Below are 57,671 nucleotides of genomic sequence, written 5' to 3' on the forward strand. Positions count from 1 at the left end.
CCGTGGTCACCGATATGAAAGAGGCGGCCAATAGCCTGCGCTGGTGCGTGGCGGAAATGGAGCGTCGTTACAAGCTGATGGCGGCCATGGGCGTGCGCAATATTGCGGGCTTTAATGGACGTTTAGATGAAGCTGAGCGTGCCGGTGCCCAAGTGGCTGACCCACTGTGGGAGCCGCAGCCCTGGGAGATGCACCAAACGCCGCCGATTCTTGAAAAGCTGCCCTATATCGTGGTCGTCATCGACGAATTTGCCGATATGTTTATGATTGTCGGCAAAAAGGTGGAAGAGCTGATTGCACGCTTGGCACAAAAGGCCCGTGCGGCAGGTATTCACTTGATTCTTGCCACTCAGCGCCCATCGGTGGATGTGGTCACTGGCCTGATCAAGGCGAATATTCCTTCAAGGATGGCCTTCCAAGTCTCCTCGCGCATCGACTCGCGTACCATTCTGGATCAGGGGGGCGCAGAGAGCCTGTTAGGCCACGGGGATATGCTCTATCTGCCCGCAGGGTCTGGGCCGCCTAACCGTGTGCACGGAGCCTTTGTGGATGATGATGAAGTTCACCGAGTAGTCGATGATTGGAAGCGCCGTGGCGAGCCGGAGTATATCGAAGAGATCCTCTCGGGCGGCGTTTCTGCCGATGCGTTGACCGGGCTGGAAGCGGAAGGTGTTGATGGCGACGATGCCGAGCAAGATGCGCTTTACGATGAAGCCGTGCAGTTTGTCACCGAGACCCGCAAAGCCTCTATTTCGGCCGTGCAGCGTCGCTTCAAAATTGGCTATAACCGCGCCGCGCGCTTAGTGGACGCCATGGAGAGTGCCGGTGTTGTCTCTTCGATGGGAACCAACGGTGCCCGCGAAGTACTGGCACCGCCACCGGTGGGTCACTAACCGTGCCTTTGGCGGTACCAATCATGCAATAAGCGTGAAAGTCGCGCCGCCGGTGAAACCCTGCGGCGCTTTTCACGTCTGAGAGGCATACGGAACGTCTTATCGCTCCTTGCCTCGTCCGCTATTCGGCAATGAATGCCTAGGGAGAAAGAACATGCGCGAACCCTCTAATCGTCGCTCACCTGCGTTGGCACTCGCCGCCAGTGCGCTCGGCTTAACGTTTGCTGCTCCAATGGCAGCATGGGCCAACGAGGCTGCAGAACGGCTCACAGAGCGCTTAGATCCTCTGGAAAATTATCACGCCACCTTTGAGCAACAGATTTTAGACGGTAGCGGTGAGCGCCTACAGAGCGCCCGTGGAGAAATGTGGCTATCGCGCCCTGGTTTGTTGCGTTGGGAAGTCGAAGCTCCCTATTCACAAACCGTGGTGTCTGACGGCGACGATGTTTACCTCTACGACCCCGATTTAGAGCAGGTCACTGTACAAGCGATGGATGACCGCGTGACGCACACCCCGGCGCTGTTGCTATCAGGTAGTTCTGATGAACTCACGGCCAGCTACGATGTGTTTTACGAGCAGCAGGATGGCGATGATGTGTTTACGCTGATGCCGACGCTGGCAGATACCCTGTTTGAAGAACTCAGTATGGTCTTTGAGGGCGATACACTGACAGAATTATGGATGATGGACAGCACTGGTCAGCGCACAGCCATTACGTTCAGTGATATTACCCGCAACGGTAATATCGACCGTGCTCTGTTTGATTTCCAGATTCCGGAAGGTACCGACGTTATCCGTGAAGAGCTTTAGCCCTAGCGTAACTTGTCGGTAGTGAATAGCGAGTAAGAAGTAGTGGCGGTTTGGAAATGCTGCCCGCTACCTGACAATCAGGCACCTTAGGGTGCCTGATCTGCTTCCTGATCGCGGTTTTCCCGCCACGCCATAATCTCCCCGAACCGTTTCTCCTGGCCAAACGTGCTCGGCTCATAGAAGCGCGTTTTAGGTACGTCTTCTGGCCAGCAGTCGTGGGCGCTACCCGCTGGGTAGCCATCTGCCTCGTTATGGGCATAGCGATAGCCCTCGCCATGGCCTAGCTGCTCCATAAGTTTGGTGGGCGCGTTACGCAGGTAGCTGGGTACGTCCACTTGGGGCTGCTGCTGCACAAACTGCTGGGCACTCTTCCAGGCACGGTCAATACGGTTACTTTTCGGAGCCACCGCTAAATGGATCGCTGCATGAGCAATCGCTCGCTGGCCCTCATAATCACCCAGGCGCAAATAAGCATCCCAGGCGGCAATCACCAGCGGTAGCGCGCGCGGGTCGGCATTGCCCACATCCTCTGACGCAATCGCAGTTAAGCGTCGTACGATATCTAACGGGTCGCCACCGCCTTGGATAAATCGCGCCATGTACAAAAGCGCGGCATCAGGACGCGATGAGCGGATCGATTTATGAATAGCGGATAACAGGTCGTAATACGCATCGCCCTGTTTATCAAATGCACTGGACTGATGCCCCACCACATCCGCCAGAACCGCCTTGCGCAGCACTTCGCGGCCATTCGGCTGCTCGGTAAAGTCGCAGGCGGTTTCCAGCAGTCCCAGGGCGCGTCGGGCGTCTCCTGCGCTAGCGTGTGCTAACGCCTCTAACACTCCGGGCTCTACGTCGATGGCCCGTTTGCCAAGTCCACGCTGGGTGTTTTCCAGCGCTTGTGTCATGACCTCTATCAGCTCTTGTTGAGTAAGTGGTTTCAACACGTAGACCCGTGCGCGGGAGAGTAGCGCCGAATTCACTTCAAAGGAGGGGTTTTCGGTGGTCGCACCAATCAGCGTTAACAGGCCAGACTCCACGTGAGGCAGTAGGGCATCCTGCTGGCTCTTGTTCAAACGGTGAATCTCATCTAAAAAGAGAAGCGTGGGCGAACTGCGCTGTCGAGCGCGTTCCACCACTGCGCGAATTTCTTTTACGCCAGCCATCACGGCACTGAGGTGCTCAAGATGTGCTTCAGACGCGCGTGCTAATAGCTCTGCTAGGGTGGTTTTGCCGACTCCCGGCGGCCCCCATAAAATCATTGAGCGCACCACGCCTGACTCCGCCATGCGGCGCAGCGGCTTATCCGGCCCAACCAGAGCCTGCTGGCCAATGTACTCATCCAGGGTCAATGGGCGCATGCGATAGGCCAGAGGAGCCTCTTCACCTGGGGTCGCGTCAAAAAGATCCATATAAACTTCCATTGTAAATCGAGACGTTGAACAACCAGCACTGAACAAGTGTCTGTGGTAAATAGCGTAACGTCAGGCTACCTTTTGGCATAACCGTGAATAAGCGCCCGCTATGTTTTGATAATCTCAGAGGCGCATGGCAAGGATTAACGCTAGTGTAGTAGAACCCAGCTCATGATCGTGTGCCTAATGCTTACGTAGGGAGAAAGCAGCAGGCATGACACTTACAAAGGAGACGGCACGATGTTAAACCAATTGCGTCTAGATCATGCCAACATGGCGCGAATGCTCCATGTGCTGCAGTTAAAGCATAAAACCTTGGCCAGCGGTGAACGGCCCGACTTCAAACTAATGCGCGAGGTAGTGGACTACATTTTGTCCTACATGGATGGCTTTGCAACGCCCCTAGAGCGTATCTGCGTTGAGCGGTTGCAGGTTCAGGCACCCCAACAGCTTCCACTGATGGAGCAAATGGCCAGCGATTATCGCGAGCTAAAACCTCGTTTAATGCGCCTTTCCCACGATATCGACATGATCCTCATGGATAACATTCTCCCCATGGATCGTTTTGCCGAGGATTTAAAAGCGTATTTGGAAGCCCATCGCGGCTATTTACGCCATGAGCGAGAAGGACTCTTCCCTCTCATTGATCAGCACTTCAGCGCTGAAGACATGGAAGAGCTACGTCAAGCGCTGCCAGATGGAGCTGAAAAAGAGCTAGAGCGCCTACAGCTTGCCTACCCAGAGCTCTATGCCGAGCTATGCGGCGCTGAGGTTCCCGCCCTGTAACAACCCTTTCAAACGCAAAATCTTCAGAGCCTAACGGGGCGTGTTAAACTAGCGCCCCGTTTTTATGGGCAGCTGAACTGTCATGCCACTGCGTGATGGGTGCGGTAAATAGCGCGTTAATCAACGCAGGGTTTCAACAGGGCGGATTGCGTAGGTGAGGGGTAATGTCAGGGCCAATACTGATTTTTGATTCTGGCGTGGGCGGTCTATCCGTGGCACATGCGCTGCGTCAGCACTATCCCTCTGCGGCCCTATGCTACGCCTGCGACAACGCGTGGTTGCCTTATGGCCTGCGTGACGATGTCACGCTCGCACAGCGCATAGTGATGGTTTGCCAAGCCGCGGTGCAAGCCTGTGATGCCAGCGTGCTGGTGGTAGCCTGTAATACGGCGAGCACCCTGGCCCTTGAAGGCCTGCGCCAAGCGCTAACGATTCCGGTGATTGGCACGGTGCCAGCGATTAAACCCGCCGCGCTCATCAGCACCTCGCGTCATATTGGCCTGCTGGCCACCACCGCCACGGTTAACCGGCCCTACACCCAAACACTCATCGACAGTTTTGCCAGTGACTGTGTGGTCACCAAAATAGCCGCTGATGCGCTGGTCACTGAGGCGGAGGCTTGGCTGGCTGGCGTGCCGTTGAACGCACCGCGCATTCAGCAGGCGCTAGCACCGCTGTGGCAGGCAACTGAGCAGCGCCCCGCACTGGATACAGTGGTACTTGGCTGCACCCACTTTCCACTGCTGCAGCCGCTGTTGGCCACGCTTGCCCCAACGCCGCTTGCGTGGGTGGACTCCGGCGACGCTATTGCCCGTAGGGTAGGTCAAGTGGCCGTCAACCTAGTCAGCCGCGCTCAAGATGGACGTTGCTTCACCACAGCCCCTGCCCAAACGCTGACTGACGGGCTTGCCCGCTATGGTTTTAGCGCGCCACGGCCCCTTTTGCTGCCCAGCGTCTGCTAAGCAGTCGTTTTACAGAACATATTTTCCGCAATTCATAGTGAGTAATGAGGAGCCACCTTGGCGATCCCTACAGTAGACCCCGCACGCTACGACGAACAGCTGGCTGAGAAGCAAGCCTACGTAGAGAACACCTTTGCAGCGTTTGATACGCCTGCACTTGAAGTGTACCCCTCGCCCCCCAGTCATTATCGCCAGCGCTGCGAGTTTCGGATTTGGCATGAGGAGGACGACCTCTTTTATGCCATGTTTGAGGTCGACCCGGAAAACTCCAAAAACAAGCGAGTGATTCGCTTAGATCAGTTTCCGGTGGCCAGCGCCCACATCAATGAACTCATGCCCAAACTGCGCGACGCTTTTCTTGCCAGCGACGAGTTGCGCCGCCGCCTGTTCCAGGTGGAGTTTTTAACCACGCTCTCGGGGCAAGCACTGGTTACGCTGATTTATCACCGCCCGCTGGGCGACGCGTGGGAAGCCGAAGCCCGCGCCCTGGAAAAAGCCCTAGATATCATGATCATTGGTCGCTCGCGTAAGCAGCGCCTGGTGTTGACTCAGGATCACGTGTGGGAGCGGCTCACGGTGGATGGACGCACGCTGCACTACCAGCAGGTAGAAAACAGCTTTACCCAGCCCAACGCCCACATTTGCCAAACCATGCTGAGCTGGGCCAAAGAAGCCACGCAAGGCCGCCAAGCAGAAGATCTGGTGGAGCTTTACTGTGGCAACGGCAACTTCACGATTGCCTTGGCTGAGAACTTCCGCCGTGTGCTGGCCACCGAGATTTCACGTACCTCCGTTGCCAGCGCCAACGTTAACCTTGAAGCCAACGGCGTGACCAATGCCCACGTGGCGCGTATGTCGGCGGAAGAGTTTGCACTGGCGCTGAAAGGGGAAAAAGAGGGTCGCCGCGTGGCGGAAATGGCGTTAGACGAGTATGAATTTTCGACGGTGCTAGTCGACCCGCCCAGAGCAGGGCTAGACGAGCAAAGCTGCCATCAAATCAGCGAATACGCTCAAATCGTCTATATTTCATGCAACCCGGCCACGCTTGCCGAGAACCTAACGCTACTGACCAAGACCCACGACATTGAACGTTTTGCGCTATTTGATCAGTTCCCGTTTACTCACCACTGTGAGTGTGGCGTATTGCTGACCCGTCGGTCGCCACAAGTGGCCTCACAAAGCTGATACGCTGAACTTGTCAATAGTGCTTATGATGCACAAGCGGCATACACCATGAATAACCTGTCAGATGGTTAGGGTGGCGGTCCTGGGTAGCGTAAGCTAACAGGTAGAGTGGCCTAAAGGCCTATTGTCCTTCGTTTTTTTGGCCTATGTAGTGGCCCCAGGCAGTCGAGGTGATGGATGCATTACGTTGCGATTGAAGAGAGTCGGCGGGATCTTTTAAAGCAGCTACAAGAGCGATTGGAAGCGCGACTGGAGCCAGCACGGGCAGCCGCCATTGAAGCCTTTGCGCGCCACTTTTACGCCACGGTACCGGTGGAAGACCTGGTAGACCGTCGGTTGGACGACCTTTACGGCGCGACGCTGTCTATCTGGCAGTTTTTACAGCACCATGATGCCCAAAGCCCCAAAGTGCGTATTTTTAACCCGGACTTTGAAGAGCACGGCTGGCAGTCCACCCACACCTTTGTGGCCGTGCTGCACGAAGATATGCCGTTTTTGGTAGATTCCGTACGCATTGAGCTCAACCGTCGCGGTCTCACGGTTCACGCTATTCAAAACGCCGTCTTCGCTGTGGCGCGTGATCAGCAGCATCAGCTCAGCGCGCTGGCGTCCCCCAAAGATGAAAACGCGCCGGACGCCCGTGAATCGCTCATCGTGATTGAGGTAGACCGCCACACTGACGCCGAATCACTGGCGAAAATTGAGCGCAATCTTCACGAAGTGCTGCGTGATGTGCGCACCGCCGTCGGCGATTTTGACGCCATGTGCGGGCAAATTACCTCCGCCATTCAAGAGCTGGAAAAAAACTGCCCGCCGCAAATCGACCCGGATGACCACGAAGAAGCCATCGCGTTTCTGGAGTGGCTGCTGAAGGACAACTTCACCTTCCTAGGCTACGACGAGTACCTGCTGGAAGGTAACGAGCTGCAGCGCGACCCTAACAGCGTGCTGGGCGTGTTCCGGCTGGATCAGCCGCGCTACCGCGAGCGTATCCGCACCGAAGAGGGTATCGACGAGCACGACGACTACGTGCTGGTGCCGCAACTGCTCTCGTTTGCCAAAAGCGCCCACCACTCCCGCGTGCATCGCCCCACCTACCCGGACTACATCACCGTTGATCGCTACGACGATGATGGCAATGTGATCGGCGAGCGTCGCTTCTTTGGCCTGTTTACGGCCACGGTCTACAACGAGTCGCCGCGCAATATTCCGCTGCTGCGCCGCAAGCTCAAAGCCGTGATGGACATCGCTGGCTTTAACCCCCAGGGCCACAACGGCAAGCAGCTGCTGCAGGTGCTGGAAGTGTACCCCCGTGACGATCTGTTCCAGATCAGCACGGAATCCTTGGCCAGCACCTCGCTGGGTATCCTGAATATTCGCGAGCGCCGTCAGGTGCGCCTGTTTATTCGCGCGGATGTCAGCGGTAAGTTCTACTCCTGCTTGGTGTTTGTACCGCGTGATGTGTTCTCTACCGACCTGCGTCAGCGCATTCAGGGCATGCTGTGCGACGAGTTGGACGCCCATTTTGGTGACTTCAACACCTACTTGTCTGAGTCAGTGCTGGCGCGCATTCAGCTAATCCTGCGCTTCAACGGCGACGCCCCCAGCCAGTACGATCTAAAGCGCCTGGAGAGCAAGGTAGCCCGCTTAGCCCGCAGCTGGCGCGACGACCTGCAGGCGGCGATGATCGACGGCTTCGGCGAAGAGCGTGCGAACCACCTGATCGATCAGTTCCACGATGCGTTTTCAGCCAGCTACCGGGAAGATTTCAACGCCCGCACGGCGGTGTTCGATGTCCAGCATCTGCTGAATCTGGATAACGGCGACGATCTGTCGCTGTCGCTCTACCGCCCGCTGGAAGAGCAGGCGGGTGGCATGAACCTGAAGCTGTTCCACCGCGAGTCGCAAATTCCGCTCTCTGATGTGCTGCCGATGATGGAAAATCTCGGCCTGCGCGTGATTGGCGAGCGCCCCTACGATATCAATGCGCCGCAGCAGCGCTACTGGATTCACGACTTTGAGCTGGAACACAGCCGCGAAGGCGTCAACCTGAGCGAAATGCGTGACACCTTCAGCGAAGCGTTCAAGCGCATTTGGGCAGGCGAGGCCGATAACGACGCCTTTAACCGGCTGATTATCGGTGCTGGCCTGGACTGGCGCGAAGTCGCCATGCTGCGCGGCTATGCTCGCTATTTGAAGCAGATTCGCTTCGGCATGTCCCAGGACTATATCGCTGCGACGTTGGCTAACTACCCAGCCATTACTCAAACCCTGGTAGAGCTGTTCCGCTTACGTTTCGACCCGGCCCAGCAGCCCAGCAGCGTCGATGAGTGCCTTGCCAGCCTGAACGAGCATCTGGAAGGCGTTGCCAGTCTGAACGACGACCAGCTGCTGCGTCGCTTTATGGAGCTGATCCAAGCGACCCTGCGCACCAACTACTACCAGAAAACCGACGATGGCCGCTTTAAGGATTACATCTCCTACAAGCTTGAACCGTCGAAAGTAACGGGTATGCCTAAACCGCGCCCGGCGTTTGAGATATTTGTCTGCTCGCCGCGTGTCGAAGGCGTTCACCTGCGCGGTGGTAAAGTGGCGCGTGGTGGCCTGCGCTGGTCGGATCGTCTTGAAGATTTCCGTACCGAAGTGCTGGGCCTCGTCAAAGCGCAGCAGGTGAAAAATGCGGTCATCGTGCCGGTCGGTGCGAAGGGCGGCTTTGTGTGTAAACGCATGCCGGAAAATGCCGACCGCGAAACCCAGCAGAAAGAAGGCATCGCGTGCTACCAAATCTTCATTCGCGCGCTGCTGGATGTCACCGATAACCTCGTGGGTGGCGAGGTAGTACCGCCGCAAAACGTGGTGCGTCACGATGAAGATGACACCTACTTAGTGGTTGCCGCGGATAAAGGCACCGCGACCTTCTCCGATATCGCCAACGCGATTTCCGTAGAGTATGGCCACTGGCTGGGCGACGCCTTTGCCTCAGGCGGCGCAAACGGCTACGACCATAAGAAGATGGCGATTACGGCCCGCGGTGCCTGGGAATCCGTGAAGCGTCACTTCAAAAATCTGGACGTGAATACCCAAGAAGACCTGTTCACCGTAGTGGGTGTGGGTGATATGGCGGGTGACGTGTTCGGTAACGGCATGCTGCTCTCCGACAAGATCCAGCTGGTCGGTGCGTTTAACCACATGCACATCTTTGTCGACCCGAACCCCGATGCGGCTGCGGCCTTTGCCGAGCGTAAGCGCTTGTTTGATCTTCCGCGTTCTAGCTGGGAAGACTACAGCAGCGAGCTGATCTCCCAGGGCGGCGGTGTCTTTAACCGTAGCGCTAAGTCGATCACCATCACGCCAGAAATGCAGCAGGTGTTTGGTATCGAAGAAGCCCGCCTGTCGCCCAACGATCTGATTCGCGCCATGCTCAAGGCGAAGGTAGATCTCATTTGGAACGGCGGTATCGGCACCTACGTGAAAAGCTCTGAAGAGACCGACGCGGACGTGGGCGATAAAGCCAACGACGCGCTGCGCATTAACGGTAAGGAGCTTAACTGCCGCGTGGTCGGCGAGGGCGGCAACCTGGGCCTGACCCAGCGTGGCCGGATGGAGGCCGCTGCCAATGGCGTGCGTGTTTACACCGACTTTATCGATAACGCAGGCGGCGTGAACTGCTCTGACCACGAGGTCAATATCAAGATCTTGATCGATGAAGTGGTCAAGCGTGGCGATATGACCGACAAGCAGCGCAACCAGCTGCTGGCCGACATGACCGAAGAGGTCGCCGACCTGGTCATTCTGGATAACTACCGTCAGACCCAGGCGCTGGATCTATCGGAAATCCTGTCTCACCATGGCATGGGGCCGTTCCGCCGCTTTATCAGCGAGCTGGAGTCTGCCGGTCAAATCGACCGCGAGCTGGAGTTCCTGCCTGCCGATGACGTGCTGAAAGAGCGTGCCAGCAACAACCAGGGCATGCATCTGCCGGAGCTGTCGGTACTGATCTCCTACGCCAAGAGCACCCTGAAGGGCGATCTGATCAACTCCGACGTGCCGGATGATCTCTATATTCACCGTCACCTGGAGCGCCTGTTCCCAGCCGTGCTCACCGAGCGCTATCAGACCGAGATGTACGACCACCGCCTGAAGCGGGAAATTGTGGCAACGCAGGTGGCTAACGACCTCGTTGATCACATGGGGATCGTGTTCGTACGCCGCTTGATGGATTCAACCGGTGCTGGCCGAGCCGACATTGCCCGCGCTTATGTGGTGGCCCGGGATGCCTTCAACCTGACCGATTTGTGGGCGCAGATCGAGGCGCTGGATAACCAAGTGCCCAGTCGCGTGCAGTACTCCATGATGCTGGACCTGATGCGCATGATTCGTCGTGCAACGCGCTGGTTCCTGCGTCAGCATCTGGGATTAACGACCCAAGATACCATCGAGTACTTCGGCCCGCGCTTGGCGCAGCTGCAAGAGAGTATTGGCGAGCTGCTGAGCGGTGAAGAGCAGGCGGCATGGCGCAAGCGCTGCGACGAGCTGCAAGCTGCAGGTGTGCCAGAAGCACTGGCTGCCACCGTGGCTGCGGCACCGAGCCTCTACGCTGGGTTGGGCATTATTCAAGCGGCACGCATCACCAACGAGAAGCCCCAGCGGGTCGCCGAGGTGTTCTACGAAATCGGCAGCCGCCTGGAGCTTCCTTGGATGATCCAGCAGGTCACGCACCTGGAAGTGCGCGACTCCTGGCAGGCCCAGGCACGGGAAACCTTCCGCGATGATATCGACCGCCAGCAGCTGGCGCTGACGACAAGCGTCCTGAAGCTGGAGGCGGGCAGCCGCGACACCCAGGAGCGGGTGGCCCAGTGGTTGGAGCAGCACGCTGAGCTGCACCGCCGCTGGTGCCGCTTGATCGACGAAGTGCGTGGCGGAAGTGAAGGCGGATTCGCACTGTTTGCCGTCGCGGTTCGTGAGCTGGTCGATCTAGCGGAGAGCGATAGCGAAGCATAAGCCCTGACGGGGTCTATGAGAAAAGCAGCGTTCTAGGCGAAAAGCCGCGCCCTGGGAGACCAGGGCGCGGCTTTTTTCATCCTGCGAAGCGGGGGCGATGTGCGCTATACTGCGCCCGCCCCGCACTTTGCCCACCGTTCAGGAGAGTCTCGCTGATGTACCCAATTGCCCGCTCACTGCTGTTTCGCCTAGATCCGGAAACGACCCATGGCATGGCGCTGAACGCGCTGGACGCGCTGCACAAGGTGGGCGGCATTAAGCGCGTGTACGGCGAGCCGGTGAGTGACCCTGTCGAACTCATGGGGCTGCGTTTTCCTAACCGGGTCGGGCTGGCTGCCGGACTGGATAAAAACGCCGACCACCTCGATGCCCTAGGCGAGCTAGGGTTTGGCTTTGTAGAAGTGGGCACTGTGACCCCTAAAGCACAGCCGGGTAATCCTAAGCCTCGCTTATTCCGCCTAGCCGGGCACGAGGCGATCATCAACCGCTTTGGGTTTAACAACAAAGGGGTGGAGCATCTTGTTGCCCAGGTTAAAAAGCGTCACTACAACGGCATTGTGGGCATCAATATCGGCAAAAACTTAACCACCTCGGTTGAGCATGCGCTGGATGATTATCTGGCCTGCCTCAACGCGGTGCACGGCGCGGCGGACTATATTGCGGTGAATATCTCCTCACCCAACACGCCAGGGCTGCGTACGCTGCAGTTTGGCGAACAGTTAGACGCGCTGTTAGGCCCCATTCGTGCTCAAAGCCGCAAGCTGGATGCCCAAGCAGGCCGCAACGTGCCGCTGCTGGTCAAAATTGCGCCGGACATGAGCGAAGAGGAAGTGGCGTTAGTGGCAGGCAGCATTGCCCGTAACGAGCTGGATGGCGTGATTGCCACCAATACCACCGTTTCCCGCGAGGCCGTGAGCGATGACCCCCAGGCTCAAGAAGCGGGCGGGCTTTCCGGCAAGCCGGTGTTTGAAGCATCCAATACGGTGATTCGTCTGCTGCGCTCGCATCTTCCCACGCTGCCGATTATCGGGGTAGGCGGTATTGATAGCGGTGAAGCGGCGAAGACGAAAATAGCTGCCGGGGCTGATCTGGTACAGCTGTATTCAGGCTTGATCTACCAAGGTCCAGCACTGGTGCGGCAGTGTGCCAACGCGCTAAAGCAGGGTAACTGAGCGGCAAGCTGAGACGGTAAGTGGAAACGTTACGTCGAAGCAATAAAAAGCCCGCTTGGCAGCGGGCTCCGTTCTCCAAATGTTTAAGTAAAAGGTAAACTAACTAGGTCATGACCATGGGGTTTTTGTGGATACCGGAAACGCCGGTCATCCCATCCCATTGATCGCCGCGACCTTCACGCCAACCACTCATCCAATATTCGCGTAAATTGACATCTTGACTGGGACAATCATCACGAGAGCGACCCGTAATGCCCGCTTTATAGCCGTGAACATAAGCCCGTTGGAAGCGATCACGTTTTTGTCGTTTCATTGGCTAACCTCTTTGCATGAAAGCCTTTAATAAGAAACAGGGTACAAGGCAACGTGGTATAAGCATGCCCATAAGGCGCGCTTCACCGACAGTGGCCAACTCTGCTTCGAGAGGTGACTTCAAGTTCAAGAGAGAGTTGCTGCCTCAGCGCTAATGCCTAGCACTCACGTGCTGAACGGGCGAAGCGGCAAACTCAAACAAGCCATAGGTCGTTACCGGTGTCGTGTAACATGCACAATAATGACCTAGACAAGCAACGCATGCGTTTTTAGTAGCTACCCTCTTATTGTTAGACCATGATGGGGTCACTTGTCGACCATCAAATTGTCATAAGACGTAAACTCATTTGCCATATATAGGAATAACGCGCGGTTACGCGCGGCGATCACCATGACCGAGCTGAGCCAAACTGCACCGCTAAACCTCCTGGCGACCTGCCCTAAAGGCATAGAAGGCCTGCTGGCGGATGAACTGACAGCCCTGGGTGCCGAACCGGGTAAAACCACTGTGGCGGGGGTCTATTTTTCTGCCGACCAAGCCACTGCCTACCGAGTATGTTTATGGTCCCGCTTAGCAAACCGCGTTATTTTGCTATTGGCGCGTGAAGCGATGATCGAGACCGCAGAGCAGGTGCGCGATGTGGTTGCACGCATCTCCTGGAGCCAGCACCTTGCCCCCGGTAAGACGCTGGCCGTGGATTTTCATGGCCGCAGCGACCACATCCGCCATACGCGGTTTGGCGCGCAGACGGTGAAAGATGGCGTGGTGGATGCGCTTCAGCTGGCTGGTCAAGAACGGCCCAATGTCGATACCAAAACCCCTGACCTGCGTCTGTATGCCCACCTGCACCGGGCTAACCTGAGCCTGGGGATTGATCTCTCCGGTGAGAGCCTGCACCGCCGTGGCTACCGCCGCGATGTGGGCCACGCGCCGCTTAAAGAGAACTTGGCGGCAGCGCTGCTGGTGCGGGCAGGCTGGCCGGAGCGGGCTAAAGCGGGCGAGCCACTAATTGACCCGCTATGCGGTGCGGGTACGCTGTTGATTGAAGCGGCGCTGATGGCCGCCGACCAAGCCCCTAACCTGAACCGCGAGCGGTTTGGCTTCCACGGCTGGGCAGGCCATCAAGACGCCGTGTGGAGTGAATTAAAACGCGAAGCTGAAGCACGCGCCTCGATTGGTCGCAAACGCTGCAAAACGGAACTGCTGGGCTTTGATCAAAGCCCAGCAGCGCTGACTGCCGCGAAATCTAACGCCATGCGGGCGGGCATCCCTGCGCTGATAACGCTTCACGGCCAGAGCCTTGCCCAGCTGACCCGGCCAGAGGCCCTGACCGCCGAGCAGGGGCTATTGATCACCAACCCGCCCTACGGCGAGCGCTTGGGTGAGCTGCCTGAACTGGTGCGGCTTTACGCCCAGCTCGGTGAAAAAGCCAAGGCGCTGTTCCCCGGCTGGACGCTGGCGATGTTTACCGGCAACCCGGATCTTGGCCATCGCCTAGGCCTACGTGCCCACAAGCAGTACGCGCTGAAAAACGGCGCGCTGGATGCCAAACTGCTGCTGATGGAGATTGGCAGTGCCCGCCCTGCGCCCCAGCAGAGCGGTGAGCCGTCAGAAGCGGGCATGGCGCATCAGGAAAACAGTACTGCAAAACCGGCGGTGTCGGAAAATGCGCAGATGTTTGCCAATCGTCTAGCAAAAAACCTGAAACGCCTGAAAAAATGGCTGAAGCAGAGCGGTGAGACCTGCTACCGCATTTACGATGCCGATATGCCGGAATACGCGCTGGCGGTGGATCGTTACGGCGACCGCGTGCATGTTCAGGAGTACGCCGCGCCCAGCTCTATTAATCCGGCGCAGGCGCAAAAACGGCTGTTTGATGCCCTGGAAGTGCTGCCCGAGGCGCTGGGGGTCGACCCCAGCAAGATTTACGTCAAACGCCGTGAGCGCCAAACCGGTACTGCCCAGTACCAAAAGCGCGAAGCCAGCGGCGAGCGTTTTGAAGTGCAGGAGGGCAGTGCACGGCTATGGGTCAACCTGCGCGATTACTTGGATACTGGCCTGTTTCTGGATCACCGTCCGGTACGCCGAATGCTGGGCGAGATGGCCAGCGGCAAACGCTTCCTCAATCTGTTCTGCTACACCGCAACGGCCACCGTGCAAGCCGCCCTAGGCGGGGCCAGCGACAGCGTTAGCGTGGATATGTCCAACACCTACTTAGAGTGGGCGCGGGACAACTTTGCGCTCAACAAGCTCGACCCCAGGCTTCACCGCGTGGTGCGCGATGACTGCTTCCGCTGGCTGGAAACCGCCAACGCGCAGTTTGATTTGATCTTTATGGACCCGCCAACCTTCTCGAACTCGAAGAAGATGCGCGACACGCTGGATGTGCAGCGCGACCACCCGCGCTTAGTGGAACTGGCCATGGCCCGCCTGGCCCCCGGCGGTACGCTGGTGTTCTCCAACAACCAGCGGCGCTTTAAGCTGGATGAAGCGCTGAGCGAGCGCTACGCGGTAGAGGAGATCACCACGCGCACCTTCGACCCGGATTTCCAGCGGCGCACCAATCTGCACCACGTGTTTTTGCTGCGCCACACGTCATGATCTACTCCTCCTGAGCCGATAAAGAGCAAGGGCGATGATTGAACTATCGATTTATACGACGCTAGGGTGCCATCTATGCGCCCAGCTAGAGGTACTGGTGGCTACGCTTGCCAATCAAGAGGTGAAGCTGCACCACATCGAGATCAGCGACGACGATGCGTTGGTGGAGCAATACGGTACGCGGATTCCGGTGCTGGTGGATGCAAGCAACGTTGAGCTGGATCGAGGCTTCGATGTGGCGCGTTTAAGCCACTGGCTGAAGGAACGAGGCTGGTTGGATGAGGCGGCGCTTGCCGCGCTCACCACGCCGCCAGAAAAAACGCCCCCCGTGGGCGCGCATCAACGTAACGGGCGGCGCTTCTTAGGCTAATGAAGCGGGGCGAGTCAGTCTAAAGGGTGAAGCGTCAGAGCGCGTCTAATAGCGACAGCTGGCGCATCGCTTCTTGGCCTTCCGGCGTGTGGTCGGCGGCTTCCAGCACCTTGCGGAACCCGCGGGAGGATTGAATCGTGGTTTCATCCTCCAGCCACATTTGTGCTTGCTCCAGGCTATCCGCCAACTGGTGCTTCAACCCGCCAAACTGGGTGCCGATTTGCCCCCAGGCGCGGCTGAAAATCCAGTCGCCGAACATATCCTGGTGAATATGCACCAACACATAGTCATGGTCGGTTTCCCAGCGTACGATCACACCCATCTCCTTAACGACTTCTTGATCATGCCTGCACAGCAAGCCATTGCGGGCGTATTGTAAAGCCCGGATACCAAAACGCCTATGAAACTTGTTATCGACGCTAATATCCCCGCCGCCGACGCCTGTTTTGGAGGCGTCGGTACGCTACACCGCCTGCCGGGCCGTGAGATTAGCGCTACAGACCTGCAAAACGCCGATGCGCTGATCGTACGCTCCATCACTCAGGTGAATCGCGCGTTACTTACCGATAGCCCAGTGCGTTTTGTGGGCACCTGCACGATTGGTACCGACCACATTGATCTCGATTATCTCAAAGAGCGCGATATAGGCTTTGCTAGCGCGCCAGGGTGCAATGCGGAGGCGGTGGTCGATTATGTGCTCAGCAGCCTGCTGACGGTGAGCGAGCGAGAAGGTTGGCCGCTGCTGGAGCGAACCGTGGGTATCGTTGGGGCAGGCAATGTGGGTAGCCGTTTGCAGCATCGCCTACAGGCGCTTGGGGTGGCAGTACGAGTGTGTGACCCCCCCAGGGCCGAACAAGAGGGCGCAAGCGGTTTCGTATCTCTCGATACGCTGATTGATGAATGCGACGTGATTTGCCTGCACACTCCGCTGGTGAAGGCGGGCCCTCACGCCACCTATCAACTGCTGAATGCTCAGCGTATCAACGAGCTGGCCCCGGGTACGCTGCTGTTAAACGCCGGGCGAGGCGACTGCATTGATGGCCTAGCGCTGCGCAGCCGTTTGGCGGGGAAGGGCGATATCACCGCCGTGCTAGACGTTTGGGAAGACGAGCCGGGCATTGATGCAGGGCTGCGTGATTTGGTTGCGCTGGCAACGCCCCACATTGCCGGGCACAGCCTGGATGGCAAGCTGCGCGGCACCTGGATGATTCAGCAGGCGTTGGCAGCGCAGCTAAATCAGCCCAGCGGTATGCCGTTTAGTGAACTCTGTCCGCCGCCAGCCCTGGCCACGCTAACGTTGCAGAGCGCACTGCCGGTAGAAGAGGCGCTTCGGCTGTGTGTGCGGGCAGTGTATGACGTGCGCCGCGACCACGATGCGCTGCAGCGTCAGGTGATGCATCAGGGGATTGCCAAGGGCTTTGATAGCTGCCGCGCTAACTACCCGCTGCGCCGCGAGTTCGCCACGCTCACCGTCTTTCTGGAGAACGACGCTGTGTCATTGCAGCCGTCGCTTCAGGCGGTAGGCTTTCATGTGCGCTGCGGCTAACACGCATCATTGGTTTACCTAAACGCACAAGGCCCGCATTGGCGGGCCTTGGCGTGTCTTTATCAAGTACTTTATCAAGTGCTTTATCAAGTGCTTTACAGCTTACTGGCGGTAAGCGGCTTCTTTCAGTGCGCGAATACGGTCATCCAGCGGCGGGTGGCTGGCGAACAGCTGCTCGACCAGCGAGCGGGTCTGGCCTTTGGTGATCGCCATCGCGCGCAGGGTGTCCGGCATTTGGTCGGGCATCTCGGTTTCGGCTTTCAGGCGTGCCAGGGCGTTGACCATCGCGCCGGTGCCTGCCAAGCGGGCACCCGCTTCATCAGCACGGTACTCGCGGTAGCGTGAGAACCAGGCCACAATGGCGGAGGCGACGATGCCAAACACAATCTCTGCCACCATCACCACCGCAAAATAGCCTATAAAGCCCAGACCGCCTTCGCCATCGCTGCGGCTTTTCAGGAAGCTATCGACCAGATGGGCGACAATCCGTGCGAAGAACATCACAAAGGTGTTCACCACACCCTGAATCAGCGCCAGGGTCACCATGTCGCCGTTAGCAACGTGGCCAATTTCATGGGCCAGAACCGCGCGAACTTCTTCAGGACGCATGCGGTTGAGCAAGCCTGCCGATACCGCCACCAGGGCATCATTTTTATTCCAGCCGGTGGCAAACGCATTGGACTGCTGGGCGGGGAAGATGCCTACTTCCGGGGTTTTAATACCCGCTTCACGGGACAGCTCGGCCACCGTATCCACCAACCACTGCTCGGTGGCATTCGACGGGTTTTCGATAATCACCGTACCGGTCGAGCGCTTCGCCATCCATTTAGATATAAACAGCGAGACCATCGACCCTGCCATGCCGAACACAAAGCAGAAGATCAGTAGGCTGGTGAAGTTAATGCCCTGGCTGTTGAGATAGCTCTCAACGCCAAATAGCCGCAGCGTAATGCTGGCGACCAGCAACACCGCTAAGTTAGTGGCTAAAAACAGCACGATTCGCATCATGGGTTAAGATCTCCCTCAAGGTCATAACAAGTATTAATGGAATGATGGTTTAGATACGTGCATTTCATGTCAGTTTCAAGTCGCTGGTTGGCTGTCGATAGCTAATGTCGATAGCTAAGTTGATAACTACTGGCGATAGCGAGACAAGAAATTGGCAAAGCGGTCAAGCGCGTCGCCGAGCTGGTCGGCCCAGGGCAGCGTGACAATGCGCACGTGGTCAGGTTCTGGCCAGTTAAAGGCGGTGCCTTGTACCAGTAGAATTTTTTCCTGCAGAAGTAAGTCCAGCACCAACTGCTGGTCATCTTTGATGTTGAATACCTTGGGATCTAAACGCGGAAAGGCGTAGAGCGCGCCTTTGGGCGTTACGCAGGAGACCCCAGGAATCGCGTTGAGCTTCTCAACGGTAATGTCGCGCTGTGCCAACAAGCGCCCGCCCGGCAGAATCAAATCGTTAATCGACTGATAACCGCCTAGCGCCGTTTGAATAGCGTGCTGGGCAGGAACGTTGGCGCATAGCCGCATGGAGGCCAGCATGGTCAGGCCTTGAATAAAGTCCTTTGCCCGTTGCTTGGCCAGGGTGCCGGAAATGGTCATCCAGCCAGAGCGAAAGCCGGCGCAGCGGTAGCTTTTAGACAGCCCGTTCATGGTGATCACGAGCTGGTCATCGTCAGCCAGTGCGCCCGTCGCGGTATGTTCGACGCCGTCATAGAGAATCTTGTCGTAGATCTCATCGGAGAACACCACCAGATTGTGCTCTTGGGCGATATCCAACACTTCCCGCACCACTTCCGGTGGGTAGACCGCCCCGGTGGGGTTGTTGGGGTTGATAATCACAATGGCGCGGGTGCGGCTGGTGACTTTGGCGCGAATATCGGCGATATCCGGTGCCCAGTCGGCCTGCTCATCGCACAGGTAGTGCACGCCGTGGCCGCCGGAAAGGTGAGCGGCTGCGGTCCAGAGCGGGTAGTCCGGCGCGGGGATCAGCACTTCGTCGCCGTCGTTCAACAGCGCCTGCATGGCCATCACAATCAGCTCGGAAACGCCGTTGCCAATGTAGATATCTTCGATACCCACCCCAGGAATCTGCTTGCGCTGGCACTCCTGCATAATCGCTTTACGGGCGGAGTAGAGGCCTTTGGAATCACAGTAGCCCTGGGCAGTGGGCAGGTTGCGCATCACGTCCTGCAAAATCTCTTCCGGCGCTTCAAAGCCAAACGGGGCCGGGTTACCAATGTTGAGCTTTAAAATTCGCTGGCCTTCCTCTTCCAGGCGCTTGGCGTGGTCGAGTACCGGGCCGCGAATGTCGTAGCAAACATTGTGCAGTTTGTGCGATTTTTTAAGCGTGTGTGATTCTCTAGGCTGCGGGGTGTCCATGGGGTGCGTTATCCAAATGTGTCCAGTGCCGTGGAAGTGTCTGACGTGTGGCTCATTATGCGTCGGATGAGGCCGGGCTGTCTTGGTCGTTTTGCGTTGGCGGTGGCGGAATATCTGCCGGGGTTTCCAGCGTGACCCGGCCAAGCTTGCCATCGCGTAACTCATGCAGCAGCACTTCCGCGCCACGGTGAAGATCCACTTCGCCGCCGGGGCGCAGGCCGCCGCGTTTTCCGGCAATCTCTTTCAGAATGGCGTGGCCGTCAAACCCGGCAATAGCAAGAAAATCAGGCTTCTTCGGGCCGTCGGCATCGACTTCCTCCACCACGGGGGCTTCGTAGGTGGGCAGTTCTTTCAGCTTGTAGCGGGCGGTGAGCTCGGCAGGGTAGCGTTTGGCGAGCTCCGCGCTGGCAACGATTGCCACATCGGTATACTCAATGGCGGTATCACGAATCGCGCCGCTGGCCGCCAAGCGGTAGGCGCTGGCCTGGTCTTCGATTTTGGGCCATAGCACCCCTGGAGTGTCGATGAGCGCTACTCGGCCATCAATACGCACTTTTTGCTGGCGCTTGGTCACCGCAGGCTCATTGCCGGTTTTGGCAATTTTGCGCCCGGCCAGGCCGTTAATCAGCGTCGATTTCCCTACGTTGGGAATGCCCATCACCATCACGCGCACGTCGCGGTCGGCGCGCACCGCACCCGCCAGCTCGTGGCAAAGCTTAGGAATCTTCTTAAGCTCGCGGGTATTGGTGGTGGTAATCGCCAGGGCGCGGGTATCTTCCTGGGCGTCAAAAAAGGCTACCCACTCGTCGGTGCGAACGGGGTCTGCCAGGTCGGCGCGGGAAAGAATTTTCAGCACCGGCTTATGGCGGGTCAGCTCGGCCAGCATGGGGTTTGCGCTGGAGTAGGGCAGGCGCGCATCAAGCACCTCAATCACCACATCAATTTCCGGCAACGCGTCCTTGATCTGGCGGCGGGCCTTGTTCATATGTCCGGGGAACCAGCCGAGCATGGGTTTCTCCTACAAGCACAAAAATACAAGCATAAAAAAGCGGGCGACCATTCTAACAGATGGTGCCCGCCTTGCTGTGCTTCCTTTCAGGGGTTACTCGTCGGGGTGAAACTCTAACGAGACCGAGTTGATGCAGTAGCGTAAGCCAGTGGTCTCAGGCGGCCCATCAGGAAAAACATGGCCTAAGTGAGCATCGCAGTGAGAACACACGACTTCGGTGCGAATCATCCCATGGGAGGTGTCGCGATTCTCTTCAACGCAGCGGGTGCCTAACGGCCGATCAAAGCTTGGCCAGCCGCAGCCCGCGTCGAATTTGTGCTCGTTTTCAAATAGCGGCGCATGGCAGCACACGCAGTGGTAAATACCTTGGGCATCGCTCACTTGGTACTCACCGGTAAACGGCCGTTCGGTGCCTTTCTCCCGGGCGACCCGGTACTGCTCTGGGGTGAGCTGTTTGCGCCATTCGTCGGGGGATTTTTCTATTTTCGCCATGGGGGGTCTCCTCTCCCTCTGGTTACCGTTAAACAGAGGCTTACTTGGCAGACTAGCCTATCACCGTTAGGCCGTCGTATGGCTAATGACAATAGGCTGCCTGCCCAAGTTCAGCATGTGCGAAAGTGGCAAAATCCGCCAATAGCTTTACACGCTTGCAGCACCGCCGTTACTGCGCGGGTCGTGAGCGCTCTCAATCAGCCCGTCTGGGTGGTGCACAATGCCGCCTGCGTGGCCCATGGTGTCGCTGAAGGCCTCTGGCAGTACTTCTACGTCGTGGCCTGCGGTGGCAAGTTCGGTCACTAAGCGGTCATCAAAGCGCTCTTCTAATTTCAGGTTGGTGCTGGACTCTCCCCAGGTGCGGCCCAACAGCCAGCGCGGTGCGGTGACTGCCTGCTGCAGCGGCATGCCGTGTAGCGCGTAGCGTGAGAACACCGCTGCCTGGGTTTGTGGCTGGCCTTCGCCGCCCATGGTGCCGTACACCATCGTGCGTCCATCGTTAAACAGCGCCAGCGCCGGGTTAAGCGTATGGAAGGGTTTGCGACCGGGGGCTAAGCCGCGTAAATCGTCTGGGTTGAGAGAAAAGCTAATGCCGCGGTTTTGCCACAGCACGCCGCTTTCAGGCAGCACCACGCCGCTGCCAAACTCCCAGTAGATGCTCTGAATAAAGCTCACCGAGCGGCCTTCGCTGTCGACGGTGCCCATCCAAATAGTATCACCGGGCGCAGGCTCGTGAGGCCAAGGTAGCGCCTGGGTAGGATTAATCTCGGCAGCTTCTGCACCAATGCGCTCTTCGCTGAGCAGCTCCTGTAGCGGCGTGGGCACACGGTGTGGGTCTGTAACGTAGCGGTCGCGCAGCATAAAGGCGCGTTTGGTGGCTTCAATTAACCCGTGCAGGTGGTCAAAGCCATTGGGCTCGGCGGCTTTAATGCGCTCGTAAATGCCCAAAATCATCAGCGATGCCATGCCTTGAGTAGGCGCGGGCAGGTTATACAGCGTGGCATCGTTGAGACGCACGTGCAACGGCGTGACTTGCTGAGCGCGGTAAGCGTGAAAATCAGCTAAGCGTAGTGGGCTGCCGAGTGCCTCCAGATCCTTCGCCATGCTGGCGGCAAGCTCGCCACGGTAGAAATCATCTAGGCCAGCATGGGCCAAGCGCTTTAACGTATTAGCCAAGCGCGGCTGGCGCAGGCGCTCGCCTTCACGAGGAACTTGACCGTTAAGCAGCAGCGCATCGCTAAAGCCAGGGCTTTGACTCAGGCGCTCCAGGTGTTTGGCGGTGAGCGTTTCCTGGCTTTGAGAAACAGCAATGCCCTCATCGGCATGGCGAATGGCGTCTGCCAGCAGCGTGGTCAGCGGCAGCGCGTTACCCCAGCCCGCCGCCACATTGAGTGCTTCCTGCCAGCCGCTAATCGTGCCTGCCATGGTAAGCGCGGCTTTTGGCCCGCGTTCAGGGATCTGCGACTCACCGGCATAAAAATCGCCGTTGGCGAGTTGCGCAGCGGGGCCGCAGGCATCAATGGCCACCGGCGCTTTGCCGGGCTCATGAATCAGCCAAAAGCCGTCGCCCCCCAGTGCGTTCATGTGTGGGTAGACCACCGCGATAGCCGCCGCTGCCGCGACCATCGCTTCGACGGCATTGCCGCCCTGTTTTAGTACATCGCGACCGGCGCTAGCGGCAAGGTGGTGCGGCGCAACACAGCTGCCGCCGTAACTACGTTGGGTATGGAGCATTGAAAAGTCCTTTGTTATTGGTTGTGGTTACCAGCCAATGGCGTTGGGTAGCCACGTGGCAATGCTTGGAAACATAAACACCAGCGCCACGGCTAAAAACTGTAGCCCGATAAACGGCAGCGCCCCTTTGTAGATATCCAGGGTGGTCACCTCTTTAGGGGCAACGCCCTTCAAGAAAAACAGCGACCAACCAAACGGCGGGGTAAGAAACGATGTCTGCAACACCAGCCCCACCAGAATGCCCAGCCATACCATATCCACGCCCATCTGCACGAAGAAGGGCAAAAAGAGCGGTAGGGCAATATAGCTAATCTCAATCCATTCCAGAAAGAAACCAAGCACAAACATCAGCAGCAGCATAAAGAGCAGTGCGCCAAGCTCTCCACCGGGCACCCAATCAAACATTCGCGCCACCAAGTGTTCGCCACCTAGCCCACGGAAGGCGAGACCAAAGACCTGAGCGCTGATCAAAATAAAGAACACCATGGCCGAGATCACCAAGGTGGCTTTGGCCACTTCGCTCAACAGCGATACGGTTAAGCGTCCCGAGCAGGCAACAAACACCAGCGCCCCCAGCGCGCCCATCGCAGCGGCCTCTGTTGGGGCGGCAATACCGCCAATAATGGAGCCCAGCACGGCAAACACCAGCCCCACTGGCGGGCCCACCACCGTGATCACCTTGAACAGTAACTGCTTCTTGCTGAGCTGTGCACGCTCTTCAGCGGGAATGGGAGGCATCATGCCGGGGTAGAGTTGGGCAACCACCAAAATCGCGACGATATAGATACCGGCGAGCGCTAGACCGGGCACCATGGCGGCGGCAAACATAGTGCCGACCGATTCACCCAGAATTTCTGCTAGCAGAATCAGTACCAGGCTAGGGGGAATAATTTGCCCCAGCGTACCGGAAGCACAAATCATGCCGGTGGCCAACGTTTTGGGGTAGCCACGGCGGAGCAGGGTTGGCAGGGTAAGTAGGCCAAGTGTGACGATAGTGGCGCCCACGATACCGGTGGCTGCCCCTAGCAGTACGCCAACAATAATAATCGCCACGCCCATGCCGCCGGAAAGCCCGCCGAACAAGTGGCCAATGACATCAATCAGCTCTTCAGCCAGCTTCGACTTTTCGAGCATGACCCCCATAAACACAAACAGTGGTATCGCCATAAAGGTGTAGTTGGTCACCACCCCGTATATGCGCGAGGGCAGTAGGTTGAACAGCATCGGGCCAAAGCCTAGGTAGCCAAACACAAAGGCAGTGACCGCAATACTGATCGCTACTGGAATGCCAATTAGCAGCAGCACAAAAAAGGCGGCGATCATGCCGATCGCTAGCCACTCATTAGGAGACATGCGTTATTCACCTCGGCTTGGTAGGGCAAACCCTTGGCGCAGCGCGTGAGCTAAGCCCTGCAGCGCCAATAAGAGAAAGCCAAAGGGGATAAGGGCTTTGAGCACCCAGCGCAGCGGCAGGCCGCCAGGGTTGGGGGAGGTCTCGCCACGTAGGTAGGACTGCTCCACCCAAGGTAGCGTGAGCCAAGCGATATAAAGCCCCATGGCCAGCAGTAAAAGGCCGCCGATGACTTCAATCATCCGTTGCAGTGCGACCGGAAAGCGCTCGTAAAAAACGTCGACCCGCACCTGTTCGCCCATAAACAGCAGGTACGACATACCAAACAAGGCAATGGGAGAGATTAAGTGCCACTGGAGCTCTTGCAGCCATACGGCACCAACGCTGAACAGATAGCGCATCACCACATCGCCCGCGACCAGGGCTACTAGTACCACGCAGGTCCAGGCAGCGATCCAGCCAAACAGCTGGACCACCGCCTCGATCCCGTGGACAACACGTTCCACGGCTTGCATATCACACCCCGATAATGTCGTTTAACCAGGCACGTTCGCTGGCACCTGCCCAGCGGTCATGGTTGGCCTTAAAGGCCATGTAGCTGTCGTGTACTTTGCGCACGAGTGGGTCGGCGTTGGCTTCGGTTGCTAGCGTGTCCATGGTGGCCTCGCGCAGCGCATTCACTACGGGTTCCGGGAGCATGCTGGCGGTCACCCCATGGTTATCGACAAGGTCGGCCATTGCTTCGCCATTGACCGCTTCTGACCAGGTCACACTCTCCAGGCATGCGGCCATACAGGCACTTTTCACAATCATCTTCAAATCGTCTGGCAGGGTGTCCCAGTGCTGCTTGGAGATCAGCAGTTCGCCTGTAGTGGCGGGCTCGTGCCAACCAGTGGTGTGGTAGAACTTGGCTGCGTTTTGTAGCCCCATGCGGCGGTCTTGGTAGGGGCCAACGAATTCGGCAGCATCGATGACACCACGCTCCAGAGCCGGGAAAATTTCGCCACCGGGCAATACACGAGCATCGACCCCTAACGCGGCATAGACTTTGCCAGCCAAGCCGGGAATACGCATACGCAGGCCATTGAGTTGGCCGATATCTTCAATGGGCTCACGGAACCAGCCGGTCATCTGCACGCCGGTGTTGTTTAGCGGGAGGGCTATCATGCCGTAGGGAGCGTACACCTCTTCCCATAGCTCTAAACCGCCGCCGTGGTAAAGCCACGCCATATGGCCCATAAAGCTCATACCAAACGGCACGGTGGTGAAGTACTGAGCGGCAAACGTGGTGCCCGACCAGAAGTAGCTGTTGGCCGCATTCATTTCAATGGTGCCGCTTTGCACCGCCTCGAACCCTTCCAGCGCAGGAATCAGTTCACCCGCTGAGAAGTGCTGAATGTTTAAACGCCCGCCGGACATAGCGTTAATTTTGGCGATGACATCGGTGGGGCTGCCGGGGCCTTCGACATAAAAGGGCGAGCCGGGGCTGTAGGCGTTGGTCATACGCCAGTTAAAGCGTTCGGAAGATTGTGCTTTCGCAATAGAAGGTGCGCCAAGCACCAGTCCGGCGGTGGAGGTGAGCGCAGCGGTAGTGAGAAACTTGCGACGAGTAAAGGACATAAGACACCTCAAGCAGTCAGGAATAAACGAGGGTTAGCAGATGAGTAACGCCGTTTGATCACTAACGAAGTTGCAAGGGATGTGCCAAAAAATCGATTTTATTTAAAATGAAAGATTTTTACTGGTTTGTCGTTGCTTCATGGAGACATTTGGCCTTGGAGCAGGCGGCGTAAGAAAAAGCCAGTGCACCTTAATGATGCGCAAGAAAGCATCATAAGTACTGCTCGGCACTATATTTGCGCAGGGGGGATTGCGCCTCCGAGTGACCTGAGGAACCACGCGCATTTGCCGGCTAATAAACGTTTTGATATCAGAGTGCTTGACAGCTAGATAAGGTCTGGGTAACATACGCGCCACCTCAACGAGGCAATGAAACGTCCCATTCGTCTAGTGGTCTAGGACACCGCCCTTTCACGGCGGTAACAAGGGTTCGAACCCCTTATGGGACGCCACTTAAATCGTTAAGGTATCGGAGTTGCGGGAATAGCTCAGTGGTAGAGCATCGCCTTGCCAAGGCGAGGGTCGAGAGTTCGAATCTCTTTTCCCGCTCCAATACGTCCCATTCGTCTAGTGGTCTAGGACACCGCCCTTTCACGGCGGTAACAAGGGTTCGAACCCCTTATGGGACGCCATTCCGATTGCGAAAAACGTGTAGAGTGACAGCTTGTTAAGCGGGAATAGCTCAGTGGTAGAGCATCGCCTTGCCAAGGCGAGGGTCGAGAGTTCGAATCTCTTTTCCCGCTCCAAGCAGCAGATACGTCCCATTCGTCTAGTGGTCTAGGACACCGCCCTTTCACGGCGGTAACAAGGGTTCGAACCCCTTATGGGACGCCATTCCGATTGCGAAAAACGTGTAGAGTGACAGCTTGTTAAGCGGGAATAGCTCAGTGGTAGAGCATCGCCTTGCCAAGGCGAGGGTCGAGAGTTCGAATCTCTTTTCCCGCTCCAAGCAGCAGATACGTCCCATTCGTCTAGTGGTCTAGGACACCGCCCTTTCACGGCGGTAACAAGGGTTCGAACCCCTTATGGGACGCCACTCACTTTACAAAGTATCGCAGTATTGTTTGCGTTGCGGGAATAGCTCAGTGGTAGAGCATCGCCTTGCCAAGGCGAGGGTCGAGAGTTCGAATCTCTTTTCCCGCTCCATGCAAACACCTCTCTTATGCACGAAGCTCCTTCGTCTATACCCTGATTCATACGTTTTTATGCACCGTTTAATAGCGGCGTTTGTGCGTGCGTGTCGTTTGGAGCGGGCTGATGACGGCGGCAGGGTAGCGCCCAGGTGCAAGGCCTGAGCGCTGCAGGGGTTAATCTACCAGGTTAAAGTGGCCTACCACGCTGTTAAGCGACTGAGAGCGCTGCTTAAGGTCTTGGGCAGACGTGGCGGTTTGCTGAACCATCGAGGCGTTGTCTTGAGTTGCCTGGTCCAGCTGGGCGATGGCGACATTAATTTGCTCAATACCACGGGTTTGCTCATGAGTGGCGGCGGTGATGTCCGCAAACAGGTCGTTCACGCGCTGAATCCGCTGATCAATATCCTGCATACGCTGTTTGGCGGTATCTACCAGGGCGGCACCATTGCTGACCTGTGCATTCGAGGCATTAATCAACCCTTTGATTTCGTGGGCAGCGCTGGCCGAGCGGTTGGCTAGCTGGCGAACCTCGCCTGCCACGACCGCAAAACCGCGGCCATGCTCGCCTGCGCGTGCGGCTTCAACCGACGCATTCAGAGCCAGAATATTGGTCTGGAAAGCGATGCTATCGATCAACGACACGATATCCGTGATTTTATCCGCTTCCGCGCTAATCTCGTGCATGGATGACACTGCGTCGCCAATCGCTTTCTGGCCGGCTTGAGAGGTTTCGCCCGCGCTGCGTACTAGCTCTTTGGCTTGTTCCACGCTGTCGGCTGTCTGGCGGACGGTCGCAGTCACCTCTTCCATGCTTGAGGACGTCTGCTGAAGTGCAGCGGCCTGCTGCTCGGTGCGAGAAGAGAGCTCCTGATTACCAGCGGCGATATCGCCCGCGTTGTGATCAACCGCAGAGCTGGTGGATTGAATCTCCTGCATGGCGTCGCGCAGCTTGTCACGCATTTGGCGAATATCGTAGAGGAGACTGCTGGAGTCGTTGTGGTGCAGTGCCACAGGAGCGGTTAAATCACCCTGCGCAATCCGGGATACCACGCCTGCGGCATAGCTTGGTTCACCACCTAAGCGGCGTAAAATCAGTCCGATCATGCCCCAGAACGCTAGCGTGACCAGTACACCTGCCACGATGCCCACCAGAATGCTCTCCACCAACTGGTGCATGATGGTGCTATTTACATCTCCCACAAAGACACCGCTTGCCACGTAAACATCCCATGGTGCAAACGCGGCAGAGTAAGCGCGAACCAGAGGTTTGGCATCGCCGCCCCGGGCAAAATTAGAAAAGTATTCTGTAAAGCCACTGCCTGTTGCTTGAGTGTTATCCAGGATGGTTTGGAAAATCAGCGTGCCTTCTGGATCTTTCACCTGGGAAATATCTTCTCCCATTTCCCGAGTAGGGTGTGCCAGCATGCGCAGACTGCCATTAAAGGCAAAAAGATAGTTATCCTCCTCGCCAAAACGAACATCGCGCAGAGTATTGAAGGCCCGACGCTGCGCTTCTGGTATGGCAAGCTGGCCCTGTTCGGCAAGTTGGTGGTAGTGATCCAAGGTGGAAAGCGCAATATCCACCGCGGTGACCATGCGCTGTTCGCGCTCGCTATACAGTAGCGCACGGCTTTGAAACGCATTGACCGCAATCATCACGGCCAGGATCAGCCATAAAATGGCCACGCCCAGCAGCCGCTGGCGGCGCAGGGGCAGGGCAGCCAGCCCTTTGCGTGCAGCGGTAGGTGAGTTTGGCGAGGGTCGGTGGGTATGTGCGCCTGATGACGGCGTCATGGCAGTGCTCATGTTCGGATTGGCTCTCTTATAAATTCAGTATGTTCCCTTGGTGTACCGCTGTGCGGACACAGCTGTACGGGGTAATACTAAAGTATTAATTGAGCTGCTACTGCAGTAATAGCGTGGCAAAGTGTCACTTAATGTAGGATTTAACGCCGCGAAATCAGCAAGATGCCGCGATGCCCAAAAGCGTTCTAAGTCGCTAACTTGAAAAAATATGCGCCTGCCCCGATATCTTTGCTTCTAGCTCTTTGTGCTCCCCACTTGCTGACAGGACATATTCATGGCCGAACCGGCATTGTCGATCCGTGGCCTGACCAAGGTGTACGGCAACGGCTTCCAAGCGTTAAAAGGTATCGATTTAGACGTCCATCAGGGCGATTTTTTTGCGCTGTTGGGCCCCAACGGCGCAGGAAAGTCCACCACGCTGGGCGTCGTTTGTTCGCTGGTACAGAAGACGGCGGGTAAGGTGTCGATTTTTGGTATCGATATTGATAAAGACTTCGCTAAAGCCAAGTATCAGCTCGGCGTGGTGCCGCAGGAATTCAACTTCAACCAGTTTGAGAAAGTGCTGGATATCGTGCTGGCCCAGGCAGGCTACTACGGCATGAAGCGCAGCGAAGCGCTGCCCCGCGCCCAACAGCTGCTGACCGATTTAGGGCTGTGGGAAAAGCGCAACGGCAGTGCGCGGATGCTCTCTGGAGGCATGAAGCGCCGCCTGATGATTGCGCGTGCCTTGATGCACCGCCCCAAGCTGCTGATTCTTGACGAGCCCACCGCCGGGGTTGATATCGAGCTTCGCCGCAGCATGTGGGAGTACATGCGCCGCATTAACCGCGATGAAGGCACCACGATCATTCTGACCACGCACTATCTCGAAGAAGCCGAAAGCCTGTGCCGCAATATCGCCATTATTAATCATGGTGAAATCGTGCGGGACACCAGCGTGCGTGAGCTGCTGGCAGAGCTTGATACCGAAACCTTCCTGTTGGATCTCGCTGAACCAGTTGCGCAAGTGCCTGTGATTGCAGGCTTTGAGCTGCAGCAAATCGAGCCGTCTCAGCTGGCGCTGGTGATTCACCGTGGCCAGCAGTTGAACGATGTGTTCAGTGCGTTAAGCGCCCAGGGCATCCAGGTGGTGTCGATGCGTAACCGCGCTAACCGCTTAGAGGAGATGTTTGTTTCCATGGTAGAGAGCAGTCAGCAGGCCATCGACCAGCGTGAACAGCAGGAGGCGAGCGCATGAATGCAATGCAAACCCTTGTCGCCCTGTGGACGCTAGTGCTCAAAGAAATTAAGCGCTTCACCCGTATTTGGCCGCAAACCTTGCTGCCGCCGTCCATCACCATGGCCATGTACTTCATCATTTTTGGCAACCTGATTGGGTCGCGCATTGGTGATATGGACGGCTTCAGCTACATGGACTTTATCGTGCCAGGGCTGATCATGATGTCGGTGATCACCAACAGCTACTCCAACGTGGCGTCCAGCTTCTTCTCTAATAAGTTTCAGCGCTCCATTGAAGAGATGATGGTGTCGCCAATGCCCAACGGCGTGATCCTTTCAGGCTTTATTTTGGGCGGCATGGCACGTGGCCTGGGCGTAGGGCTGATCGTGACGCTGGTGTCGCTCTTCTTCACCCGCTTAACGGTCGAGCATCCGCTGCTCACGGTGTTGGTGGTGGTGCTCACCTCGGCGCTGTTCTCCATTGGCGGCTTTATCAACGCATTGTTGGCGAACAAATTTGACGATATCTCCATCGTGCCGACGTTTATTCTGACGCCGCTCACCTATTTAGGCGGTGTGTTCTACTCAATTTCGATGCTGCCGGATTTCTGGCAGGGCGTCTCGATGCTCAACCCGATTCTGTATATGGTGAACGTCTTCCGCTACGGCTTTTTGGGCGTTTCGGATATTCCGGTAGTCTGGGCATTAGCCGCTATTTTCGCCTTTATTGTCGTGCTGTTTATGGTGGCACTGACCATGCTAGAACGTGGTAAAGGCATTCGCAGCTAGTGGATCGCCGCAGTAGCCCTGATTAACATGCCCTTATTGAACTAGCACGACTGAGAGAGTTTTCATGGCCCACCGCCCCGATACCTTAGAACACGCGCCCCTGGGGCGCGATTCCGCTTACCCCGAGCAGTACGATGCAGGGCTGCTGTACCCCATTCCCCGTGCGGCCAACCGCGCGCCGCTGGGCATTGAAGAGGGCGCGCTGCCGTTTGTCGGCGAAGATGAGTGGCACGCATTTGAAGTCTCCTGGCTCAATGGCCGCGGCAAGCCCATCGTCGCGGTGGCACGCTTCCGGCTGCCGGCAAGCTCACCCCACTTGATTGAATCCAAATCCTGGAAACTCTACCTTAACAGCCTTAACCAAACCCGCTTTGCCAGCCAAGCCGAGGTGGAAGAGACGTTAGTGCGCGACCTCAGCAGCGCTGCCGGTGCCAGCGTGAGCGTTGAGCTACTGGGGGTGGATGATAGTGAGCTGGCCCCCCAACGCCTGCCGGGGGAGTGCCTGGATGATCTGGATATCGAGGTGAGCGACTACACGCCCAGCGCGTCGCATCTAGCCACGAGCGATGAGGTGGTGGAAGAGACGCTGCACTCGCATCTTCTAAAATCCAACTGCCCGGTGACCGGTCAGCCGGACTGGGGTAGCGTGTTAATTCGCTATAAAGGCCCGAAAATCGACCGCGAAGGCTTGCTGCGCTACCTGATTGGCTACCGCCAGCACCAGGATTTTCACGAGCACTGCGTTGAGCATATTTTTACAGACTTGATGCAGCAGGCGAAGCCAGAGGAGCTATTGGTGTTGGCTCGCTACGTGCGCCGTGGCGGCCTGGACATCAGCCCCTGGCGAGCCACTCCAGGGCTTACGCCTCCCAGCCCGCTGCGCCTTGCCCGGCAGTAATGCTTACCTTTAATGGAGAAGGAGTCACCATGGACGCCATCACGCTGCTTCACGAACGTAGCTCCATGGGCAAGCTCACCGAGCCTGCCCCCAGTGCTGACCAGCTCAGCGCCATATACCAAGCGGCCCTACGCGCCCCAGATCACAAAGAGCTGCGCCCGTGGCGCTTTATCGAGTTCTCCGGCGAAGGCCGGGAGCGCCTGGGCGAGCTGTTTGCGGAAGCCGAATTTCAAGAAGACCCCCACGCCAGCGACGACACGCTTAATTCCGCGCGCAAAAAGCCGCTGCGTGCACCGATGATTATCGCGGTGATTGCCAAGGTGACGCCGGACCTTCCCAAAGTGCCTAAAATCGAGCAGGTGATTTCGGCAGGCTGTGCCGCCCACGGCATTTTGCTGGCGGCCCACGCGCTAGGTCTAGGAGCCATGTGGCGCAGCGGCAAATACGCGTTTGATCCCGTGGTGCGCAAAGGCCTGGGGCTGGATGAAGACGACGAAGTCGTTGCCTTTATCTATTTGGGCAGCCTAGCGGGTCGCCACAAGCCAGTGGCAACCCACAACAGCGCGGATTTTGTCGAGCGCTGGAATTAAATCCACGCCCCTGTAATGCCAAGGAGGTCGCCATGAGTCCGCCCCGCCAACCCGGCATTCCACATCCCCGCTTACCGCTACCGGAAGGCGAGGAGGACCTAGTCGCCTTTCAGCGCTGGCTGGAAGCGGCCATTCCCATGGTGGAGGCACTTGGCATTACCCGCATGAGCCAAGCCAACGGCGCGCTCACGTGGCAACTGGCGCTTACGCCCAACCTCAACGACAAAGGCACCGGCTTTGGCGGCGCGCTGAGTGCACAAGCCACGCTACAAGGCTGGTGCTGGGTCACTCTCTGGCTTCGCCAGCAGGGCAGGGCCCAGGATGTGGTGGTCGCCGAAGCCAGCCAGCGCTTTCTCGCCCCGGTCATGGGTGACTACCGCATGACCTGCGCCCCAAGCCATCCAGATGGCCCTTCACAGCTTGCCGCAAAACTCAGCGAACGAGGCAAAGGCAGTATCGAGCTAACCCATCAGCTCTATTGCGGTGATTTGCTCTGCCTAGAAGCCACAGGCCGCTACGCCGTGCTGCCAAACGCCTAAGTAGGGAAAAGCTAAGCAGGAAAAAGGCTTGCTATTTCACGGCTTAGACCATAGAATATGCGCCGTTCTGTTGAGAAAGGCAGCGCCTAACAGCAGAGCTAAAATGTGGAGAGGTGTCCGAGTGGTCGAAGGAGCACGCCTGGAAAGTGTGTAAGTCGAAAGGCTTCGAGGGTTCGAATCCCTCCCTCTCCGCCAAGAACATAGATTAAGCCGCTGATTTTAGCGGCTTTTTTGTGCCTGTAATTCAGTCAGCCCATACCTCAGCCCATACTTTGATTTTGGCTCTTATAGGAAGGCGCGGTACTCCTTCGGACAAGAAATGCATGCTGTAGGTGTTCGCCTCAGTTCGGTACTCATTTCCATGCCTCCCATAATGATCTGCTTTATCTCTTCACCAGCACGTTCTTGGTAAAAGCCGGGGGGCCTATTGATCAAGGTATGAGGGGCACAAACGCTTGCCATAAGAACCTCTTGATACCAGCGTTTCAATGTGTAAAAAATCAACCACCAAGGCTAGTCGCTCATTCTGTGTGATGATAATCTCACTATTATTAATATTATTTAGCTGGCTAATTAGCATGATAGAAAATCTAGTGTAGTTACGAGCGTGGAACTCAAGTTACATTCTGTTTACGCGCCCGCGTTGCTCTAGGCAGCAGGGTTTCGATACACGTTAACTAGCCACCAATGAATTCCCGTTGCGGGTTACACTGTTGCCTTTTATTGATATCAAATTTTCGTGATTGAGGTTCAGTGAGTGGCATTAGACCCGCAACAAAAATTCGGTTTTAAGTCCGGACGTAATGGTGCTCATGCCGCACGCACGATGATGCTGGCAGAAATTACCGAGCTATTTCACGGGCGCGGCATTGATGCAACCTTGGCGCAGTACCAGGAAGATATACAGCTGTTTAATGTGCTGCACAAGCCAACCGAGAAAGCACGAAAATTGACTTGGCGGCACCTAGTCGATCTTTACAGTTTAGATATCCGTGTCCCGTTATTTCGTGTGTTTCGTCAGCTGTGGGAAAGCGATGAAGCTGCTCGCCCTTTATTGGCCTGCCAAATGGCATTGGCCCGCGACCCACTCTTACGCTTGTCCCAGGATAAAATCTTAGCTTTAGCGCCTGGGCTTTGGTTGCCGCGGGAGGACATGGAGCGAGTCTTTGATGAGCAATTTCCAGATCGCTACAGTCCAGCCATGCTCAAATCGCTAGCCCAAAATGTCAATGGCACCTGGACCTACGCTGGCTACCTGAAAGGGCGACAAAAAAAATACCGTACCGAGCCGAATGTGCGCCCGGTAAATTTGGTGTTTGCCTTGTTTCAAGGCTACTTACAGGGTGTAACCGGTAGTCGGCTGTTCAGCAGTCAATGGGTTCACCTGTTGGGCTGTCGCCAGGAGCGCTTGCTGGAACTGGCACGCCATGCAAGTTACAGCGGGCTGATTAACTTCAAACACTCCAGTGAGGTCGTGGAAGTAACCTTCCCTGACTACCTGAGCAAGGAAGAGGAGTCCTGGTTGCATGAGTAATCGACTAAACCGCCTAATCAAAAGCTACACAAACTACATCAGCATACCTTGGATGAAGGGGCTGGCGAATGAGCAGCGAGTGTTGTTTGCCATCTACCACAAGGAAGATGAACTCAAGCTGCGTGCCCGTGTGGTGGAGTTTCGCCTTGCCACAGAAACAGCCGGTAACGCCTGGTTGGAGCTGGATATCACCCGCCTGTTTCCTGAATGGATGGCAGCGCAGAAGTATCGGGAAGACTACTTTGAAGATCCCGAAGATCTGGAGCCCAAATACAAGACCTTTGTTCGCCAGTCAGTCGCAGCGCTAGCCGAACGTGTAAGCAATGAAGCTGATGAAACCACTGTAGTTGCTCTAGTAGGGTGCGGCACTTTATTTGGTTTTGCCTCGGTATCGGACTTCGTTAAACAGTTGGCCGAGCATGTGCCGGGAAGGCTATTGGTGCTCTTTCCCGGGGAGTACGTCAACAATGGCTATCGCCTGCTTGACGCCCGCGATGGCTGGGGCTACCAAGCTACCGCTATCACCGCTGATAACTAGAAAATTAATCAATAGCTAGAAAATTAATAGACATTATCTAACGCACAGAGTGGCGCACAAGGCGCAAAAGGGAGTACGCCCAGGATGTTGAACCGCGAGATTTACCAACTTGACCCCCAGCAGAACCGTCTGGAAAACAACGGTGTGGCTGAGGTCAAAGACGACCAGTCAGCCCAGGCGCTGAAAACCTTGCGCTACGAGCTACAAACCTTTGTTTGTGATGGTGAATATCAAGCGGGTCTCGACAAGATTCTCTCTGCCTATCTGCGCAATCTCAGTGGGCAGTATGAACAGCCTGGTGTTTGGATCTCCGGCTTCTTCGGTTCAGGTAAATCACACTTGGCCAAAATGTTGCGAGCGCTGTGGACAAACCAGCCATTTAGTGACGGCGTTGCCGCCCGCGATATTGCCGATTTGCCACAAGAGATTAAAGACCATTTCAAAGAGCTAAGTATTGCCGCCAATCGTCACGGTGGATTGCATGCCGCCTCCGGTACCTTAGGTTCTGGAGCCAATAACAATGTGCGCTTGGCGCTGCTCAATATCATCTTCAAATCAGCCGGTTTACCTGAGCAATACCACCAAGCCCGGTTTGTGTTATGGCTGAAAAAGCAGGGCATTTTTGATCAGTTGAAAGACAAGGTCGAAACAGCCGGAGATAGCTGGGATGACGAGCTGGAAGACCTGTACGTCTCCCGCAGCATTGCCGGTGCCTTGCTGGAAGTAGATAGCAGCCTGGGGGCAGACATTAGAGAAGTACGCCAGCTGCTGAAAATGCAGTATCCGAAGGTAAACGATGTCACCAACCAGCAGATGGTGGATGCCATCTATGATGCTTTAGCCGTCGACGGCCAGTTCCCACTAACGCTGGTCGTGCTCGACGAGGTACAACAGTACGTTGGCTCAGATACTGACAAAGCCCACCAGGTGCAGGAAGTGGTAGAAACCTGCTGTAAGCACTCTATCTTCGAGAACAAGCTGCTGTTTGTTGCCACCGGTCAGAGCGCGCTTTCTGGCATGCCCAACCTGCAACGTTTGCTGGGCCGCTTTCAAATTCCAATCCAGCTGTCAGATACCGATGTCGAATCCGTAATTCGCAAAGTGATTCTGCAGAAAAAAGCTTCGGTCAAGCAGCAGCTAGAACAAATGCTGCAATCGCAACTGGGTGAAATTTCCCGCCAGCTGCGCGGTACCAAAATTGAACATCATCGGGATGATGAGAAAGTCATGCTAGCGGACTACCCGCTGCTACCGGTACGGCGGCGCTTTTGGGAGCGCGTGCTGCGTATTGTCGATACCACTGGCACCGTCTCGCAGCTGCGTAACCAACTCAGAGTGATCCACGAAGCAGCTCAGGCCACCGCCGACCAGCCCTTGGGCCACGTGGTACCAGCCGATTTCATCTACAACCAGATTTCAGTCAACCTGATGCAAACTGGTGTTATCTCCAAGGAAATCGCCGAAACCATCGGGCGTCTGTCCGCCGGTGATGCTGATAGCCAGCTTAAAGCCCGCATTCTTAGCTTGGTACTACTGATTGGTAAACTGCCCTCAGACCCAACCGCTGACTGCGGAGTGCGTGCCACCGCAGATATGCTTGCTGATTTGTTGATTGATGACCTCAACAACGGCAAAGAGAGTATTCGTAACCGCGTACCCGTATTGTTGCAAGACCTGGCTGATGAAGGCCTGGTAATGCCCATGGAAACCAGCATCGGCACCGAATACCGGCTGCAAACCCAGGAAAGTGCTCAGTGGTACGACACACTTCGCCAGGAAGAAGCTGACCTGCGCGGCAACATGCAGCGGGTGGAAAACATTCGCGTTGATATGCTGCACAAAGAGTTACGTGGCCAAGTAGCCAAAGTGCGTCTGACCCAGGGGAAATGCAACGAACCGCGCCAGGTTATTCCTTGCTTTGACCCAGAGCTGCCCAAAGATGCCAAAGAAAAAATTTACGTTTGGGTGCAGGACGGCTGGGGCATTGATGAAAAAAGTTTCCTAACGGAAGCCCGCAGCCGCCAGTCTGGCGAGCCGACTATTTTTGTGTTTTTACCCGCTCGTAATCGCTCAGAACTGACCAACGCCATTATTGCCGAGCACGCCGCCCACGCCACCCTGGAAAAGCGCGGCATACCCAACACCGATGCCGGTAAAGATGCCCGCACGGCAATGGAAACCCGCTACCGCGATGCGCAAAAGCAGGTGCAAGCGCTGCTGCGCGAAATTTTTGACGGCGTGCAAGTGTTGCAAGCCGGTGGCAATGAAGTAGATGGCAACAGTATTGCCGAGCGGGTTGAAACCGCTGCCAAAGCGTCGTTGATTCGCCTTTACCGTGAATTTGATGTCGCAGACAACGTAGGCTGGGGCAAGGTGTTTGAGCGTGCCAGCAAAGAAGGCGGCCAAAACGCCCTGGAAGTAATAGGATACAGCGGCGATGCCGAGCAGCATCCGGTGTGTGCCGCTATCAAACGCTTTATCGGCGTGTCGAAAAAGGGCAATGAAGTCCGCGAGCATTTTCTTGCTGCGCCTTATGGCTGGCCGCAGGATGCCATCGACGGCGCCCTAACGGTGCTGATGGCCACTGGTATCCTGATTGCCTACGACAACCGCAATAATCCGGTGACGGCCCTGAGCCTTGAGCGCAAGCAGATCACTCAAACCAGCTTCAAGCCGGAAAGCATCACCATACGCCCGGTAGACCTGATCAAGATCCGTGGTGTTCTCACCAGCAGCGGCATTGACTGTCAGCCAGGTGAAGAAGCCGCCAAGCTGCCCTTGCTAGCGGCTAAAGGCCGTGAACTAGCCAAGCGCGCAGGGGGGGAAGCACCGCTGCCAGCTACCCCTGATGCCAGCGTTTTTGATGAACTGGCTCGCCTTTCCGGTAATGCCCAGCTCAAATACGCGCTAGACGAGCAAGACGCCATCAAACAGGCGATCAAAGACTGGCCCGCCACTGCTGAGCGCATTGATGCTCGCAAAGACGATTGGTCTTTGGTTAAGGCATTACTGAACCACAGCCGTGGCTTGGCCTTTCATGCCTCTATCCAGAATGAGATCGATGCCATCATCAGCCATCGTTCACTGCTGGATGACCCCAACCCAGTTTCTGGCCTGATCCAGCAGCTAGTCACTAAGCTGCGCGATGCCATCCAGTTTCATGTGCAGGCTTACCTAGACCGCCACGCTACCTGCCTAGCGCAACTGGAAGCCGACAGCTACTGGCAACAGCTTAGTGAGCAGCAGCGTCACGCCATCCTCGATAAGCGCAAGCTACTGACGATTAAACAGCCCGCACTTAACGATGCTGAAGCCATTATTGATAGCCTTAGCGACGTAAGCCTAGAGCAATGGACTGACCGCACCGAATCACTGACCAGCAAGTTCAACAGCGCCCGCCTAGAAGCCGCCGAGCTACTGCAGCCTAAGCTGCAACGCATCAACTTGCCGCACAAAACCTTTGAATGTGAAGCGGATGTCGATACGTGGTTAGCCAAGGTTAAACAGCAGATTCTCGACAAACTCAACGACGGACCGGTGACTTTCTAATGCCTCATATCATGAACCGCGAACCCCTTGAGAAAGCGCCGCGCCGCGCCCTGGAAGCTACCGTTGTTAAAGCCCGCGATATCGCCGAACTGGCTGCCACCCAAGCCCTCACTCGTTTAACCGTGGGCGATACCAAACCCGCAGATTACCTGAGCGATGCCCAGCGCAATCTGCGTAACCGCTTGCGCGCCCATGGCCGCCAATTGGGTGATATTAAAGCTGCCAATGGCCAACAGAGCACCAACAAGCTGATCACCGAAGTCGCCTACGAGCATTGGCACCGCATGTTGTTCGCCCGCTTTCTGGAGCAGAACCACCTGCTGATGTACGACGAGCACACGCCGCTGACTCTGGCCGAGTGCAGTGAGCTAGTACAAGACCCGGACGCCCTGCGCGATGACCTAGAGCACCGCTGCCACAGTGGTTGGGAGCTGGCCGGCGTGCTGGCCTCGAAAATGCTGCCACAGATATTCCGTATTGATTCGCCGGTATTCGAGCTTGAGTTTGCCCCTGAGCATCAGCGCACCCTAGAGCAACTGGTCACAGGCTTGGCTGCCGAAACCTTCCAGGCCCAAGACAGTCTGGGTTGGGTTTATCAGTTCTGGCAAAGCAAGCGTAAGGAGCAGGTCAATAAGTCTCAGGTGAAGATCGGTGCCGATGAACTGGCTCCGGTAACCCAGCTGTTTACCGAACCCTACATGGTCAGCTTCCTGCTGGATAACAGCCTGGGCGCCTGGTGGGCCGGTCAACGCTTAACAGACCACGACTGGCAAACCGCTAACAGTGAACAAGAGCTACGCAACAAAGCCGCCATCCCGGGCGTGCCACTCAGCTACCTGCGCTTTGTGCAAGACGACCAAACCCAGCAATGGCAACCCGCCTCCGGCACCTTCGATGCCTGGCCCAAACGCTTAAGCAAACTCAAAGCCCTCGACCCCTGCTGCGGCTCCGGCCACTTCCTGGTCGCTGCCTTCCTGATGCTGGTCCCGATGCGCATGCAGGCCGAACAGCTGAGTGCCCAACAAGCCATCGACAAGGTGCTCAGCGAAAACCTGCACGGACTGGAGCTGGACCAACGCTGCGTCGAGCTGGCCGCCTTTGCTGTGGCCCTGGAAGCCTGGCGTTACCCCGGTGCCGGTGGCTATCGCACCCTGCCAGAACTGCACCTGGCCTGCAGTGGCCTGTCCATCGCCGCTGCTCGCGATGAGTGGAAAGAACTCAGCCGCAAGGCCGGCAAGCAGAACCTGACCATAGCACTGGACTGGATGTACCAGACCTTCAAGGATGCCCCGGTACTCGGCAGCCTGATCAACCCGCGCCGCAGCAAGGCCGCGCAAATTGCCCAGTGGAGCGAATTGCAGCAACTACTGGGTGAAGCACTCACTCAGGATCAGGCTAATCAGCAAAGCCAGGCCGACGGTGAAATCTCTGCCCTGACCAATCGTGTGGAGGCCGGCATTGTCGCCCAGGGCTTGGCCAAGGCTGCCGAGCTGCTGTCCTGTCAGTACACCTGGGTGATCACCAACGTGCCTTACCTGGCACGCGGCAAGCAGCACGACACCCTCAAGGACTACTGCGAAAGCTATTATCCCGAAGGCAAGAACGATCTGGCCACGGTGTTTCTAGACCGCTGCCTGGAGTTCTGTGTGCAGGGCGGCACTACCAGCGTTGTATTGCCGCAAAACTGGCTGTTCCTCACCAGCTACCGCAAATTCCGCGAAAAGCTGTTGCATCAAGGCGACTGGCGCCTTGTCGTGAAGTTGGGTGGTGGGGCTGAAGCCTTTGAAGTTGGCCCAGGTAATATAACGAACATCGCTATGGTGAGTATTTCGCGTGGTAATTACTCAGTGCAGTCAGCTGATCTGTTGCAGAGTGGCGATTCGGTCAACTGCATCCGTGGCGTGGATGTCTCTGAGTATCGAAATGCTATTGGTAAAGCCACGGCCCTTTTTGACGAGGAAATAAAGTCTTTTAGCCAAGTAAAACAGTCAGAGAACCCAGACTGTAGAATTAGTTTTGAAGATTTATCTGGAGCGTTATTAGAAGAATTTTCAGATTCTTATGCTGGTCAGCTGACAGGTGATAATACTAGGTTTGTATTGTACTCCTTTGAACTTCCTGAAATAACCAAAGGATACGAATTCTTTAGTAGCACAGTTAAATCAACGGGTTTTTATTCTGGAAATCAGCAAGTAATTTTATGGGAGAATGGAAAAGGTAAGCTTGCTGAGTACAGAGAAGAGTTAGCCAAGACGCAGTATGCTAGCGGTGGGTGGAAGCAAGGTTGGCAAGGTTGGGGGGTTAAGGCAATTAGGATATCCCAAATGGGACAGCTGCCAGCCACCTTACATCAAGGATCTCATTACGACAGTAATGCCGCAGCAATAATCCCCAAGAACGAGACTGAACTGGCGGCAGTTTGGTCATTTTGTTCTTCACCTTACTTTATTAAAAGTGTTCGACTGGTTGATCAGAAACTTAATGTTACCAATGCTACTTTTGGTAAAGTCCCCTTCGACCTCGACCACTGGACCAAAGTCGCTGAAGAACAATACCCCAACGGCCTCCCCCAGCCCTACACCAATGACCCCACCCAATGGATCTTCCACGGCCATCCCTGTGGCTCGGTGACTTGGGACGAAGAGACAAAATGGACCGCCCACGGCGATTTGCGCGTTGATGACAGCGTGCTGCAAGTCGCCGTCGCCCGCCTGCTCGGCTATCGCTGGCCCACAGAGCTGGACCCAGATATGGAACTGGCCGCTGAACAGCGCGAATGGGTCGAGCGCTGCCAGGCACTGGCCGGTTTTGTCGATGACGACGGCATTCTTTGCCTGCCGCCGGTACGCGGCGAAAAGGCCGCCGATCAGCGCCTGGAAGCCCTGCTACAAGCCGCCTATGGCGATGCGTGGACCTCCCCGCTGAAAAACCGCCTGCTCGATGCCGTCGGCAGCAAGTCCCTCAGCCTCTGGCTGCGCGACAAGTTCTTCGAGCAGCACTGCAAACTTTTCCAGCACCGGCCCTTTATCTGGCATATCTGGGACGGCCTAAAAGACGGCTTCAGTGCACTGGTCAACTACCACAAGTTCGACAAGGCTGGCCTGGAGCGCTTGATCTACACCTACCTGGGCGACTGGATTCGCACCCAGCAAGCCGGCCTGGCCAACGGCGAAGACGGCGCCCAGGAACGCCTCGCCGCCGCCGAAGCCCTGAAAAAACAACTCGAAGCCATCCTCGAAGGCGAACAACCCTACGACATCTTCGTCCGCTGGAAGCCCCTCGCCGAACAACCCATCGGCTGGACCCCCGACCTCAACGACGGTGTGCGTCTCAACATCCGCCCTTATATGTTAGCCCGCGATGTCAGCAAAAAAGGCGCGGGCATTTTGCGTTGGAAACCCAATATTAAATGGACCAAAGACCGCGGCAAAGACGTTGAATCTGCCCCCTGGTACAGCCTTGGCCTGGAATATGACGAAGGCGAGGGTGCACGTATTAATGATCATCATCTGGACGTGGCTGAAAAGCAGGCGGCTAGGAATAAGTCATGATTAAATCCGTTTATAACTATCCGGTATCCACGCTCCTCGATATTGAAAGCGGGGTGGTTTATGCCATTCCCCGCTACCAGCGTGAGTACACCTGGGGCCGCGCCCAGTGGGACGCGCTCTTTGATGACCTGCTAGATAACGAGCCTCATTACTTTCTTGGCTCGATCATCTGCATTAATCAATCGCAAGACGCACTGACCGTACAAAGCTTGGAGCTGGTGGATGGCCAACAGCGAATGACCACACTTTCGCTGCTGCTGTCTGCCGTCTACCATCGTTATAGCGCGCTGCCTGATCTTGGAATGGATCAGCAGATTGAACTGTATAACCTCAAGCACAAGCTAGTATTGAAGAAAAAGCCAGATCAGCCTCGGTTGATTCCCCAGGTTCAGAATAATAATCAGCAGGACTATTTCTCGATTCTGGGTCAGGTAGGCATTCTGAGCGATGTAGAAGCCGTGGCCAATGCCGGAAATCGGCGGGTAATGAAGGCATTTCGTCACTTTTTAAGCCGCATAGAGCTGTACCTAGAACATGCCACTGACCCTGTCGCTAGTCTTCAGGCGATGCTGGAAAAGGTCAATACCGCCACACTGGTCAAGATTGAAGTGGCTGGGCATTCCGATGCCTACACGCTGTTTGAGTCACTGAACAACCGCGGCGTGCCACTGACCGCTATTGATCTGATTAAAAACAAGCTGTTGGCCGTGCTGGAGTCAAAAGATCCCGGTAGCATCGACAAGCATTACAACCGTTGGAAAAAGGTGCTTGACGCCTTGGGGGACGATTATGCTGTTCAGGAGCGCTTTTTCCGTCAGTACTACAACGCTTTCAAGCCCGACCTGAAGGACACTGTATCGGTACCGGTAGCCACCAAGTCGAACTTGATGCAGGTTTACGAAAAACTGATAGCCCATGATGCCGAAGGCTTTTTGCAGAGCATGATTCGCCTGTCAGACCATTATGCGCAGATTATTGGCTACCGTGCTGTGCCTGAGCAACCAAAGCTATCGAGTCTGCTGTTGTCACTGGACCGTATCCAAGGTGCCGCTGGCTATTTGCTGCTGTTGGTGCTGTTTGAGCGGCAATCAACGCTACAACTCAAGCAGGAGCATCTAGAGCAGGTGGTAAACTTCTTGATCGCCTTCTTTGTGCGTCGTAATACTACCGACTTGCCACCTACACGTGATTTGACGCGCATCTTCATGGATGTGACCGAGGCGATCATGGTGCTGAGTGGTGATGCGGTAGTCAGCCATATCAAACAGTGCCTTGCTGTAGAAAGCGCTAACGATGCGCAGTTTGAAAAAAGCCTTAAAGGCCCAGTTTACGAAGATAATAAAGCCGTCTGCCGCTTCGTGCTGTGCGCTCTGGAAGAAAACCGTATGACCCGTGAAACTCAAGTAGATTTATGGGCGCTGAAGGGCAAACAATACCTCTGGACTATCGAACATATCTTCCCCCAGGGTGAGAATATTCCTGCCAGCTGGGTGCAAATGATCGCTGATGGCGATACCACTTTAGCTGAACAATATCGGCAAACCTACGCACACTGTCTGGGTAACCTGACCATCTCGGGCTACAACAGCGCGCTGGGTAATAAGAGCTTTGCGGAAAAGCAGAGCCGTGCCGATAGCCAGGGCCGCCAAGTCGGGTATAACAACGGGCTATACTTGAATCAGTCATTAGCTGGCGAAAGCAGCTGGACTATTGAGAAGCTCAAAGCCAGGACGGAGAGCTTGGTGCGAGAGGTAATGGAGACGTATCCTTTGCAAGGTTTGATGACAGATGGCCGTTAAACTAAGCGCAATTAAACTCGTCCATGCTGGAGAATAAAGATGCTTAAAGAGCTCAATTTGACCAATGTTGGTCCAGCACCTTTGATGGAGCTGGAGTTCGGTGAGCGTTTAAACCTGGTGACCGGTGATAATGGTTTAGGCAAGAGTTTTTTGCTGGACATTGCCTGGTGGTCGATGACCCGTAAGTGGCCAGCAGAGCTTAACAACAGCTTGACGGTTGGCAAAAAAGTAAAGCCGTTGCCACGAAAAGGCGGTGAGATAAGCTTCACCTTTACCGGTAAAAGCAAAGATGAAAGCTATAACAGTAATTACCAGCCCCGCGAAGAGGCTTGGACAGGCCGAGCAGGCCGACCCGCTAATCCTGGCCTTGTGCTTTATGCCATGAGTGATGGCAGCTTTGCCGTTTGGGATCCTTCGCGTAATTACTGGCAAACCAAAAATAATGTAGATGTGCAGGAGCGCAGGCCCGCCTTTGTATTTAGCCCTGCGGATGTGTGGGATGGCCTGGAGGATGAGGGGAGTGTGCTCTGCAATGGCTTAGTGCAGGACTGGGCTACTTGGCAGAAGGAGGGAGGGGAAGCCTTCAAACTGCTGAAGAAAGTACTCAAGGTACTGTCACCGAATGATAAAGAGGCAATGGTGCCTGGTAAGTTGGGCAAATTGAGCCTGGATGATGTAAGGGATATCCCGACACTTACCATGCCCTATGGCCAGGATGTACTGGTGCTCCATGCATCGTCTGGTATGAAGCGGGTGATGGCATTAGCTTATTTTATGGTTTGGGCCTGGCTGGAGCACCGCAAAGCGGCCGAGCATCTTGGGGAAGATCCCACCCATCAAGTGGTATTTTTGATTGACGAGGTCGAGTCGCACCTGCACCCAAGTTGGCAGAGAACTATTGTTCCTGCGTTGCTTAATGTGATGAAAGAACTGACCAAGCGGCCAGATGTACAGCTAATCACTGCCACTCACTCACCCTTGATTATGGCATCGGTTGAGCCGCTGTTTGATGAGCGCAAAGACGCCTGGTTTGATCTCGATCTTGAACAGGGTGAGGTGGTACTTCGCAGGCGCCCATTTGTGCGCCAGGGTGATGCGTCGCGCTGGTTAATCAGTGAAGCTTTTGATCTGGGGAGTTCGCGGTCATTGGAAGCCGAAGATACTCTGGAGCAAGCGGCAAAGATCCTTTCTGAAGAGGTCATTGATGAGCAGTTGGCAAAAAACCTTGATGCCAAGTTGCGCACTTTGCTGGGCGATACAGACCCGTTCTGGATTCGCTGGCGCTATGTGGGTGAGAAACAAGGTTGGTTGCAATGATCCCTGTTACTGAGCAGCCCGAGCCTGCAGATTTCGATGCAAAGGTACGCAAAAAGGGTTTGGCGCATCTTAAAAAGAAAGGGTTTTCTTTAAACCAGCCTCTGCCCCCTAAAGCAAATATCGAGCCGTACTGGCGAGAGTGTTTGACTGACCTGCACCACTCATACTCCGGCATTTGTGCCTACCTTGGTGTTTATTTTGAGCGAGTAATGGGCGCAGCAAGTGTTGATCACTTTATAGCCAAGTCAACGAATGCTGATTTGGCCTATGAATGGAGCAACTATCGTTTGGCATGCTCAACGATGAATAGTCGTAAAGGTGCTTTTAACGATGTACTGGAGCCTTTCTACCTTGCGCCTGATTTGTTCCGCCTGCAGTTGTCCACCGGACATATTTATCCAAACCCGCGGCTGGCTGCTAAAGCAATGCGTCTGGTTGAAGAAACAATCGAGCGACTGAGGCTTGATGACCAGCAGTGTCGTGAGTTGCGTGTGAGCTGGTACCAGGATTATCTGGAGCATGGGCTGCCGTCTGATTATTTGAAAAAGAAATCACCTTTTGTCTGGCACGAAGCCAACCGCCAGGGGCTGCTATGAAACTGATTGATCTGTTGGCTAACGAAGTACGTGCCAGCGCCACCTATAACTCCAATGTGCAGGCTGCACCCAGCGCGATCCTTTGGACGGATAAGCTGCGCCAGTGGGAGTCAGCGTTGCCATTACTTCGGGCTGCATTACCTGAGTTAATTGTGTTGGGCGACTATGCACCGGAAGACAAAACCGGCCCCGCCATCTGGATCAAATGCGTGGTTGAGGGCGTTCTACCCGACGTTGAGTTGCCAGCTGACCGTATACCGATTGTTTATTTACCAGGTTTTGAGCGCAGGGATTTGCGCGCTATCAGCACCTGCCCAGATTCCCTCAAGCCATTGGCTGAATTGCAGTATCGTGGCTGCTGGTGGATTTACAACAATTCAGGCCGTGACTGGACAGTGAATGCTTTTCTGGTGTCTAGCAACGGTGGCGCTGGCTTGGATGTAGCAAAAGATGAAAAAACCCAGCAGGCCATGCTGCGCGTGTTACCAGAAACCCTCGAAAGTGAAGACGAGGAGCTGGCCAACCGCCGTCTGGAAGCGGCAGACTTTAACAAACTGGTTAGCAGTGACCCAGTGAGAGACCTGCTGAGCTGGATGAACGACAGCAAAAGCTGCCTGGAGCGCTGGGATCAGTCGCGTTGGCAGGCGCTAGTTGGCATTTGTGAAACCGAATACCACTTTAACCCTGAGAAAGAGGGCGAGCTGACCGCTGCCGAGTTGCTCTGCCAGCGGCAGGGGATTTGGGAGAGCGTATGGCAGCGTTATGTAGAGTCGTGTCATTACTATCCTTATATTCCGCAGCTGCTACTCAAGGTCCAACCTGACTTGGCGGCCAATGGCGAGAGCTATCCTGCCATTAACGCTGATGAAGAACAGCAGTTGGAGCAATCCTTAAACCGCCTGCTCAGCCAGGATTCTGCTCAAGCCCGGCAAGCCTTACTAACATTGGATAAACAGCACGGCAATCGTCGTCGCTGGCTTTGGTCTGAACTTAGCTTAGCGCCACTCGCTGGCGTGCTGGAGCATTTGAGCCTAGTGGCGGAGAAAACCGCCAAGGTGTTTTCCGGGGCAGATGCCGATGAAATGGCAGCGCAATATCAGGCGTCCTATTGGCAGGCTGATGATGGTGTGCTTAAAGCCTTGGCTTTTCCGTTACCAACCCATCAACAAGTGTTGGTTCAGCAGGTTCTTGCGCTGATTTATACACCATGGCTGGATGAGGTAACCCGAAACTTTCAGGGCTTGGTCAAAGCAAAGGGCTATCCTGGCTCTGACCAAGTCAATGAAGCCACTGCAGAATATGCAGTGGGCGGGGAAGTGGTTTTTTTCGTTGATGGCCTTCGCTATGACATCGCCCAGCGTCTTTATCTTGCTTTGCAACGGTTAGGAGAAGTGCGACTAGCGTCAAATTGGGCTGCTTTACCGTCCGTAACAGCAACGGCTAAAGCTGCGGTGACGCCAGTAAATGATCGTTTGACCGGCAGAGTCACTGACCGTGACTTTGAGCCTAGCTTGCTAGATGACGATAAGGATTTCTCTTCCTATTACTTGAAGAAGTTTTTACAGGAAAAAGGCTGGCAGTACTTGGCGGAAGGAGACTCGGGTGATCCAACGTCGAATGCTTGGGTACAAAGTGGCGACATCGACAAGGAAGGACACGTAAAGGGCCTGAAGCTTGCTGCACGTATCGACAGCTTGTTGGCTGAGATAATAGAGCGAGTGGAAGAACTGATAGCCGCAGGTTGGCGAAAAATCCGTATCGTCACCGACCATGGGTGGATGCTGACCCCAGCACCTATGGCGAAAGTTGAACTGGCCAAATATGTGACCGAAACCCGCTGGAGCCGCTGCGCTGTCGTTAAGGACTCTGTAGATACCGGCTATCAACAGGTAGGCTGGCACTGGAACAGCGAAGTCAGTATCGCCATGGCGCCTGGTGCCTGTAGTTTTAAAGCTGGGCAGCACTATGACCATGGTGGCTTAAGCTTACAAGAGTGCCTGACGCCGGTAATCGAAGTGCGCAGTACCCAGCCTCCAGTCGCAGCATCAAATATTACGGCAACCTTATCTGATCTGCGCTGGCTTGGCTTAACCTGCAAGATACAGGCAGCAACCAGTGCTGAAAGTGTGGTGGCGGTTCTCCGCACACATTCGGCAGACTCTGAATCGGAAATCACTAAGCGCAAGCCCCTCAAAGAGGGCAAATGTAATCTACTGGTGGATGACCAGTATGAAGGTACGTCGGCGGTCATCGTACTGCTGGATGACCAAGACAATGTGCTGGCGAAAAAACCGACATTAGTGGGAGGCGAATAAGTGGAAATGGATACGCTGGACCACAAGTCCGCTGAGGTCTTTGAGGGCTACTTGGTGCGCAAGGATCTGGTGCGAACCTTTGCTCGCCAGTTTCCGGTTCCCACCTACGTCGTCGAGTTTATGCTGGGCAGATATTGCGCGTCGACAGACCCAACAGAGATTGAAGAAGGGTTGGAAATCGTTCAACGCCAGTTGTCGGATCGCACCGTGCGTGCTGGTGAGGAAGAGCTGTTCAAAGCGCGAGCCTATAAAACCGGTTCAGCCAAGCTGATCGACATTGTCAGTGTGCGCTTTGTGGAGAAAGAAGGCGGCTACTTGGCTTCTTTGCCTAGCTTGAATCTCAACCGGGTGCGTATCCCGGATAAAATTGTCGATGACAATGAGCGCCTACTGACTGGCGGCTTTTATGCCGAGGTAACGCTGGAATACGACGGCATCATTGCCGAAGAAAAAGGCAATGCCTTTGGTATCGCTGAGCTACGTCCCATCCAGATGTCTAAACGTAACGTGCTGGAAGTGATGGCCGAGGCGCGCACAAGTTTCAGTAGTGATGAATGGCGGGACTTTTTGGTGCGCTCCATTGGCTTGGAGCCTGCAGAGCTTTCGCAGCGTGCCAAAGATGCCATTCTATTGCGGATGATCCCCTTCGTAGAACGTAACTACAACATGGTGGAGCTGGGGCCGCGTGGTACCGGTAAGAGCCACCTGTTCCAGCAGGTTTCTCCCTACGCCCACCTGATTTCAGGGGGTAAGGCGACCATTGCCAAAATGTTCGTCAACAATGCTAATGGGCAGCGCGGCCTAGTGTGTCAGTACGATGTGGTCTGTTTTGATGAAGTGAGCGGGATCTCTTTCGATACTAAGGAAGGGATCAATATCATGAAGGGCTACATGGAATCGGGCGAGTTCAGCCGTGGGAAGGAGAGTATCCGTGCTGACGGTTCAATGGTATTTGTTGGCAACTTTGATGTTGATATTGAGCATCAGCAACGTATAGGCCATCTGTTCGGCCCTCTGCCAGCGGAAATGCGTGATGATACTGCCTGGATGGACCGCATCCACTGCTATCTTCCTGGTTGGGACGTACCCAAGATGAATAAGGATCTGACTACAGATCACTTTGGCCTGGTTAGCGACTTTTTTTCTGAATGCATGAGCCGTCTGCGCTTCCAAAATCGTGTTTCGGCGATGCAGAACCGTGTCCATCTGGGTGGTGCATTGAGCGGTCGTGACACCAACGCGGTGAACAAAACCGTCTCGGGCTTACTCAAGTTAATGTATCCCGGCCAGGATATGGCAGTGTCTGACGAAGATTTGGAATGGGCAACTCGGCTTGGCCTAGAGGTCCGACGCCGGGTTAAAGAGCAGCAAAAGCGCGTTGGCGCTGCTGAGTTTCGTAATACTCATTTCAGCTACTTTATTGGTGATGATGGCGTAGAAAAATTTGTCGCCACACCAGAGTTGCGCGCCGACAACGAAATTGGCGATGACCCGCTGGAACCCGGCCAGATATGGACCATCAGCGAAGGTGGCGTTGATATTGATGACAATTCAGGACTTTATCGCCTTGAAGTCAACGAAGGTCCAGGCTCTGGGGTGCGCATCCTTAACAACCCAGCACCTGCGGCATTCAAAGAGTCTCTACGTTATGCCGAGCAGAATCTGTATGCCAGGTCCACACAGCTTATCGGTGACCGTGATCCTCGTTCCCACGAGTTTTCCGTTCAACTCAGAGCCTTCGACGCTGCCAAGCGCGGTTCTAAGCTAGGTATGGCGGCACTGATAGCTATGTGCAGTAGTTTGCTGAAGAAATCGGTTAAAGGCGGCTTGATCGTCGTCGGCGAGATTAACCTGGGTGGTTCTATCGAGCCGATCAGTAGTGCTGTCAATATTGCAGAACTTGCGGTAGAGAAGGGCGCAAGTACACTGCTCATGCCAGTTGCTGCACGACGTCAGCTTTATGATCTATCCGACGATATGGCGACAAAAATCGACATTCAGTTTTATCAGGATGCACGAGATGCGTTGTTGAAAGCGATTGTAGAGTAGGCAGTGCTATACAGGCTTCGTTTTTCATTTTTGAACTTACATTTTTCATATAAAGAAAAAATAAGGCTCTTCGCAGCAGAGCCGCCCCATAAGGCGGCTCTGATTAACCCTGGCATGTGTTTACAAATACCCCATCTCCGCAAACGACTTACACCCATCACTACCCACCACCACATGGTCAATCACCCGTACATCCATCAAGCCAAGCGCTTCTTTTAGGCGTTCAGTGATACGCCGATCCGCATCACTAGGCTCAGGATCACCACTAGGGTGGTTATGAACTAGGATCACAGCGGCGGCGTTGTAAGCGAGTGCCGCCTTTAGTACCTCTCGTGGGTACACGCTGGCTGAATCAATGGTGCCGCGAAACAGCTCTTCAAAGCGAATCACTCGGTGTTGGCTGTCCAGAAACAGCACGCTGAAGACTTCGTGCTCATAGTCCTGTAGCAGGAGTTGTAGATGCTCAAACGCTTGCGAGGGCTGTGAGATCTTGCGGCCTTTGGCGAGCTTGCGGCGTGCAAAACGCTTGGCCATGGTGATGATGTCAGTTTCCGTGACTGGTGACGTGACTAAGTAGGTGCCTGCCACTTCACCGGCTATGAGTTTGCTATGGGGCATGATGACCTCCAAAAAATAAAGATGCCGGGGTGGTGGCCCCGGCATCTATGTCGTTAATAGTGGATGTGTATTGTGGTTCAGCGGATGAGTCACGCAGCCATCACTTGGCTGATGCGTCGCTCCATCTCTTCATGAAAGGCGTCAACCCGCTTGGCAATCGTGCCGATCAAAGCCTCGTCTCGGTAAGCGCGTTTCACAAACAGCGGCATTCCGGGCCAGTAGCTCACAAAGTCGATCCATTCCCGTTCGCTAACCCATAGCCCACCTTGGCATTGAGGCACGTGTTCGTCGGGTATTTCCCCGCTGAGCAGCACCTCAATCTGGAACTTAGGCAGCTTGGTCTTGATCTCCAATAGGCCGTTTCTGCCAATCAAGCTATCCGGTGAGTAGCCCACGTTGTGGTTGAGAATCAGGCCCACTTCTTTAGGCTTCGGTGCGCCAGTCATATCGCGATACAGCGAGCGGGCGACGCTCTCTAGCTCCTGCCCCCGCTTGGTGTGGGCATTGCCTTGAAACGGCTCAGCCAGCTCTCCGGTCATACACTCACCGATCAACTGGTGCATGTAGGTGATGGCTCCGGTACCCAACCCGCCGGGACCTTTGCCATTCACCAGCAATGCCTTGAGTTCCGACATAGTGACGCGCCCAAGACGCGCCGCCAGCCACTCCGGCGAGCCTTGTGGCATGGTGAGTATCTGCATACACGCCTCCTGTAGGCGATGAGTGGTCGGGCTGAGCCGCTATTTCACGGCTCGTTTGGTGAGGGATGCGCGGAGTTTGTCGAAATCTGCCTGGGGCACCTGAACCGCAACGCCGTATTTTCCACTGAACCACTCTTGGGTAGTGGCTGGGCATTGGCTGATCAGTCGCTGAATTTGACCCGCCTGAAAGGCCGTGACCCTTTTCAAGACTGCTCGTGTGCTGGTCTGGCCGTTATCGTCTTGCCCGCGTGTGGTGATGTTAAGCAAAGCGCACAGCACATAGCGCTTGCCGTAGCTGGTGGACGATCCAAATGCCTGGACGGCATTTTTGTTACCGCTCATGTCCGCAGGCAGCAGCATGCTGGTTTCTTCCCGGTGGCCGTCCTTGTGCATTAGCACGCCCGTGACTTGGATACCGCGCTCCTGTGTCTGAATACGGAAGCTCACCGCAAAGCCATGCTTCTGCAAGATGGGTCGCACGGTATCGACGATATCCTCCAGCGTGGCATAGCCGCCGTTATTGGTTTGGCCGCGCTCTTCAATGCTGGGCAACTCTGTCTGCATCGCTGCCATAGCAGCGCTGTAGGCCATCATGGCCTGGCGGTCCATCACGCGCTCCTGCATTTGCAGCAGGCGCTCCATCTTGTCGATATCGACGTCAGGGTTGAGAGCAGCTCGCTCAATTACCTGGATAATGGCGGTGCTATCAGCTGTAGGATGCGCTTCTAGCGCCGCTGAGCTTGGGTAGTGCTGAGCGTTGGCGTCTGCTTGAATGGAAGGTACTGGGCCTTTTTGGGAAGACGCATTTACTACATGAGTACGCTGTGCCATGGGGCACCTCCTTTTACGTGAAGAGGGAAATGCGGGCTAGTCAGCCCTGTTCATGGGGTGTGTCATTTAACGGGCGCAGGAACGTCGGGTAAGTGACGCGCAATGTCAGCGGGATCGATACGCTCCAGGCGTATCTCCGCGCGATAAAACTCGCCCTGGGCACACACCAGCGACGTTGCTTTGTGGGCATCGTGTTCTAGCAGCTGTTTGGTTAGTCGAGTGATAGCCATCTCGATGGCGTCGGACACAAAGCTCATGCGGGTACCTCGCGGCATAAGCCCCACAGCAAAACGCCCAGCCTTTTCAGGGGCTGGGCGTCTATGCCGTGAGGGTGAGGATGATCATTAGGTGAATCGCTTGTGGGGATGGGGGTATGGATGGCTACGACACCAGCTGTAGGGCGGCATCCAAAGCCTCTTGTTTGAGCTGTGCCCCCTGACCAAACCAGGCTGAGTCCATACGGGTATCGTTACTGCGTGCCCGCTTGTCATGGTCGACGTATTCCGTCACTGCATTGAGTAAGCCCCAGGCCGTGTCTTTGGCAGTCACCAAGTGAGAGCCCCGGCCTTCACCGTGGTAAAGCTTCTGCACCTTATTCAGCGCCCGGTAATTGGGCAGTTTTGAAGGATCGTCCAGCGGCTTCTCTGCGCCACAAATCACCGACTGAAGATACTGCTGCGCTTCCTGCCGAGTGATTTTACGCTCCGCTAGGGTTTTCATCCGATACATGAAGTCATTCCATTGCGACACCGAAATGCCTAACTGACGCTTCACGGCACGCGGATCAAACTCTGAACGGTGGGGCACCTTAACCGCTTGCGACGTGCCATCGACGGCAATTTGCAGTGTGTTGTTGCACACCACCCGCACCGTGGTAGGCGTGGCCATGGTGGCAAGGGTGCCATCGCAGGAAGTGGCCAATAGCAGGTAGTCATTGACCTCATCCTGACCTTTAAGCGACGTACTTAAGCCGCTACGGGCTAGCGCCCAGAACTTACGCCCACCTTTGAGCACGCCAGCGGTTTCTAGCTCATACCCGGCGTACTCGGTCAGGTCACGGTAAAACTCCAGGATCTCCTCGGGCTGCACCACCTTATAGCGCTGCGACACCACCGACAGCGGTGCTTTGGTATCTGAGCGATAGAGCACCTTCTGCTCAGGGAACGAGTGAATGCTGCCAAGGTGGCTTGCCCCTTCGGCAATAAAGCGTACCGGTGCTTCTTCGATATGCCAGTTCATACCGGCCTGCTGCTGCCAGACCTCCAGCGGTTGATGACGAGACAGTTGCTGCCCCAGGCCATGCCAAGGGGTATCGCCAACATAAGCCATGTGTTCAACGAGATGTGCCATGAGTCATTCTCCAGACATAAAAAAGCGCCGACCAAAGGCCAGCGCGAAAAAGTGAGTAAGCGGATCATCCGACCCACACAGGGCGAACAACGATGGGTTAAGCGTTAGGTGCTAAAGGCGAATAGGCGTCGCGGTAGGTGCAGCCGCAAGACAAGCATAACCACGGTGTCCCGCTGCCAACTGGAAGCCACTGCTCAAACAGCGAGGTGGCGATGCGCAAGCCGGTTTGACCACCGGCCATGGCACCCATCATGGCGGCAGGCAGTTTTGCCAGCGGAAAGCGAGTCACCGCCAATGGCAGTGGGCCGGTGACGGCGGTTGCGCGCCATGCGCCAATAGCACCGCCGATCAAGGTGCTGCCCACTACGCTCACGCGTTGGGCTGTATCCAGGTTCAGCATGCGTGTTGATGCACAACGCTTACAGGGTGGGGGCATATTGAAGCTCCTATGCAGAGGAAAAGGTTCCAGTGGGGTGGATGCATAGGAGTGATATAGGTCTGAAATTAGTTGGGATACGCCGATGCGGTATTGCGTTAATTGAGTACTTTACAGGTACTGTTTTTATATGCAGTTATTAATGGAGGTGCCCATGACGTTATCAGTGACATTACTAGGACAAGAAGGCGCTTTGACAGTGTCGGAGCCCTTACCGCTCTATACCTGTGCCGTGCGCGCAGGCTTTTCATCACCCGCAGATGACCACTTAGATACCGATCTTGATCTTCACCGCTATGTGGTGAAACGACCTGCTGCAACGTATTTCGTACGTTCTGAAGGAGACTCCATGATTGGTGATGGGATTCACCATGGGGATTTGCTGGTGGTGGATCGCAGTCTCGAAGCCTTACCAGGGCGCATTATCGTCATTTGTGTTGATGGTGAGCTCACAGTAAAGCGCCTTGAGCGAGTAGGGCAGCGGACCTATCTACGAGCAAGTAATCCTGCTTACCCTCCCATTCCCTTAGATGGTCGTGAGTCGCACGTCTGGGGAGTAGTGACTCATGTGCTTCACAGCTTTCCAGGGGCAACGCTGCAATGATGTCCCTGATCGACTGCAACAATTTCTATGTCTCTTGCGAGCGGGTCTTCAACCCGTCACTGGAAGGTCGTCCTGTAGGAGTACTATCCAATAACGATGGTTGCGTCGTCGCGCGCTCTAACGAATTAAAAGCGCTGGATGTTGAAATGGGGGCTGCCATGCATCTGTTAACACCCGAAGTGCGCCGCCAAGCTGTCCTGCTATCCAGCAACTATGCGTTGTATGGTGACATGTCCCAACGAGTAACCGAGGTACTGGGCGAGTTTTCACCCCATGTAGAGGTGTACTCCATCGACGAAAGCTTTGTCGGGTTTCAAGGATTTGAGGTAGATAACTTGGAACATCGAGGTCAAGCGTTGCGTGATACCGTGAAGCAGTGGACAGGTATTCCCGTGTCAGTGGGGTTTGCGCCGACTCGGGTGTTGGCCAAGGTCGCCAATCATGCCGCTAAAAAACACCCCGCATATAAAGACCAAGGCGTATGCACGTTGCTTGCAGAAAGCGCGTCTACTAAAGCGTTGTTGAAGCAGTTGCCTGTCACCGAACTATGGGGCGTTGCACGCCGCACCGGCGAGCGATTACGCGTCATGGGCATTGAGACTGCCTGGGATCTGCGAGAGGCAGACCCGAAACATATCCGTCGGCACTTTAGTGTGGTGCAGGAGCGCATTATCTGGGAGTTGCGGGGGCAACCCTCCATTCAGCTAGATGACATGAGCCAGCCTAAACAACAGATCATGGTGTCTCGTTCGTTTGGGCGGCTTACTAACGATCCCCATCAGTTAAGGGAGGCGCTACGGCATCATGCTGCCAGGGCGGGCGAAAAGCTTCGCAAGCAGCAAAGCGTCACCAGCGCCGTCATGGTGTTTATCCGCACCAACTCGTTTCGTACAGATTTACCTCAATATCGTCAACGTGTGGTCATTTCTCTGGAACGGCCCACTGATGATAGTCGTGAGATCATCGCCGCTGCGGTACAAGGTTTGCGTCGTCTCTGGCGAAAAGGGTACGCCTACCACAAAGTGGGTCTCATGCTGCTTGATCTATCGCCTAAAGCTAACCGACAGCTCACCCTCACTGAATCCCCTCAGACTGACGAAGAAGCCAAACGTAGCGAACGATTGATGGCGACGATGGATAAACTCAACCGAGAGCTGGGCAAGGGGACGGTACAGCTGGGACTGCCCCGAAAAGGAAACGCCTGGTCGTTGCGTAGTGAGCGGCGTACACCAAGGTATACGACGCACTGGAACGAGTTATTAAAAGTAATTTAGATCAGTTGATTTGGTTATAAAATAGCCAGTAAGGCTACTAAAAATAACAGTATGCCCTCTCACACTTGCTACTCCTGCTACTGAGTAGCAGGAGTAGCTGTTAGCATTGACAGCTTTATGGCTCTCGTAAGGTCAACCCTCCCTGAATACCCACTGCTCAGCGGGGATGCGCTGGCTGGATAAATGGCGAATTACTTGCGAAGCGACGCCCTATCGCCAACCCGTATGATAGAAGTGGCCTAGCATTGGGCCATTGAAAACAGCCTGCACTGAATGCTGGACGTTACGTTAAAGTAAGATGAAAATCGCACACGTCGAAGTTATTGCGCTGAAAACTTGGCACTTTTGCGCAAACTTGCGCTTAATAGCACCGAGAAAGAACCCTCGCAGGGCTCCAAAAAGGGAAAACGCAAGAAGGCCGGTAGGGATGACAGCTATCTACTCACCATCATTCAGCAGTTCGCTCAACTGCGATAGCCCTGGTGTTGATACCCAACTGTTTGAAATACCCCCTCCCATAGTGGAAGGGGGCTTATGTCACTACCGCCCAATAATGGGCATTGAAATACCAACGTTCCAGGAGGGAATTATGAAAAAATCAATCTTTGCTGTATCCGTTCTTACACTGGCACTTGTTTCCACTCCGACTCTGGCTGATGAGATTACCGAAGAAGAGGTCCAGGAGTGTGTCATGGAACGCATCGAGAGCTTCCGTGTAGCGAATGGTCAAGAAGCTATCATTCGCTTCGACGTCTTGGAGGAGTGGGAGCAGATGTGCAAGGATGGTGAAGAGTACGAACAAGTACAACGGGAAACACAAACACGTCGACCTGTACAGCAATCTGAACCGGGTTTTGATATCCGCCTAGCGAGAAGCGGCACCACTGAAATCATTAGTCGTAGTGATAACTTGATCATTTACGATGCTGTCTTTAATCGTGGTAACTGTACCATGATAAAGACAGGTCCCGATCAGATTGAAAACATTCGTTTTGGTAATCTACAAGAACGGACAGACATGAGTGCAGAGCTTGGGTTCGGTGAGACTGAGACCTATGGTCATTTATGTCCAAACAGTCGTCTTCTGGAAGTAACAATCCATGCGTCTACCGGTAGTTGGGTGTTTACTTGGTAATCACACTGGGGTCTTTATGGCCCCTTTATAAGCCGTAACATCATGGCCATATCTAATCGCCTTTATCGCCGAACTCTGGCGAAAAAAAAGCAGCCCACTGATCGGACAGCAGAGAGGTCTGTTAATTAAGTGCCCCGCTTTATTGTTGCGTGAAGTCCTCTATAACAGTGGTTTGATAGAGGCGCTGGAGGACAATCCAGTCGATCGACGCCAATCACTGCGCATCCGTCATTCGCTTGCTAGCCAGCTGCGTACCCTTGTCAACAACACCCTGGTGCTGACGTGGTCGGTGCCACTGTTTCTAGCGTCTGAGGCGCTGATCCTAGTGGGCGACGCTGCCAGGCAGCCTCTTCCCGTTATCCAATCAGCGTCCTCATGAATAAGGCGGGGTAAAGCCTGCCAAGCCAGCAGCTCGTGGGTTGATTATGCAACCAGTCGCGCCGGAAAGGTGCCTACTTTGCTGCTGGCTCCTATTCGAGTCACTGACCACCGGTAGGGAAACAGAACAATTACCAACAATTTCACATCACTTTTGCCGAAGAGGCCGACCAACCGAAAGTCCGTTCCGCCATCTTTTGGAAACAGATCACCAACCTTCACGTCGCCAATCATGACGATGTGGTACAGGAACTTAACTGATATGCACAACGCTGGAAATAGTGACATTTTGCCACTGCCAGTCGACACGCTGACTGCATTGCGCTCTGTTGCGTCGTGTCCTACCGAATATCTTGACTGATCATGGATTGATGCCAGCTTCCAACTGCAGTAATGGCGGCGGTGTGTACGGATACCGAAAGACTCCTGCTCGACCGTTCAATGCCATTAAACAGTCAGAATACGTAAAGCAACATGGCT

The 57,671-nt window shown here is 55.4% G+C and carries 46 protein-coding genes and 9 tRNA genes (1 of these 55 cut by a window edge); 37 read left to right on the top strand and 18 right to left on the bottom strand.

Features of this window, described 5'->3' with window-relative positions; translation table 11 throughout:
* Both IEW65_RS03190 and lolA read left to right on the top strand, forming a co-directional pair.
* Positions 1-893: the 3' end of a DNA translocase FtsK gene (locus IEW65_RS03190; protein ID WP_188638055.1), read on the top strand. It extends 2,416 nt beyond the left edge of the window; the window shows 893 of its 3,309 coding nt (coding positions 2,417-3,309); its start codon lies beyond the left edge, outside the window; it ends in the stop codon at positions 891-893.
* A 154-nt stretch (positions 894-1,047) separates the two neighbouring features.
* Positions 1,048-1,704: an outer membrane lipoprotein periplasmic chaperone LolA gene (gene lolA, locus IEW65_RS03195; RefSeq protein ID WP_188638056.1), complete on the top strand. Its 657-nt coding sequence runs from the start codon at positions 1,048-1,050 to the stop codon at positions 1,702-1,704.
* Between the two features lie 86 nt (positions 1,705-1,790).
* Here the strand turns inward: lolA and IEW65_RS03200 are convergent, their stop codons facing one another.
* On the bottom strand, positions 1,791-3,116 hold the full coding sequence (locus IEW65_RS03200) for a replication-associated recombination protein A (RefSeq protein ID WP_188638057.1): 1,326 nt from the start codon (positions 3,114-3,116) through the stop codon (positions 1,791-1,793).
* Between the two features lie 243 nt (positions 3,117-3,359).
* On the opposite strand from IEW65_RS03200, the gene IEW65_RS03205 reads away from it, so the two are divergent.
* The 5 genes from IEW65_RS03205 (at position 3,360) to IEW65_RS03225 (ending at position 12,225) form a co-directional block, all read left to right on the top strand.
* The gene (locus IEW65_RS03205; RefSeq protein ID WP_188638058.1) at positions 3,360-3,905 is read left to right on the top strand and encodes a hemerythrin domain-containing protein; all 546 of its coding nucleotides are present in this window, start codon (positions 3,360-3,362) and stop codon (positions 3,903-3,905) included.
* 164 nt (positions 3,906-4,069) lie between these two features.
* Entirely contained in the window at positions 4,070-4,867 is a 798-nt protein-coding gene (gene murI, locus IEW65_RS03210) for a glutamate racemase (protein ID WP_188638059.1), read from the top strand.
* 57 nt (positions 4,868-4,924) lie between these two features.
* On the top strand, positions 4,925-6,052 hold the full coding sequence (trmA, locus tag IEW65_RS03215) for a tRNA (uridine(54)-C5)-methyltransferase TrmA (RefSeq protein WP_188638060.1): 1,128 nt from the start codon (positions 4,925-4,927) through the stop codon (positions 6,050-6,052).
* Positions 6,053-6,229: 177 nt separating this feature from the next.
* Positions 6,230-11,053, top strand: coding sequence for an NAD-glutamate dehydrogenase (locus IEW65_RS03220; RefSeq protein ID WP_188638061.1), 4,824 nt, complete (start codon positions 6,230-6,232; stop codon positions 11,051-11,053).
* A 155-nt stretch (positions 11,054-11,208) separates the two neighbouring features.
* On the top strand, positions 11,209-12,225 hold the full coding sequence (locus tag IEW65_RS03225; protein WP_188638062.1) for a quinone-dependent dihydroorotate dehydrogenase: 1,017 nt from the start codon (positions 11,209-11,211) through the stop codon (positions 12,223-12,225).
* A 103-nt stretch (positions 12,226-12,328) separates the two neighbouring features.
* On the opposite strand, the gene rmf is transcribed toward IEW65_RS03225, so the two are convergent.
* Positions 12,329-12,538, bottom strand: coding sequence for a ribosome modulation factor (rmf, locus tag IEW65_RS03230; protein ID WP_009722578.1), 210 nt, complete (start codon positions 12,536-12,538; stop codon positions 12,329-12,331).
* Positions 12,539-12,928: 390 nt separating this feature from the next.
* Here rmf and rlmKL point away from each other — a divergent pair, with 390 nt between their 5' ends.
* Both rlmKL and IEW65_RS03240 read left to right on the top strand, forming a co-directional pair.
* Positions 12,929-15,139, top strand: coding sequence for a bifunctional 23S rRNA (guanine(2069)-N(7))-methyltransferase RlmK/23S rRNA (guanine(2445)-N(2))-methyltransferase RlmL (rlmKL, locus tag IEW65_RS03235; RefSeq protein ID WP_188638063.1), 2,211 nt, complete (start codon positions 12,929-12,931; stop codon positions 15,137-15,139).
* 34 nt (positions 15,140-15,173) lie between these two features.
* Complete coding sequence (locus IEW65_RS03240) at positions 15,174-15,509, top strand: glutaredoxin family protein (RefSeq protein WP_188638064.1); 336 nt, start codon at positions 15,174-15,176, stop codon at positions 15,507-15,509.
* 34 nt (positions 15,510-15,543) lie between these two features.
* Here the strand turns inward: IEW65_RS03240 and IEW65_RS03245 are convergent, their stop codons facing one another.
* Complete coding sequence (locus tag IEW65_RS03245; RefSeq protein ID WP_188638065.1) at positions 15,544-15,825, bottom strand: WGR domain-containing protein; 282 nt, start codon at positions 15,823-15,825, stop codon at positions 15,544-15,546.
* Between the two features lie 84 nt (positions 15,826-15,909).
* Between IEW65_RS03245 and pdxB the strand changes: the two genes are divergently transcribed.
* Positions 15,910-17,055, top strand: coding sequence for a 4-phosphoerythronate dehydrogenase PdxB (gene pdxB, locus IEW65_RS03250; protein WP_188638066.1), 1,146 nt, complete (start codon positions 15,910-15,912; stop codon positions 17,053-17,055).
* 102 nt (positions 17,056-17,157) lie between these two features.
* On the opposite strand, the gene htpX is transcribed toward pdxB, so the two are convergent.
* From htpX to IEW65_RS03290, 8 genes are all read right to left on the bottom strand, one after another.
* Entirely contained in the window at positions 17,158-18,063 is a 906-nt protein-coding gene (htpX, locus tag IEW65_RS03255; protein ID WP_188638067.1) for a protease HtpX, read from the bottom strand.
* A 126-nt stretch (positions 18,064-18,189) separates the two neighbouring features.
* On the bottom strand, positions 18,190-19,437 hold the full coding sequence (locus IEW65_RS03260) for a pyridoxal phosphate-dependent aminotransferase (protein WP_188638068.1): 1,248 nt from the start codon (positions 19,435-19,437) through the stop codon (positions 18,190-18,192).
* 55 nt (positions 19,438-19,492) lie between these two features.
* Positions 19,493-20,446 (bottom strand): ribosome biogenesis GTPase YlqF, encoded by a 954-nt coding sequence (gene ylqF / locus IEW65_RS03265; protein ID WP_188638069.1) that lies wholly within the window; start codon positions 20,444-20,446, stop codon positions 19,493-19,495.
* 93 nt (positions 20,447-20,539) lie between these two features.
* Positions 20,540-20,938: a peptide-methionine (R)-S-oxide reductase MsrB gene (gene msrB / locus IEW65_RS03270; protein WP_188638070.1), complete on the bottom strand. Its 399-nt coding sequence runs from the start codon at positions 20,936-20,938 to the stop codon at positions 20,540-20,542.
* Positions 20,939-21,085: 147 nt separating this feature from the next.
* Positions 21,086-22,672, bottom strand: a complete 1,587-nt coding sequence (locus IEW65_RS03275; RefSeq protein ID WP_188638071.1) for a gamma-glutamyltransferase family protein — start codon at positions 22,670-22,672, stop codon at positions 21,086-21,088.
* Positions 22,673-22,699: 27 nt separating this feature from the next.
* Positions 22,700-24,025, bottom strand: coding sequence for a TRAP transporter large permease (locus IEW65_RS03280; RefSeq protein ID WP_188638072.1), 1,326 nt, complete (start codon positions 24,023-24,025; stop codon positions 22,700-22,702).
* 3 nt (positions 24,026-24,028) lie between these two features.
* Entirely contained in the window at positions 24,029-24,538 is a 510-nt protein-coding gene (locus IEW65_RS03285; RefSeq protein ID WP_188638073.1) for a TRAP transporter small permease subunit, read from the bottom strand.
* A gap of 1 nt (position 24,539) precedes the next feature.
* The gene (locus IEW65_RS03290; protein WP_188638074.1) at positions 24,540-25,643 is read right to left on the bottom strand and encodes a TRAP transporter substrate-binding protein; all 1,104 of its coding nucleotides are present in this window, start codon (positions 25,641-25,643) and stop codon (positions 24,540-24,542) included.
* A gap of 376 nt (positions 25,644-26,019) precedes the next feature.
* On the opposite strand from IEW65_RS03290, the gene IEW65_RS03295 reads away from it, so the two are divergent.
* The 8 genes from IEW65_RS03295 to IEW65_RS03330 all read left to right on the top strand — a co-directional run bounded on the left by IEW65_RS03295 (position 26,020) and on the right by IEW65_RS03330 (position 26,789).
* Positions 26,020-26,095: transfer RNA gene (locus IEW65_RS03295), tRNA-Glu, on the top strand.
* A gap of 25 nt (positions 26,096-26,120) precedes the next feature.
* Positions 26,121-26,195: transfer RNA gene (locus IEW65_RS03300), tRNA-Gly, on the top strand.
* Positions 26,196-26,199: 4 nt separating this feature from the next.
* Positions 26,200-26,275, top strand: a tRNA-Glu gene (locus IEW65_RS03305).
* Between the two features lie 39 nt (positions 26,276-26,314).
* Positions 26,315-26,389: transfer RNA gene (locus IEW65_RS03310), tRNA-Gly, on the top strand.
* A 12-nt stretch (positions 26,390-26,401) separates the two neighbouring features.
* Positions 26,402-26,477, top strand: a tRNA-Glu gene (locus IEW65_RS03315).
* Between the two features lie 39 nt (positions 26,478-26,516).
* A tRNA-Gly gene (locus tag IEW65_RS03320) sits at positions 26,517-26,591 on the top strand.
* A 12-nt stretch (positions 26,592-26,603) separates the two neighbouring features.
* A tRNA-Glu gene (locus IEW65_RS03325) sits at positions 26,604-26,679 on the top strand.
* A 35-nt stretch (positions 26,680-26,714) separates the two neighbouring features.
* A tRNA-Gly gene (locus IEW65_RS03330) sits at positions 26,715-26,789 on the top strand.
* Positions 26,790-26,950: 161 nt separating this feature from the next.
* On the opposite strand, the gene IEW65_RS03335 is transcribed toward IEW65_RS03330, so the two are convergent.
* Positions 26,951-28,570, bottom strand: coding sequence for a methyl-accepting chemotaxis protein (locus tag IEW65_RS03335; protein WP_229755455.1), 1,620 nt, complete (start codon positions 28,568-28,570; stop codon positions 26,951-26,953).
* A 286-nt stretch (positions 28,571-28,856) separates the two neighbouring features.
* On the opposite strand from IEW65_RS03335, the gene IEW65_RS03340 reads away from it, so the two are divergent.
* The 15 genes from IEW65_RS03340 to brxL all read left to right on the top strand — a co-directional run bounded on the left by IEW65_RS03340 (position 28,857) and on the right by brxL (position 49,864).
* Positions 28,857-29,819, top strand: a complete 963-nt coding sequence (locus tag IEW65_RS03340; RefSeq protein ID WP_188638076.1) for an ABC transporter ATP-binding protein — start codon at positions 28,857-28,859, stop codon at positions 29,817-29,819.
* Positions 29,816-30,589, top strand: coding sequence for an ABC transporter permease (locus IEW65_RS03345; protein WP_188638077.1), 774 nt, complete (start codon positions 29,816-29,818; stop codon positions 30,587-30,589). Before IEW65_RS03340 ends, IEW65_RS03345 begins: the two co-directional genes overlap by 4 nt.
* A 64-nt stretch (positions 30,590-30,653) precedes the next feature.
* Positions 30,654-31,487 carry an NADPH-dependent 7-cyano-7-deazaguanine reductase QueF gene (gene queF, locus IEW65_RS03350; RefSeq protein ID WP_188638078.1) on the top strand — a complete coding sequence of 278 codons (834 nt, stop codon included), beginning with the start codon at positions 30,654-30,656 and terminating at the stop codon, positions 31,485-31,487.
* A 29-nt stretch (positions 31,488-31,516) separates the two neighbouring features.
* Positions 31,517-32,077 carry a nitroreductase family protein gene (locus IEW65_RS03355; protein WP_188638079.1) on the top strand — a complete coding sequence of 187 codons (561 nt, stop codon included), beginning with the start codon at positions 31,517-31,519 and terminating at the stop codon, positions 32,075-32,077.
* A gap of 32 nt (positions 32,078-32,109) precedes the next feature.
* A complete protein-coding gene (locus IEW65_RS03360; protein ID WP_188638080.1) occupies positions 32,110-32,616 on the top strand; it encodes a YiiD C-terminal domain-containing protein in 507 nt (168 codons plus the stop codon).
* Between the two features lie 107 nt (positions 32,617-32,723).
* Positions 32,724-32,811, top strand: a tRNA-Ser gene (locus IEW65_RS03365).
* A 562-nt stretch (positions 32,812-33,373) separates the two neighbouring features.
* On the top strand, positions 33,374-34,150 hold the full coding sequence (locus tag IEW65_RS03370; RefSeq protein WP_188638081.1) for a hypothetical protein: 777 nt from the start codon (positions 33,374-33,376) through the stop codon (positions 34,148-34,150).
* Entirely contained in the window at positions 34,143-34,688 is a 546-nt protein-coding gene (locus tag IEW65_RS03375) for a BREX protein BrxB domain-containing protein (RefSeq protein WP_188638082.1), read from the top strand. The genes IEW65_RS03370 and IEW65_RS03375 overlap by 8 nt, the downstream gene beginning before the upstream one ends.
* 84 nt (positions 34,689-34,772) lie before the next feature.
* Positions 34,773-38,237, top strand: coding sequence for a BREX system P-loop protein BrxC (brxC, locus tag IEW65_RS03380; RefSeq protein ID WP_188638083.1), 3,465 nt, complete (start codon positions 34,773-34,775; stop codon positions 38,235-38,237).
* Positions 38,238-38,248: 11 nt separating this feature from the next.
* Complete coding sequence (locus IEW65_RS03385) at positions 38,249-41,788, top strand: Eco57I restriction-modification methylase domain-containing protein (protein WP_188638084.1); 3,540 nt, start codon at positions 38,249-38,251, stop codon at positions 41,786-41,788.
* Positions 41,785-43,587, top strand: coding sequence for a DUF262 domain-containing protein (locus tag IEW65_RS03390; RefSeq protein ID WP_188638085.1), 1,803 nt, complete (start codon positions 41,785-41,787; stop codon positions 43,585-43,587). Before IEW65_RS03385 ends, IEW65_RS03390 begins: the two co-directional genes overlap by 4 nt.
* Before the next feature lie 39 nt (positions 43,588-43,626).
* Positions 43,627-44,904 (top strand): AAA family ATPase, encoded by a 1,278-nt coding sequence (locus tag IEW65_RS03395; protein ID WP_188638086.1) that lies wholly within the window; start codon positions 43,627-43,629, stop codon positions 44,902-44,904.
* Positions 44,901-45,500, top strand: a complete 600-nt coding sequence (locus IEW65_RS03400; RefSeq protein ID WP_188638087.1) for an HNH endonuclease family protein — start codon at positions 44,901-44,903, stop codon at positions 45,498-45,500. Before IEW65_RS03395 ends, IEW65_RS03400 begins: the two co-directional genes overlap by 4 nt.
* The gene (gene pglZ / locus IEW65_RS03405) at positions 45,497-47,815 is read left to right on the top strand and encodes a BREX-1 system phosphatase PglZ type B (RefSeq protein ID WP_188638088.1); all 2,319 of its coding nucleotides are present in this window, start codon (positions 45,497-45,499) and stop codon (positions 47,813-47,815) included. Before IEW65_RS03400 ends, pglZ begins: the two co-directional genes overlap by 4 nt.
* A 6-nt stretch (positions 47,816-47,821) precedes the next feature.
* Positions 47,822-49,864 carry a protease Lon-related BREX system protein BrxL gene (gene brxL, locus IEW65_RS03410; protein ID WP_229755471.1) on the top strand — a complete coding sequence of 681 codons (2,043 nt, stop codon included), beginning with the start codon at positions 47,822-47,824 and terminating at the stop codon, positions 49,862-49,864.
* Positions 49,865-49,984: 120 nt separating this feature from the next.
* Here the strand turns inward: brxL and radC are convergent, their stop codons facing one another.
* The 6 genes from radC to IEW65_RS03440 all read right to left on the bottom strand — a co-directional run bounded on the left by radC (position 49,985) and on the right by IEW65_RS03440 (position 53,800).
* Positions 49,985-50,527 (bottom strand): RadC family protein, encoded by a 543-nt coding sequence (gene radC, locus IEW65_RS03415; RefSeq protein WP_479694272.1) that lies wholly within the window; start codon positions 50,525-50,527, stop codon positions 49,985-49,987.
* 44 nt (positions 50,528-50,571) lie between these two features.
* Positions 50,572-51,183: a lambda exonuclease family protein gene (locus IEW65_RS03420; protein WP_188638091.1), complete on the bottom strand. Its 612-nt coding sequence runs from the start codon at positions 51,181-51,183 to the stop codon at positions 50,572-50,574.
* Between the two features lie 39 nt (positions 51,184-51,222).
* Positions 51,223-52,014: an ERF family protein gene (locus IEW65_RS03425; protein ID WP_188638092.1), complete on the bottom strand. Its 792-nt coding sequence runs from the start codon at positions 52,012-52,014 to the stop codon at positions 51,223-51,225.
* 62 nt (positions 52,015-52,076) lie between these two features.
* Positions 52,077-52,271 carry a hypothetical protein gene (locus IEW65_RS03430; protein ID WP_188638093.1) on the bottom strand — a complete coding sequence of 65 codons (195 nt, stop codon included), beginning with the start codon at positions 52,269-52,271 and terminating at the stop codon, positions 52,077-52,079.
* A gap of 124 nt (positions 52,272-52,395) precedes the next feature.
* Positions 52,396-53,364, bottom strand: coding sequence for a DUF932 domain-containing protein (locus tag IEW65_RS03435; RefSeq protein ID WP_159342949.1), 969 nt, complete (start codon positions 53,362-53,364; stop codon positions 52,396-52,398).
* Between the two features lie 97 nt (positions 53,365-53,461).
* Positions 53,462-53,800 (bottom strand): hypothetical protein, encoded by a 339-nt coding sequence (locus IEW65_RS03440; RefSeq protein ID WP_188638094.1) that lies wholly within the window; start codon positions 53,798-53,800, stop codon positions 53,462-53,464.
* A 154-nt stretch (positions 53,801-53,954) separates the two neighbouring features.
* Between IEW65_RS03440 and IEW65_RS03445 the strand changes: the two genes are divergently transcribed.
* From IEW65_RS03445 to IEW65_RS03460, 4 genes are all read left to right on the top strand, one after another.
* Positions 53,955-54,404 (top strand): LexA family protein, encoded by a 450-nt coding sequence (locus tag IEW65_RS03445; protein ID WP_188638095.1) that lies wholly within the window; start codon positions 53,955-53,957, stop codon positions 54,402-54,404.
* Entirely contained in the window at positions 54,401-55,678 is a 1,278-nt protein-coding gene (locus IEW65_RS03450; protein WP_188638096.1) for a Y-family DNA polymerase, read from the top strand. The genes IEW65_RS03445 and IEW65_RS03450 overlap by 4 nt, the downstream gene beginning before the upstream one ends.
* 589 nt (positions 55,679-56,267) lie before the next feature.
* Positions 56,268-56,813, top strand: coding sequence for a hypothetical protein (locus IEW65_RS03455; protein ID WP_188638097.1), 546 nt, complete (start codon positions 56,268-56,270; stop codon positions 56,811-56,813).
* A gap of 142 nt (positions 56,814-56,955) precedes the next feature.
* Positions 56,956-57,192, top strand: coding sequence for a hypothetical protein (locus IEW65_RS03460; protein ID WP_188638098.1), 237 nt, complete (start codon positions 56,956-56,958; stop codon positions 57,190-57,192).
* Positions 57,193-57,671 lie beyond the last annotated feature (479 nt).

Origin of the sequence: Vreelandella lutescens, from assembly GCF_014640815.1 — a bacterium.
Taxonomy (GTDB): Bacteria; Pseudomonadota; Gammaproteobacteria; order Pseudomonadales; family Halomonadaceae; genus Vreelandella; species Vreelandella lutescens.

Coding starts and splice junctions, on each gene's coding strand:
- lolA (WP_188638056.1), top strand. CDS start 1,048: ATGCGCGAACCCTCTAATCGTCGCTCACCTGCGTTGGCACTCGCCGCC.
- IEW65_RS03200 (WP_188638057.1), bottom strand. CDS start 3,116: ATGGATCTTTTTGACGCGACCCCAGGTGAAGAGGCTCCTCTGGCCTAT.
- IEW65_RS03205 (WP_188638058.1), top strand. CDS start 3,360: ATGTTAAACCAATTGCGTCTAGATCATGCCAACATGGCGCGAATGCTC.
- murI (WP_188638059.1), top strand. CDS start 4,070: ATGTCAGGGCCAATACTGATTTTTGATTCTGGCGTGGGCGGTCTATCC.
- IEW65_RS03220 (WP_188638061.1), top strand. CDS start 6,230: ATGCATTACGTTGCGATTGAAGAGAGTCGGCGGGATCTTTTAAAGCAG.
- IEW65_RS03225 (WP_188638062.1), top strand. CDS start 11,209: ATGTACCCAATTGCCCGCTCACTGCTGTTTCGCCTAGATCCGGAAACG.
- rmf (WP_009722578.1), bottom strand. CDS start 12,538: ATGAAACGACAAAAACGTGATCGCTTCCAACGGGCTTATGTTCACGGC.
- rlmKL (WP_188638063.1), top strand. CDS start 12,929: ATGACCGAGCTGAGCCAAACTGCACCGCTAAACCTCCTGGCGACCTGC.
- IEW65_RS03240 (WP_188638064.1), top strand. CDS start 15,174: ATGATTGAACTATCGATTTATACGACGCTAGGGTGCCATCTATGCGCC.
- pdxB (WP_188638066.1), top strand. CDS start 15,910: ATGAAACTTGTTATCGACGCTAATATCCCCGCCGCCGACGCCTGTTTT.
- htpX (WP_188638067.1), bottom strand. CDS start 18,063: ATGATGCGAATCGTGCTGTTTTTAGCCACTAACTTAGCGGTGTTGCTG.
- IEW65_RS03260 (WP_188638068.1), bottom strand. CDS start 19,437: ATGGACACCCCGCAGCCTAGAGAATCACACACGCTTAAAAAATCGCAC.
- ylqF (WP_188638069.1), bottom strand. CDS start 20,446: ATGCTCGGCTGGTTCCCCGGACATATGAACAAGGCCCGCCGCCAGATC.
- msrB (WP_188638070.1), bottom strand. CDS start 20,938: ATGGCGAAAATAGAAAAATCCCCCGACGAATGGCGCAAACAGCTCACC.
- IEW65_RS03275 (WP_188638071.1), bottom strand. CDS start 22,672: ATGCTCCATACCCAACGTAGTTACGGCGGCAGCTGTGTTGCGCCGCAC.
- IEW65_RS03280 (WP_188638072.1), bottom strand. CDS start 24,025: ATGTCTCCTAATGAGTGGCTAGCGATCGGCATGATCGCCGCCTTTTTT.
- IEW65_RS03285 (WP_188638073.1), bottom strand. CDS start 24,538: ATGCAAGCCGTGGAACGTGTTGTCCACGGGATCGAGGCGGTGGTCCAG.
- IEW65_RS03290 (WP_188638074.1), bottom strand. CDS start 25,643: ATGTCCTTTACTCGTCGCAAGTTTCTCACTACCGCTGCGCTCACCTCC.
- IEW65_RS03335 (WP_229755455.1), bottom strand. CDS start 28,570: ATGACGCCGTCATCAGGCGCACATACCCACCGACCCTCGCCAAACTCA.
- IEW65_RS03340 (WP_188638076.1), top strand. CDS start 28,857: ATGGCCGAACCGGCATTGTCGATCCGTGGCCTGACCAAGGTGTACGGC.
- IEW65_RS03345 (WP_188638077.1), top strand. CDS start 29,816: ATGAATGCAATGCAAACCCTTGTCGCCCTGTGGACGCTAGTGCTCAAA.
- queF (WP_188638078.1), top strand. CDS start 30,654: ATGGCCCACCGCCCCGATACCTTAGAACACGCGCCCCTGGGGCGCGAT.
- IEW65_RS03355 (WP_188638079.1), top strand. CDS start 31,517: ATGGACGCCATCACGCTGCTTCACGAACGTAGCTCCATGGGCAAGCTC.
- IEW65_RS03360 (WP_188638080.1), top strand. CDS start 32,110: ATGAGTCCGCCCCGCCAACCCGGCATTCCACATCCCCGCTTACCGCTA.
- IEW65_RS03375 (WP_188638082.1), top strand. CDS start 34,143: ATGAGTAATCGACTAAACCGCCTAATCAAAAGCTACACAAACTACATC.
- brxC (WP_188638083.1), top strand. CDS start 34,773: ATGTTGAACCGCGAGATTTACCAACTTGACCCCCAGCAGAACCGTCTG.
- IEW65_RS03385 (WP_188638084.1), top strand. CDS start 38,249: ATGAACCGCGAACCCCTTGAGAAAGCGCCGCGCCGCGCCCTGGAAGCT.
- IEW65_RS03390 (WP_188638085.1), top strand. CDS start 41,785: ATGATTAAATCCGTTTATAACTATCCGGTATCCACGCTCCTCGATATT.
- IEW65_RS03395 (WP_188638086.1), top strand. CDS start 43,627: ATGCTTAAAGAGCTCAATTTGACCAATGTTGGTCCAGCACCTTTGATG.
- IEW65_RS03400 (WP_188638087.1), top strand. CDS start 44,901: ATGATCCCTGTTACTGAGCAGCCCGAGCCTGCAGATTTCGATGCAAAG.
- pglZ (WP_188638088.1), top strand. CDS start 45,497: ATGAAACTGATTGATCTGTTGGCTAACGAAGTACGTGCCAGCGCCACC.
- brxL (WP_229755471.1), top strand. CDS start 47,822: ATGGATACGCTGGACCACAAGTCCGCTGAGGTCTTTGAGGGCTACTTG.
- radC (WP_479694272.1), bottom strand. CDS start 50,527: ATGCCGGGGCCACCACCCCGGCATCTTTATTTTTTGGAGGTCATCATG.
- IEW65_RS03420 (WP_188638091.1), bottom strand. CDS start 51,183: ATGCAGATACTCACCATGCCACAAGGCTCGCCGGAGTGGCTGGCGGCG.
- IEW65_RS03425 (WP_188638092.1), bottom strand. CDS start 52,014: ATGGCACAGCGTACTCATGTAGTAAATGCGTCTTCCCAAAAAGGCCCA.
- IEW65_RS03430 (WP_188638093.1), bottom strand. CDS start 52,271: ATGAGCTTTGTGTCCGACGCCATCGAGATGGCTATCACTCGACTAACC.
- IEW65_RS03435 (WP_159342949.1), bottom strand. CDS start 53,364: ATGGCACATCTCGTTGAACACATGGCTTATGTTGGCGATACCCCTTGG.
- IEW65_RS03440 (WP_188638094.1), bottom strand. CDS start 53,800: ATGCCCCCACCCTGTAAGCGTTGTGCATCAACACGCATGCTGAACCTG.
- IEW65_RS03445 (WP_188638095.1), top strand. CDS start 53,955: ATGACGTTATCAGTGACATTACTAGGACAAGAAGGCGCTTTGACAGTG.
- IEW65_RS03450 (WP_188638096.1), top strand. CDS start 54,401: ATGATGTCCCTGATCGACTGCAACAATTTCTATGTCTCTTGCGAGCGG.
- IEW65_RS03455 (WP_188638097.1), top strand. CDS start 56,268: ATGAAAAAATCAATCTTTGCTGTATCCGTTCTTACACTGGCACTTGTT.